Raw genomic sequence first — 54,969 nt, 5'->3', positions numbered from 1 at the left:
GTTCCAGGATGAAGGTGCATTCCAGAATATTCTCGAGTCCGCGCGGATCAATCTGCGACCGCATGGGCACACCGTCGCCCGTCAGCAACGCTGTCCAATATGCCTCAGCCTGCCGGATGGGGGACAGGCTGCGCCCACTGTCAAAACGATCCATTGCGACGATCTTTCCAAAGTTTGACCCGGAACCGTTCCCGAAAAACGTCTTCATTTTCATCACCCTAGCGTCAATCGACCGTCATTTTCATAAAATGCCACATATCGGGGACATCACCGACTGACCACCCCCGACAGCGCCCAGATTGACACGGGTTAATACAATTTTGGAGGAATTCTTTAATGAATGGTTAACTGCGTACTGGATGCGACAAACTCAGCAAACTCTTGCCCTGCGCTGGTGGTTGGCTTTAGGTGCTGGCGGAATAGGGCCATGGGCTATAACGAAAGGTCGGCTATGATCAGATCCATGACGGGCTTCGCCTCGGGCAAAGGCGCTTTGGGGCCGCATAGCTGGACGTGGGAGCTGCGCAGCGTCAACGGCAAGGGGCTGGACATGCGCATTCGCGTTCCAGATTGGCTGACCGGGCTGGAGGCGGCGCTGCGGGCGCAGATGTCCAAGGCGCTGAGCCGGGGGAATGTCACCTTGTCGCTGCGCTTGAACCGGGACGAATCCGCGCCTGAGATCGTGTTGAACGAAACGGCCATGGCCGCAGCCCTGGCGGCGGTGAAGCGCACCCAGCAGATGGCGGAGGAAGCTGGCGTAGCACTTGCAACGCCAAGCGCTGCCGATTTGGTGGCGCTAAAAGGCATGCTGGATGCAGGGGCCGATGTGGATGATCCGACCGCTCTGGTAAAGCAGCTCAGCACCGAATTTGCGACCGTTCTGGCCGAGTTCATCGCCATGCGCGAGGCCGAGGGGCAAGCGCTGGCCAAGGTTCTAGACAGCCAGCTGGATCAGGTGGCAGCTTTCACCGATCAGGCCGCCGCGCTGGCCGAACAGCGCAAGGACAAGATGGCCGATGCCTTACGCGAAAATCTGGCCCGCGTGCTGGAAAACGCACAAAGCGCAGATCCGGACCGGGTCGCGCAAGAACTGGCGCTGATCGCGGTCAAAGCGGATGTGACCGAGGAAATCGACCGCCTCAGAACCCATGTCACGGCCGCGCGCGACTTGCTGGCACAGGATGTGGCAGTGGGTCGCAAGCTGGATTTCCTGATGCAGGAATTCAATCGCGAGACAAATACCTTATGCTCCAAGGCGCAAAGCGCCGAACTGACCTCGGTAGGTCTTGAGTTGAAAGCCGTAATTGATCAGATGCGAGAGCAAGTGCAGAACGTGGAATAACGACAGGAACACCCTTATGGCGGATCGACGCGGCCTACTTATCATTTTGTCTTCACCTTCCGGGGCAGGCAAATCCACCTTGGCCCGGCGGCTGATGCAGTGGGACAGCGACCTTGAATTCTCGGTCTCGGCCACAACGCGCGCCCCGCGTCCGGGTGAGGAACATGGCCGTGAATACTACTTCCTCAGTGAGGATGCGTTCAAACAGCAGGTCGCCGACGGTCAGATGCTGGAGCACGCGCATGTATTCGGGAATTTCTATGGCTCACCCGCGGGGCCGGTGCGCGAGTCGATCAACAGCGGTAAAGACGTGCTGTTTGATGTGGACTGGCAGGGCGAGGTGCAGATTCGCAACTCAGATCTAGGCAAGCACGCTTTGTCGATTTTCATCCTGCCGCCCTCGATCCCTGAACTGCGTCGTCGGCTGGAAAGCCGGGGTCAGGACGCCGCCGACGTGATCGCCAAGCGGATGCTGAAAAGCTGGGATGAGATCAGCCACTGGGGCTATTACGACTACGTTCTGGTGAATGACGATCTGGATGCGACCGAGGAAAAGCTGAAGACCATCGTCAGCGCCGAACGCATGCGGCGTATCCAGCAACCGGTGCTGCAAAACCACGTTCGCACACTGCAAAACGAATTCGAGGAATTGTCATGACGGTCTACGCCCTCGGCCCGCACACGCCGCAAATCCACGAGGACACCTGGGTCGCGCCCGATGCGAACCTGATTGGGAAGGTGGTGCTGGAGCAGGGGGCCTCGGTCTGGTTTGGCTGCACCATACGCGCCGATCATGAAGAGATCCGGGTGGGCGAAGGCAGCAACGTGCAGGAAAACTGCGTGATGCATATTGATGCGGGCTATCCGCTGACGATCGGCAAGAACTGCACCATTGGGCATAAGGTCATGTTGCATGGCTGCACGATCGGGGAAAATACTCTGATCGGGATGGGGGCAATTGTCCTGAACGGCGCAAAAATAGGAAAGAATTGCCTGATAGGGGCAGGGGCGTTGATCACAGAAGGCAAGGAAATCCCGGACAATTCGCTGGTGATGGGTGCACCGGGCAAGGTGGTGCGAGAATTGGATGCGGCTGCGGCGCAAAAGATCACGTTCAGCGCGCTGCATTATCAGGAAAACATGCGCAAGTTTCGTGAAACTTTGACACCCGTGCCCTAGAACGCCCTCGAATATCACCGAGTACCAACGATGTCAGACGATCTGCTTGCCGAAATTGTGTCGGCCATTCCCCTACCTGCCCTGATGGTCGATCAGACCGAGCGGATCATAGCGGCCAATACAGATGCACGGACGTTGCTTGGGCAAAACATCGTCACCCGTCATTTTGCCACCATCCTGCGTCAGCCGCAGGTGATTGAGGCGATGGAGCAAAGCCTGCGTGACAAGGGGCGGGCGAAGACGCGCCACCTTGCAAATGACGGCGCTCAGGACACCACGTTCGAGGTAGAGTGCCGCTATATGAACGGTGTTGGCGCTGTCGCAGGCGGGGCTGTTCTGGCTGTTTTTCAGGATGTGACCCATCTTGAACAGGCCAGTCAGATGCGGCGCGATTTTGTCGCCAATGTCAGTCACGAACTGCGCACGCCGCTGACCGCGTTGATGGGCTTTATAGAAACCCTGCGCGGCCCCGCCCGCGAAGATGCCGCCGCGCGCGAGCGCTTTCTTCAGATCATGACGGATGAGGCCAACCGCATGAACCGGCTGGTAGGGGACTTGCTGTCGCTGAACCGGGTCGAAAGCGAAGAACGGGTGCGGCCACGAGAGGAGCTGGACCTGTCGGGCTTGCTCCAATCCACGATAAATTCACTGCGGCCACTGGCCGAGGATGCGGAAGTTGAACTTCGCCTTACCAATGATCCCCAGGGACCGGTGTCCTTGATCGGTGACAGCGATCAGTTGCGGCAGGTTTTTACCAACTTGATCGAGAACGGAATCAAATACGGCGGTAGCGGCGGCTTGGTTGAAGTACGAATTCAGTCTTTCGAACGGGACACCGCCATGCGCGGCCCGGCTGTGCGGGTTCAGATTTCGGATAAGGGGCCGGGTATCGACCCGACTCACCTGCCGCGTTTGACCGAGCGATTCTACCGGGCGGACAATCACAGGTCCCGGCAATTGGGTGGAACCGGTTTGGGGCTGGCGATCGTAAAACATATCGTCAATCGGCATCGCGGGCGCTTGCGGGTGGAAAGCGAGTTCGGCAAAGGGTCTGTTTTCACAGTGATTTTGCCGCAGCAAAAACCGGAAGAGGCTCAGGTTTGACGCCCGGCATACCGGGATTGTCACAAAGTCATAGCTGAATCTGCCGGTTTGTCATGAAACCGTTACAAACCTGTCACAAAAGGCTTACGCACGGCTCTTAGGGGTGCCGGCAAGATCATCATGGGGGTGATCAAAAACAACCATTCTCAAGGAGACTGAGATGTCCTTTGTAAAACTGTCGGCTTCTGCTCTGGCGATTGCTGCCGTTTCGGCCACTACCGCTGCTGCACGTGATCAGGTTCAGGTTGCCGGTTCCTCGACCGTTCTGCCTTACGCTTCGATCGTTGCCGAAGCCTTCGGTGAAAACTTCGACTTCCCGACCCCTGTTGTTGAATCGGGCGGTTCCTCGGCTGGCCTGAAGCGTTTCTGCGAAGGTGTTGGCGAAAACACCATCGACGTTGCCAATGCTTCGCGCGCCATCCGTGAAAAAGAAGTAAAAGCCTGTGCCGAAAACGGCGTGACCGACATCATCGAAGTTCAGATCGGTTATGATGGCATCGTTTTCGCCTCCGACATCAACGGCAACTCGTTCGAGTTCACGCCGGAAGATTGGTACAAAGCCCTGTCCGCACAGATCGTTGTTGACGGTCAGCTGGTCGATAACCCGAACAAAACCTGGGCCGACGTGAACCCTGCTTTCCCGGCGCAGCCGATCGCAGCTTTCATCCCGGGCACCAAGCACGGCACCCGTGAAGTGTTTGAAGACAAGGTGATCCTGGCCGGTTGTGAGCACCTGGGCGACTTTGACGTTTACAAAGCAGCCAACGGCGACGACAAGAAAGCCGCCGAGAAAGCCTGTATCGCCCTGCGTACGGACGGCGTTTCGGTCGACATCGACGGCGACTATACCGAAACTCTGGCGCGTATCGACAGCAACAAAGACGGCATCGGCGTCTTTGGTCTGGCCTTCTACGAGAACAACACCGACAAGCTGCAAGTTGCAACCATGTCCGGCATTGTTCCGACCACCGAGTCGATCGCAACCGGCGAATACCCGGTCTCGCGTCCGCTGTTCTTCTACGTGAAGAAAGCGCATATTGGCGTGATCCCCGGCCTGAAAGAATATGCTGAGTTCTTCGTCGCCGACGAGATCGCAGGCCCCGATGGTCCGTTGGCTGAATACGGCCTGGTTTCGGATCCCGAGCTGGTGAAAGTTCAGGAAGCTGTTGCGAACGAAACCGTTCTGGGCGGCGGCTCCTAATCACCCTTGCTTATGGAACCGGGGCGGTTTATGCGCGCCCCGGTTCTTTTTGACTCTTCTCCAGCCATTCCGACGGAGTTCCCATGGCACTATCCTGGCTGTTGCTCATCCTGCTTGCATTCGCAGTGATCGGATATTTCGCAGGGCGGTCCCGTGCCCTTGCAAGCGCAGGAGGAGACGCGCGGGATCTGCACTCTCTGCCGTCCTATTATGGCTACAATGTTGCGCTGACGGCGCTGGTGCCGGCGCTTGGAATTCTGGTCGTCTGGTTGCTGGCGCAGCCGATGATCGTAAACAGCACAGTCACCGGCATGATCCCCGACCACGCGATCCCTGAAGGCGCTGACCGCGGCCTGATCATGAGCGAGGTTCGGCGCGTTTCGAACGGGTTGGCCGGGGCCGTTGCGACCGGCGCGCTGAGCGAAGTGCAGGCTGGGAATGCCGATGCCGATATTGCCGAGCTGACCCAGACGTTGAAAGACTCAGGTCAGGTCCTGACTCAGGAGATTACCAAACCTATTCTGGTCGCGGCCCAGAAATACCGCAGCATGACGTCGACCGGAACGATAGCAATGCAGGTGATCGTTGTGATCGTCGCGCTGTTTGGTGCAGCCTTTGCCTATATCCGAACGCACAAGGAATTCCGCGCCCGCAACGTAGTGGAACAAGGCGTTCTGGCGCTGTTGCTGCTGGCGGCCTCGATTGCGATCCTGACAACGATGGGCATCGTTTTGTCCATGTTCTTCGAGACGCTGAACTTCTTCCAACTGCACTCGTGGAAAGACTTCTTCTTCGGTAGCACATGGGCCCCGAACTTCCGTGGCGGCTCGGAACTGTCGATCCTGCCGCTTCTGTGGGGCACGCTCTATATCTCGGTAATCGCGTTGTTGGTGGCGGTGCCGATTGGCCTGTTCGCCGCGATTTACCTGTCGGAATATGCCTCAGGCGCGACCCGCTCCATTGCCAAGCCATTGCTAGAGATCCTCGCCGGTATCCCGACCATCGTTTATGGTCTTTTTGCCTTGCTGACGGTTGGTCCTGCGCTGGTGTCGATGTTCGGCGAAGGCGGGGCGCTGGGAGTGGGCTGGATGGCCAGCTCGAACGCGGTGCTAACTGCGGGTTTGGTTATGGGCATCATGCTGATCCCGTTCGTGTCGTCGCTGTCCGATGACATCATCAATGCGGTGCCGCAGTCTATGCGCGATGGCTCTCTGGGGCTGGGCGCGACGCATTCCGAGACTGTCCGTCAGGTGGTGCTGCCGGCCGCGTTGCCGGGGATCGTCGGAGCGATCTTGCTGGCCGCCAGCCGCGCCATCGGTGAGACGATGATCGTGGTGATGGCTGCCGGTGCAATCGCCAAATTCTCGGGCAACCCGTTCGAGGCAATGACCACGATCACCACTCGGATCGTCAGCCAGTTGACCGGCGATACCGACTTTGCCAGCCCTGAAACGTTGGTTGCGTTCGCGCTGGGTCTGACCCTGTTCATCATTACGCTGGGGCTGAACATCTTCGCCCTCTACATCGTACGCAAATACCGGGAGCAGTACGAATGACCGATATTTCCCAAACGCCCGCCGCTGCTCCGGCTGCGAAACCCAAAAAGGGGTCGTTGTTCGAGCAAGACGCACGGACCAAAAAGCGCAATGCAGCCGAATCCCGGTTTAAGATGTATGGGATTGCTGCCATCGGTATCGGCCTGCTGATGCTGATCGTGCTGGTCACAAACATTGTGACCGCAGGCACCGGCGCGTTCCAGCAGACGTTTCTTGAACTGAATGTTGAGCTGAAAGAAGACAAGCTGGACAAGAAGGGCAACCGCAATATCGAGGATATCAAGAAGGTCTCGACCTTTGGTTACGCGCCGCTGATCGCCTCGGCGATTGAGACGGAAGTGCAAGAGCTGGGTATCCAGACCGATCTTTCGCCCAAGGACATGGGTAAAATCCTGTCCAAAGCCGCACAGGCCGAGCTGAGGAACTATGTGATCGCCAACCCTGATGAGATTGGCAAAACTGTCAGCTTCCGATTTTTGGTCAACAGCCGCGTCGATGGGTACATGAAGGGCCGCGTGACCCGCGAGTCCATCGCTAATGACAAAAGCATCACGGTTGCCCAGCTGGATTTCGTAGATCAACTGCGGGATGCGGGTGTGCTGTATAAGGCGTTCAACCCCGATTTCATCTTCGGCTCGGACGCGTCCGACCAACGGCCCGAGGCTGCGGGGATCGGTGTTTCGATGCTGGGATCGCTGTTCATGATGTTCGTGGTGCTGGCTTTGGCGCTGCCGATTGGGGTGGCCGCCTCGATCTATCTTGAGGAGTTTGCGCCGCAGAACCGGCTGACAGATATCATTGAGGTCAACATTTCGAACTTGGCCGCTGTGCCTTCGATCGTGTTCGGTATTCTGGGTTTGGCCGTGTTCATCAACTACATGCATTTGCCGACCTCGGCTCCGCTGGTGGGTGGTCTGGTTCTGACGCTGATGACTCTGCCTACGATCATCATCTCGACCCGCGCGTCGCTCAAGGCGGTTCCGCCGTCGATCCGCGATGCCGCACTTGGGGTAGGGGCCTCGAAAATGCAGGCGGTGTTCCACCATGTCTTGCCGCTGGCCGCGCCCGGTATTCTGACCGGCACCATCATCGGTCTGGCGCAGGCGCTGGGGGAAACCGCGCCGCTGCTGCTGATCGGGATGGTGGGCTTTATCGCCTCGAACCCGCCCGACGGGCTGGTGGCGGGCTTCCTGTCACCGAACTCGGCCATGCCGGCGCAGATCTACGAATGGTCCAAACGCGCTGACCCGGCCTTTTACGAACGCGCATGGGGAGGGATCATCATTCTGTTGATCTTCCTTGTGACAATGAACACCATCGCGGTCATCCTGCGCCGCCGCTTTGAACGCCGCTGGTAAGGGGCTTATTATGAACGATATGACACGAGTGGAGAGAGCCGTGGACTCCAAAGCCATCAAGATCGCCGCGAATAATGTGCAGGTCTACTACGGTGAGACGCACGCTATCAAAGACGTCAACGTCGAGATTGAAGACAAGACCGTGACCGCCTTTATCGGCCCGTCGGGCTGCGGCAAGTCTACCTTCCTGCGCTGCTTGAACCGGATGAATGACACGATCGACATCTGCCGGGTTCAGGGCGATATCCTGCTGGATGGCGAGGATATCTATGACAAGCGCGTCGATCCGGTACAGCTGCGCGCCAAAGTGGGCATGGTGTTCCAGAAGCCGAACCCTTTCCCTAAGTCGATCTATGACAACGTAGCCTACGGCCCGCGCATCCACGGCCTTGCCAAGAACAAGGCGGAACTGGATGAGATCGTTGAGAAATCCCTGCGTCGCGGTGCGATCTGGGATGAGGTCAAGGATCGTCTTGACGCCCCCGGCACCGGCCTGTCGGGCGGTCAGCAGCAGCGCCTGTGCATCGCCCGCGCCGTCGCGACCGAGCCCGAGGTTCTGCTGATGGACGAGCCTTGCTCGGCCCTGGACCCGATTGCAACTGCGCAGGTCGAAGAACTGATTGACGAGTTGCGCTCGCGTTATTCGGTGGTGATTGTGACCCACTCGATGCAGCAGGCCGCGCGAGTCAGCCAGAAAACCGCATTCTTCCATCTGGGCAACCTCGTCGAGTTCGGCGAGACGGGTCAGATCTTCACCAACCCCGAAGATCCCCGCACCGAAAGCTATATCACCGGCCGGATCGGCTGAGGACAGGTATCTGATCATGACCGAACAACATATTGCATCCGCCTTCGACCGCGATCTAGAAGCCATTCAGGCCCACATCATGAAGATGGGCGGGCTGGTCGAAGCCGCCATCATGGGTGCGGCCCGGTCGCTGGAAACGCGCGACGAGGAACTGGCGCAACAGGTCCGCGCAGGCGACAAGGCCATCGACGCGCTTGAGGAACTGATCGACGAGGAAACCGCCCGCCTGATCGCGCTGCGTGCGCCAACAGCCAGCGATCTGCGTCTGGTTCTGTCGGTTCTTAAAGTCTCTGGCAACCTTGAACGCATTGGCGATTATTCCAAGAACATCGCCAAACGGACCACGGTTCTTGTCAATGCAGGCGAGATCAACGGCAGCGCCGCAGCCTTGCGTCGCATGGCGCGTGAAGTCGAGCATATGCTGCGCGACGCGCTGGACGCGTACATCCAGCGTGACGCAGAATTGGCGACCGACGTGATCAACCGCGATGAAGAAGTGGACCAGATGTATAATGGTCTGTTCCGCGAATTTCTGACCTTCATGGCAGAAGATCCGCGCAACATCTCGTCCTGTATGCATCTGCATTTCATCGCCAAGAATATCGAGCGTATGGGCGATCACGTCACCGCAATCGCCGAGCAGGTCGTGTATCTGGTGACCGGCGAACGCCCCGCCGAAGCGCGGCCAAAGGCCGATGTAACCTCGCAATCCGTCTGAGGAGATTTCTGAGATGTCTGCCGATCAACCCACAGTGCTGGTGGTCGAGGATGAACTGGCCCAGCGTGAAGTGCTGGCTTATAATCTTGAAGCGGAAGGGTTCCGCGTATCCAAGGCGGCTAATGGCGACGAAGCCATGTTACTGGTGGACGAAGACAGCCCGGACATCATTGTCTTGGATTGGATGATGCCCAACCTGAGCGGGATCGAAGTCTGCCGCCGCCTCAAATCACGCCCTGACACACGCTTGATTCCGATCATCATGCTATCGGCCCGCACTGAAGAGGTCGATAAGGTGCGCGGTCTGGAAACCGGTGCTGATGACTATGTAGTCAAACCCTATTCGGTGGTTGAACTAATGGCACGGGTGCGGACGCAACTGCGCCGCGTGCGCCCGGCGACGGTTGGTATCCGATTGGAATTCGACGATATCATTCTGGACTCTGAAACTCACAAGGTCAGCCGCGGCAGCAAGCCTTTGAAACTGGGCCCGACTGAATTTCGGCTGCTGAGCACGTTTATGGAGAAACCGGGCCGTGTCTGGAGCCGTGAGCAATTGCTCGATCGGGTTTGGGGTCGCGATATCTATGTCGACACCCGAACGGTGGACGTCCATATCGGTCGCTTGCGTAAAGCTTTGACGCAACATGGCGGCGACGACCCAGTTCGAACCGTTCGCGGCGCGGGATACGCGTTGGGGTAGGGTGCGCGCTACCCTATGAGTTTTACTCATGAGGAAATGCAAAACTCTTTCTGTCCTTTGGCGCATCACCGGGTTAGGTTGCGCCGAAGCTGACAGAGCGGAGAAGCCCCATGAACGCCCCAGATACCAAACCGACCTTGCGTGCCAAAGATGCGCCGGACCTTGGGCGATTTGCGTGGGAGGACCCATTTCGCCTGTCTGATCAGTTGACTGAAGACGAACGGATGATCGCCGACAGCGCGCGGGCCTATGCGCAGGAGAAACTGCAAACGCGGGTTCTGGAAGCGTTTCAGAACGAGGAAACCGATCCCGAGATTTTCCGCGAGATGGGCGAAATGGGCCTGCTGGGCACCACGATTCCCGAAGAATATGGGGGTATCGGGGCAGGGTATGTCGCCTACGGTCTTGTCGCGCGCGAGGTTGAGCGTGTGGATTCCGGCTATCGCTCGATGATGTCGGTGCAAAGTTCATTGGTGATGTACCCGATCTATGCCTATGGCAGTGAAGAACAGCGCCGCAAATACCTGCCGAAACTGGCCAGTGGTGAATGGATCGGTTGCTTTGGCCTGACAGAGCCCGATGCGGGCTCTGACCCGGCGGGAATGAAAACTCGAGCGGAAAAGATCGACGGCGGCTACCGTTTGACCGGTAGCAAGATGTGGATTTCAAACTCTCCGATCGCTGATGTTTTTGTCGTTTGGGCCAAGTCCGACGCACATGACGGGAAGATCCGGGGCTTTGTGCTTGAAAAAGGCCTGAAGGGCCTGAGCGCGCCGAAGATCCAGAACAAGATGAGCCTGCGCGCCTCGATTACCGGCGAAATCGTGCTGGACGGAGTTGAGGTTGACGAGGGCGCTTTGCTGCCCCACGTACAGGGGTTGAAAGGACCGTTTGGCTGCCTCAATCGCGCCCGGTATGGTATCAGTTGGGGTGCCATGGGGGCCGCGGAATGCTGCTGGCACGCGGCGCGTCAATACGGGCTGGATCGCAAGCAATTCGACAAACCCTTGGCGCAGACACAATTGTTCCAACGCAAACTGGCGGACATGCAGACCGAAATCGCGCTTGGTTTGCAAGCCAGCCTGCGTGTTGGTCGTTTGATGGATGACGCTGCTGCTGCGCCCGAGATGATCTCGATCGTAAAACGCAACAATTGCGGAAAAGCGTTGGACATCGCGCGGATGGCACGGGACATGCATGGGGGCAACGGTATCTCGCTGGAATTCCAGGTGATCCGCCATATGGTCAATCTGGAAACCGTGAACACCTACGAGGGGACGCATGACGTGCATGCGTTGATCCTGGGGCGTGCGCAAACGGGCCTGCAAGCCTTCTATTGAGTTTCGCGTAATTGGTATTATGGTAAAATAATGCCTGCGCGTGATTTGAACTTTGCACAGTTCCTCAAAGCCTTACGATGCTCTCCTGATAACCACTTCAGGAGCGCAAAATGCAATTGAACGGAAAAACCATCGTCATAACCGGCGCCGCTGGTGGTATTGGTAAAGGTCTCGCCGAACGGTTTGCCCAGCTTGGTGCAACGGTCGTCTGCTCGGATGTTGACCTGGACGCAGCGGAACGCGTTGCGCGCTCCATCGGTGGTCACGCTCTGCACTGCGATGTGTCCAGCGAAGATCATGTGAAGGCGTTGATCGATACCGTCGAAGATCAGATCGCGCCAATAGATCTGTTTTGCGCGAATGCTGGGATTTTGACGCTCGGCGGTTTTGATACACCCGATGCGGATTGGGATCGAACGTGGAAGATCAATGTCATGTCCCATGTCTGGGCCGCGCGACATCTGGTTCCAAAGATGCTGGCACGCGGCGGCGGTTATTTTTTGATGACCGCATCGGCTGCCGGGCTGTTGAATCAACCTGGTGCTGCGCCGTATGGCGTCACAAAACACGCAGCCGTTGGATTTGCCGAGTGGCTGGCGCTGACATATGGGCGCAAGGGTTTGAAAGTTTCGGTTCTGTGCCCACAGGCGGTGCGTTCAGACATGACCAAGGGATACGAAGTGTCTGTCGCGTCGATCGACGGTATGCTCGAACCGTCCGAGGTCGCGGAAGCCTGTGTTCAAGCCATTGAAGCAGAGCAGTTTCTGATCCTGCCGCATCCGCAGGTTCTGGACTATATGCGCCACAAAGCGACCGATTATGATCGGTGGCTGGGCGGAATGCAGAAGCTAAATCAAATTTTTATCGAGGATAATTGATCAAACTACCGCGCTCGTCGCATCAACCCTTCCTGTGCGATAGATGCAACCAATATGCCGTCCTGTGTGTAGATTGAACCACGATTGAAGCTGCGACCTCGACCGCCCCAGGGCGAATCCATAGAATACAGATGCCACTTGTCGAAATGCACCGGTGCGTGGAACCACAAGGCGTGATCCAGGCTGGCTCCGTTGACCTCACCGGTAAACCAACTCAGGCCGTGGGGTCTTAGTCCCGAGCTGAGCAGGTACATGTCCGAAGCATAGGTCAACAGCAATTGCTGGGTGATTTGGTCCCTGCCCTGTGCGGCGTTCATTCGAAACCAAATGGCGTTTCGATCGTCGGACTTGTCAGGCGCGAACAGGTCCAGATGGTGGACTTCGCGTACATCGATCGGACGGTCGCGCATCAGCTCGGATCGCAGACGTTCGGGAACGCGACCCAGATATTGTCGTCTGACCTCGGACCGCGCGGGCAATCCCTCGGGGCCGGAGATGTCGGGCATTGGATGCTGGTGGTCCCAGCCGTCATCTGCAATATGGAAAGAGGCCGACATGTTAAGGATTTGTTTCCCGTGTTGGATCGCAATGACTCGGCGGGTGGTGAAAGAACCTCCATCTCGGGCCCGATCCACTTGATAAATAACGGGAATTGACGGATCGCCGGGGCGAATGAAATAGGCGTGCAAAGAATGGCACAGACGGTCTTCCACGGTACGGTATGCAGCAGACAGGGCCTGGGCGACGACTTGTCCACCAAATATCCGCGTCGGCGTTTCACCGCCCGACCCTGTGCCACGAAACAGATCAACCTCAAGCCGTTCCAAAGACAACAGATCCAGAAGAATATGTTCGGCTTCGGTCATGTGGGGCTCTCCGATCTGTCTATGACATGGCGTAACAGGCTGCTGAAGGTCATTCAATCATTGCCCCAAGGACAAGCCCCTTGAGTTCCGACCGTGACGGATAGGAACTAGACGGCGAAAGCTGCGTAAAGAAGACGACAGTCACGTCATTGCTGCGGTCGATCCAGAAAAAGGTCGAGGCCATGCCGCCCCAACTGAAATCTCCCAAAGAGCCCGGTGTGGCTGTTCGGCCCGGATCAATCACCACCGAACCGCCAAGACCAAAGCCGGTACCTTCCATCGGTTGTTCCGCAAAACTACTTGGACCCATCGAGGCAATGTCGCCCGCTAAGTGATTGCGCATCATGAATTCTACCGTTCTGCTGCTGAGCAGGCGGTGTCCATTCCCCTGCCCCTTATTTCGCAATATCTGGACGAATTTAGCATAGTCGTCGATTGTGCCGACCAAACCGCCGCCCCCAGAGCACATGGTGGTGTCGAGAAAGGCAGAATCTTCGTAGCTATCTGTCAAACGCAGGCTGTCACCACCGGTCTCAGCCGAATTCAGATCCATCGCATTGCCAGCTAAGGGCGTGTAGAGTGATGCAAAACGGTCCCCGGCATCTTTGGGAACAGTAAATCCGGTCTCAGACATACCCAGCGGGTCAAAAATCTCTTCCTGAAAGAACTGATCCAGCGTTTTGCCAGACACGATTTCCACGACCCGGCCGATCACGTCGATGCCCACCGAATATTCCCAACGACTGCCGGGATGGAATGCCAGCGGCAGGTCAGCGAGCGCAGTCACCCGGTTCGCCAAAAGACCCTCACGCGGGCCAAAGACGATGGATTGATTTTCCATCGCACTCGGCAGCAGCCCGGGGTTAAACGGATAGCTCAAACCACTTGTATGGGTCAGCAATTGATGCAAGGTCGGGGTTGTCGAGGGTTCGGTTTGGTCCATCCGGCTTGCGCCCGGCACAAGGGCATGCATATTCGAAAACTCTGGAATAAAGTCAGATACCTGCGCGTCGAGGTGAAAGTTTCCGCGTTCGGCAAGCATCATCAATGCCACAGACGTCACTGGCTTGGTCATTGAATAAATTCGGGCAATCGTGTCGCGCTGGAAAGGCAAGCTCTGCTCCACATTCCGAAGCCCGCAGGCGTGGAAGAATGCCTCTTGACCCTGATGGTGGATCAGAACGGAACTTCCTGCATACTTCCGCTCATCCACATAGCGTTGCATCCACATCGGAATGCGCCCGAGGCGGGAAGGGTCGAGCGTGGTCTGACTGCACATGTGGACGTCCTGACATTGCCTATCAATTCCCCGGATTTTGCCGGGCGTGGTCACCTAACGCAATGGGGATGCAGCTATTTCCATATGGCTGTTACACTCAACGGGTTAAAGAATCGACGAGTCGGGATGGAAGGATCAAAATCATGTCACAAACTCTGGATTTTATATATGATTTTTGCAGCCCGAACGCATTTCTGGCTCATAAGGTGATGCCAAAGCTGGTGGCGGATCATGGGGTGCAGATCAACTATGTGCCAGTTCTTCTGTCGACAATTTTCAAAGCGACCAACAACCAAAGCCCGTTTCAGGCATTCTCGGAAAACCGTCAGAAAACTGCTTACCTGACCCATGATCTCCATCGCTATGCCCGTCGGCGCGGCGTAAGTTTTCATATGAGCCCCCATTTTCCGATCAATACCAAATTCGCCATGCGCGGAGCGGTCTTTGCCTCGGGAAAACAATGGGAAGCCAAATACATAGACGCGATCTTTGATGCTATCTGGGTGCATGGTCAAAAAGCAGATGAGATTACGGTGCTGATGGATATTCTGCAAGACAACGAACTGCCTGTCCGAAAACTGCGCGAAGCGATGACAGAGCTGGGCATTAAGCAGCAACTAAAGGATCAGTCCAAAAATGCGGCCAAGCGCGGTGTTTTTGGTGTTCCCACATTTTTTGCAAGCTCCGAGATGTTTTTTGGCAAAAACAGCTTGCCCAATCTGGAACTTGAATTGTCACGTAGTGTGTGAGTTTGCGCCCTCAAGCGCTTGCAAGCCATACTGGGCAAACATCGGAACATAACCACCTAATTTTCTAGCCCTTTCCGGGTCCGAGGCATTACCGTCCAAGGCGCGTTTGTAGACACCTTGCAGGATACCGGCCATGCGGAAAAAATTGAAAGCAAGGTAGAATCCGAAGTTGTCGATGCCCGGCAGTCCACGGCGCTTGCAATAGGCTGCAATGAACTCGTTGTCCGACGGTAGGCCGAGGCTGGATCGGTCGATGCCTGCCAGGCCCCGCCCCTCTTTTCCCGGTGGCATTTGCCACTGCATGATCACAGCCGCCAGATCGGCATAGGGGTGCCCGATCGTAGAAAGTTCCCAGTCCAGAACGCCAATACAACGGGTGCCGTTCTTTTCGAATAGCATGTTGTCAATGCGATAGTCCCCATGAACCAGCGTTCTCTGGCCGTCATCAGCAGGCATTGACGCGTCGAGTAAAGAAATCAGTTGGTCCATCTGAGCAATGGTTTTGGTCTCGGACGCGCGGTATTGCTTGGTCCAGCGTGAGATCTGCCGTTCGAAATAATTTCCCGGCGGTCCAAAGTCGGAGAGGCCCACGGCCTGGATATCGACCATGTGGAGCTCGGCCAATACGCGGTTCATCTCTTCAAAAACACCGGCGCGCGTTTCCTTGGTTTCGCCTGTCATAGTCGGCTCAAGGAAGTTACGACCGTCCAGGCGCTCCATTACGTAAAAGGCCGATCCAATGACGGTGTCGTCCTCGCACAAAAGGAACATTTCGGGCACCGGCACTCGACTGTTCGACAGGGCTTTTTGAACCCGAAATTCCCGGTCCACGGCATGAGCGGATTTTAGGAGTATGCCAGGAGGTTTACGCCGCAAAACATAGACTTGCGTCGGTGTCTTCAATTCATATGTTGGGTTGGACTGACCGACGGCGAATTTAGTGGCCTCCAACGGGCCTCGATAGCCGTCGAGATGCGCGCTGAGATAGGCATCAACAGCCTTCAGGTCCAATTGCGTGTCCGTGGACATATCAGTCTCCTTACCGCTCACAGGGCCTCTGCGAAGATATTTCCCGCGGTCACCACATTAATCCCACCCGAAACCGGGATGACGGCTCCGGTGACATAGCTGCCGCCGCGACCACACAGAAACAGCATGCAGCCCGCAATATCCTCATCCGCGCCGACCCGACCCAGCGGAACTGACTTTCCGACTTTGTCGCGGGTGGTTTCATCGGCAGTGGCAAAGGCGGTCATACGCGACACAAACGGCCCCGGTGCCAAGGCGTTGACTGTGATGTGGTAGGGCGAGAATTCCTTGGCCATGATCTTGGTCAGGTGCAAAACCGCTGCTTTAGAGGCTGAATAGCTGTAGGCGCCGTCGCCCATCGGTACCTCACCCATGACCGATCCCACATTGACAACACGGGCCGGATCATCGGCCGAACCTGATTTCATAAGCGTTGGCAACAGTTTCTGGGTCAATTCGAATATACCTGTTACATTCACCGACATGACCTTATCCCAGGCCTCATAAGGGAACTGTCCCATTGGCGCACCCCAAGACACGCCTGCGTTATTCATAAGGATATCAAGCTTGTCCGTGCGGTTGTGAACCTCGTCCACCAGCGCGTCCACGCCCTCTTTGCTACCAACGTCACCGGCAAACCCCTCTGCGCTGCCCGGCGCGTCTAGCGCACTGAGTTCGGCAGCTACGGCCTCGCACGCGTCCTGCTTGCGCGAGGCGATGAGAACCCTTGCGCCGGCCCGCACTAGGGCTTCGGCGGCCATGCGGCCAATTCCCGTGGCACCGCCAGTTACTAGGGCTGTCTTTCCCTCGACCGAGAATAGGGATTCGGGTGTCATCGGGTGCTCCTCGTGTTTGTTCATTTGGCGCTGGCATGGTGTCTGCATACGCGTACCGCTGCAACGTCATATCCTTGACAACGTATCGGGCTGCGCCAAACTTCCTCCTGTAGGAATAACAGGGATAACGGGGTCAACATGCAAGCTTTACTCAGCGTCGCTCCGGGTGGACCAGAAACTTTGGAACTGACCACCCTGCCCGATCCGCAGCCGGGCAAGGGCGAGTTGTTGGTGGGCGTCAAAGCCGCCGGGGTGAATTTTCCTGATACGCTGATGATCCGGGACCTCTACCAGATCAAACCGCCGCGCCCTTATGCTCCGGGTGGCGAGATTGCGGGTCAGGTGCTGGCGGTAGGTGAAGGTGCCGCTGGGTTCGAAGTCGGCGACCGTGTGTTGGCGCTGACCGGTCATGGCGGCTTCGCAACACATCTGACTATTCAGGCTTCGACTGCGGTGAAGTTCCCGGATTCCATGCCCTTTGAGGATGCCGCGTGTTTCATCTTTACTTACGGCACCTCTTATCATGCTCTGAAGGATCGCGCGGCGCTGAAGGCTGGCGAAACCCTGTTGATTCTGGGGGCTGCGGGTGGAGTAGGAACCGCTGCCATCGAATTGGGCAAGGCAATGGGCGCGCGTGTCATCGCCGCCGTGTCATCGGAAGAAAAAGCCGCGTTCTGTCGACAAGTTGGGGCGGATGATACAATCGTTTACGCGACCGAAATGGATCGGGACGCTCAAAAGGCTTTTTCATCCGATATCAAGGCGTTGGCTGGGCCAGTTGGTGTCGATGTTGTCTATGACGCGGTCGGCGGAGACTATGCGGAACCCGCATTGCGTGCGATGGCGTGGGGTGGTCGTTTTCTGGTGGTGGGATTCCCGGCTGGGATTCCCAAAATTCCGCTGAACCTGCCACTGTTGAAAGGCTGTCAGATTGTCGGAGTGTTTTGGGGCGCTTCGGTCTTTAGAGACCCTGCAGGACACGCGGAGAATGTGCAGGAACTGTTCCAGTTCTACGACGCTGCCAGAATCAAGCCGCAAATCAGCACGACGTTTCCACTGGAAAAAGCCGCTGAGGCTTTGTCCTTACTATCCGGGCGCGGTGCCTTGGGCAAAATTGTCGTGACGATGCTCTGACAACCCTACAATAAGAGCGGGCCGGTGTTGCGTTGCAGCACTGCGTTCGGGCAACCAGGAAAGTGACGCAGCGCTGGCGGTGGACAAGGGGACCCATTGGCGTTTAAGAACCAAAAAAACGGGAACAGTGAAAAAAATGCGTAAAGCTCTGATTTTAAACGGCCCGAACCTGAATCTGCTGGGCACGCGTCAGCCAGAGGTATATGGTAAAACAACCCTGAAAATGGTTGAGGAAATATGCGTAACGCACGGAGAAACAATCGGTTTCGAAGTCGCGCATATGCAGTCGAACCATGAAGGTGCCTTGCTGGACGCGATCCACGCAGCCAAAGGGACGCAGGACGGCATCATCCTGAACGCCGGCGCCTATACCCATACGTCTATTGCGCTGATGGACGCTATCGCCTCGGTCGAGCTTCCCACCATCGAGGTGCATCTGTCAAACATCCATGCACGCGAGAGCTTTCGCCATACCTCGTATATCTCGAAAGTCGTCGTCGGCCAGATTTGTGGCTTTGGTGCGCAAAGCTACATCCTGGCGTTGGACGCGCTGGCTGGGTTCCTTGACCGTGAGGGCGCTTAATGAGGCTGAGTGAGTATCTTTATTTCCTGAGCTACACCAAAACGCTTGAGGAATTGTGGGATGCCCACTGCCGCCAAATGGCTGAATACGGCTTCGACCGGCTGTTGTACGGGTATACGCGCTACAAGACCCCGACCTCGTTGGGCGACCCGGAAGATTTTGTCATTCTCACCAACCATACCAAACCCTATCTGGATGGGTTCCTGCGCAGTGGGCTGTATTTTCATGCGCCGATGCTGAAATGGGCGCTGGAAAATGAAGGTGCGGCCAGTTGGCAGATGACGCAGGATATGATGATGTCCGGCGCTTTGACTGCGCAGGAGTTGGAAGTGCTTGAGTTCAACCGCTCGAAGGGTGTTGTTGCCGGGTATACGGTTAGCTTTACGTCAGTGTCGGCGCGGTCGAAAGGTGCGATTTCTCTATCTGCCTGTGGCGCACGGTCTCAGGAAGATGTGGATGCAATCTGGGCAGAGCACGGCGAAGATATTTTGCTGATGAACAATATGGCGCATCTCAAGATCCTGACCCTGCCTTACAACGCTCCAAACAGAGCTCTGACAAAGCGCCAAAGAGAGGCGCTGGAGTGGGTCGGAGATGGAAAAACCACGCAGGATATCGCGCTGCTGATGGGCCTGACAGCAGCCACTGTTGAGAAACATTTGCGTCTGGCGCGTGAGTCGCTGGCGGTCGAAACCACAGCCCAGGCGGTTCTGAAGGCATCTTTTCAAAATCAGATGTTCGTGATGGAGGCCTAAACCCCAATTTTTTGACGCTTACCTGCGTCAATTTACCTAGGGTAAGGAAAACATTACTTTTCGATTGTGACCCGTAGTTGCAAAATGAGAGCGTTCCGTGAGTGGTGGCTTTAGCCTGGGAACATTTGGTCGGATCTTTGTGATTTCAGGGCTCTCCGGCCGCTCTGACACAGGGGCGTCTATTCGTCCACGTACCTATGTCGGAAATCCGGGGGGCCTCGACCATCCCCATCATGCGGGGCCCCCCAACCCTATCCTTCAATGCCAGGCGCTTCGGCGTCTTTTTTTGTGCGCGCAAGAAAAAACCGGCCACGCCTTGCGCGACCGGTTCTTAAAGTGTCCCGGACCCCAAGAGGTCCGGAAAATCGCTTAACCCTGGGCTGCTTTTGCAACTTCGGCGGCGAAGTCTTCTTTTTCCACCACGATGCCTTCGCCAACTTCCAGACGGATAAAGCCGGTGATGGTTGCGCCTGCTTCTTTGGCGGCTGCTTCAACGGTCAGGTCAGGGTTCACAACGAACGACTGGTTCAGCAGAGTCGATTCAGCCACGAATTTCTTCATACGGCCTTCGATCATCTTCTCGATCACCTGCTCCGGTTTGCCGGATTCGCGGGCGATGTCCATCTGAACCTGCTTTTCCTTCTCGACGACCGCCGGGTCCATGTCGGCCTCGGACAGAGCTGCCGGGTTCACAGCTGCGATGTGCATCGCAACCTGCTTACCGATCGCTTCGTCACCACCGGTCAGAGCAACCAGAACGCCGATTTTGCCCATGCCGTTGGTGGCTGCGTTGTGGACATAAGACACAACTGTGTCGCCCGACAGCTTCGCCATGCGGCGCACCGACATGTTCTCACCAATGGTGGCGATCTTGTCGGTCAGAGTGTCGGCAACGGATTTGCCACCCAAGTCAGCCGCCAGTAGAGCGTCAACGTCTGCAACACCTTCGGCTGCAAACGCGATCTTGCCGACCATTTCCTGGAACTCAGCGTTCTTCGCAACGAAGTCGGTTTCCGAGTTCACTTCGACAGCAACACCGTTGCCACCGTTGACGTGAACAGCAACCAGACCTTCTGCTGCGGTACGGCCCGATTTCTTGGCCGCTTTCGCCAGGCCTTTGGTGCGCAGCCAGTCAACGGCCTCGTCCATGTTGCCGCCGGTTTCGGTCAGGGCTTTTTTCGCGTCCATCATGCCTGCGCCTGTGCTGTCGCGCAGTTCTTTAACCATTGCTGCTGTGATTGCCATCTTTTGGCTCTCCTCAATTCAAACGGAATTGGGGCAGGTCATACCCTGCCCCATGTGTCAATTACGTGACGGGCAGCTTACGCTTCAGCCGGAGCTTCAGCGGCTTCTTCTGCAACGACTTCTTCAACCGGTGCTTCTTCGAATGCACCCAGGTCTACGCCAGCAGCACCCATCTGAGCGGTCATGCCGTCCAGAGCGGCGCGAGCGGCTAGGTCACAATACAGACCGATGGCGCGGGCTGCGTCGTCGTTGCCGGGGATGATGTAGTCAACACCGTCGGGCGAGCAGTTGGTGTCGACAACAGCCACAACCGGGATACCCAGCTTGTTGGCTTCGGCGATGGCCAGTGCTTCTTTTTTGACGTCGATGACGAACAGTAGATCAGGAACGCCGCCCATCTCGCGGATACCGCCCAGCGAAGCCTGCAGCTTCTGTTGGTCACGCTCCATGCCCAGACGCTCTTTCTTGGTCAGGCCTTCTGCGCCGGCTTCCATTGCTTCGTCGATCTGGTTCAGACGGTTGATCGACTGGGAAACGGTTTTCCAGTTGGTCAGCGTACCGCCCAGCCAGCGGTGGTTCATGTAGTACTGAGCCGACTTTTCAGCCGCTTCGGCGATCGGGCCAGCGGCCTGACGCTTGGTACCAACGAACAGAACGCGGCCACCTTTTGCAACGGTGTCACGAACAGCCTGCAGAGCCTGATCCAGCATCGGAACGGTCTGGGTCAGGTCCATGATGTGGATGCCATTGCGCGAGCCGTAGATGAACGGGCCCATGCGGGGATTCCAACGCTGTGTCTGGTGACCAAAGTGAACGCCAGCTTCCAGCAGCTGACGCATGGTGAACTCGGGAAGAGCCATGCTATTTTCCTTTTCCGGTTTACGCCTTGGCGGGGGTGAAAGAAGCGGATGCTCCAACCGGCGGGCCTGATGAGGATGTCTCCCTGCAAAAAGCCCAAACCCCGCCTGCGGGTTTGAATGGCGCGCGTATACGGCAGGTTTTGGTACAACGCAAGAGGCTTTCGCCCCTATTTTTCAAGCCGCGCCAAGCCATGGGCATGACGGACGGCTTCCTCGCAATGAGCAGCCAACGCTTTGCGGTTTTCAAAATCGCTGACCTTGGCGGGTGTGTGGTAGATCAACTCTACCCAGCCTTGCCGACGGGCGCCCAGCGTTTTCAGCAAATGCGGACCGAAATCCATATCTCCCCACCACCCATAGAACCTGTTGGGTTGTCCGGCAGGTGCATGGTAAATAACGGAAACCGGCTGCACATACATGAATTCGCGCAGTTCATCTGTAAAGAATGCAGCAAAGAGTGTTGTTTTAAAGGGCAAAACCCTGATTCCATCGGTCGAGGTGCCTTCCGGGAAGAACACCAACTTATGACCTGCGGACAAGCGTTCCTGAAACAACAAGGTTTGCTCGCGCGCCTTTTTTCGGTTGCGTTCGATGAAGACCGTACCCGTGGCCCGGGCAAGCCAGCCGATACCGGGCCATTTCGCCACTTCGGCTTTCGAGACGAAATAGACCCTTTTGCGGGCGTTTAGCGCGAAAATATCCAACCACGAGGAGTGATTGGCCACCACTGCTCCACGTTGGGTCATCAACTCTCCGGAACTGCGGAATCCCATTCCTAGAATGCGAAAAGCGTTGCGACAGACAAACTGTGTGATGAAGGGCGTGATTGGGCGGCGGACGCCGTAAATCGGTCTCTCGATCAGGCGGAGGGTCAGCAGAATAATCAGCCCGCCAAAGACCAATGCCGCCAAAGGCAGACCTCGCAGAATGACCAGAATCCAGCCGATCAGGCCCAGTTCAATGGGATCAGGCGCGTCTTCGCTGTGCCAGGATGCGTCGCTCAAGGGTTACGCTCCGCTATAGATGCGCCGTTGGCGCTCGTTCATACGCGCTGTGTCCAGGATCAGGCACACGTCCGTTGTGTTGAAGGCATAGTCGATGAAAGCGCCCTCGCCCACGAACCCGCCCAGCCGAAGATAGGCTTTGATCAGCGCTGGAACCTGCACCATGGCTGCACGGCGATCCAGCGCATCCACGTCCACCAAGTCCATCGGCTGAAACACATCGGGTTGCGCCCGCACCCTCAGGTCTGGCGGGGCGAGGTGGTTGTGATGCAACATCGACAGAGGCTGCTCCAGCGCCTGAACATCAGTGCCATGAAAGCTGGCGACGCCGAACAGAACTTCAATCTGGCGCGCGTTCACATAGGCGGCCAGACCGTTCCACAGATGATACATTGCCGTGCCGCCGCGATAGTCAGGGTGGAGGCAGGATCGCCCCAATTCCAACAGCTTGCGACCGCTGTCTTTCAGAACGCTCACATCATATTCGTCTTCGGAATAAAACTGCCCCAGATCTGCTGCACGTTCACCCGGTAACAGCCTGTAAACGCCCACAGTTTCGCCGGTCTGGTCGTCGATGGCCAGCATATGGTCAAAATACGGGTCGAACCGGTCCTGCTCTAGCCCTGCGTCGTGGTCCACCATCTCTCCGCCACCGCCCAGTTCGCGCACGAAAACGTCATAGCGCAGCCGCTGCGCGGCACGCAGTTCGGCCTCGGTCTCGGCGAGTTTGACGGTGAAAGATGGGCCTGTACCCGACATCAGAACGTCCCTGTGGTTTCAGGGCTGATACCGCAGGTGTCGGGGGAATGGCAACATCGCCTGAACCGGTTGGATGTTAACCTTTCCTAAACCAGTTTCACGGATCAAAGACGGGCACCAGAGCGATGCGCGATCCGTCAATCACCACTTTCCCCTGCTCGCGGAAGTTCACGGTGATTTTGCCGCCGATATTGGACTGCACCTGTCCAATGCCCCAATCGGGGAAATCGGGGTGGCGGACAAACATGCCCGGTGCAAGAATGGCATTGAGTTTTGACATGACTGGGCTCCGGGTCCGGCGGCAGATACAGCAGGAGGTACGCATGAGCGCAACAGACGTCAACCTGGCCGAGCTGATCGGCTCGCGGATCTGTCATGATCTGATCAGCCCGATCGGCGCGATCGCCAACGGGTTGGAGCTGCTGGAAATGGTTGGCGGCACCCAAGGCCCGGAGATGGAGCTGATCTCGGGCAGTGTCGGCAGCGCAGGCGCGCGTATCCGCTTTTTCCGGGTGGCGTTTGGATCGGCCAGCGATCAACCCCTGGGCCGCGCCGAGGTCAGCGCCTTGCTGAAAGATGTTGAAGCCGCAGGCCGTGTGCGCGTGAGATGGAACCTGACCGAGGCGGTGCCGCGCACTCAGGTCAAACTGGCGTTTCTGGCGCTGATGTGCTGCGAAAGCGCGATGCCCTTCGGGGGTGAGGTTACGATCCGCAACGATGTTGATCAATGGACCGTGACGGGCGTGGCAGACAAGCTGAACATAGAAAGCGATCTGTGGAATAACCTGCCCAAAGGCCGGTTTGCCGATAAGATCACCCCCGCCAAGGTGCAATTCGCCCTTCTGCCGGAAACGGCGCATGCGATGCGGCGGCGGATTACGGCAGAAACCACCGCAACCCGCGTCGAGATCAGGTTTTAGGCGCGGACCGTCCCGTTGCCCCGCACAAGGTATTGAAAACTGGTCAGTTGGGCGGCCCCAACCGGCCCACGGGCATGCATTTTGCCTGTGGCAATCCCGATCTCGGCCCCCATTCCGAACTCGCCGCCATCGGCGAACTGGGTTGAGGCGTTGTGCATCAGGATCGCGCTGTCCAGCCGTTCAAAGAACCGGGCCGCAGCTTGCGGGTCCTCGGTCATGATACAGTCGGTGTGGTTCGAGCCGAATTGACGGATATGCGCGATGGCCTCATCGATATCTGCTATGGGCTTAGCGGCGATGATACTGTCGAGGAATTCTTTACCCCAATCCTCATCCGTCGCTTTCAACGCACCGTCGAGAGCCAAGGAGCCCTCGGCGTGAACCTCAACTCCGGCGGCCAGCAGCGCGGTGATGACATCCCGCCCCAGCGTTTCAGCAATGTCCTGATGGATCAGCAGGCACTCGGCGGCACCGCATATCCCCGTCCGCCGGGTCTTGGCGTTCAGCACGACCTCAAGGGTTTTCGCGGGGTCTGCCGCCTTGTCGATATAGATATGTACAATGCCTTCGAGATGAGCAAAGACAGGAACGCGGGCTTCGCGCTGAACCAATCCGACCAGCCCCTTGCCACCACGAGGCACGATCACGTCTACAAAGTCGGTCATGGTGAGCAATTCCTGAACGGCTGCTCGGTCGCGCGTCGGCACCAGTTGGATTGAGTCTTCAGGCAGGTTAGCGGCCTTTAGACCCTCGACCAAACAAGCATGGATCGCGCCAGACGAATGGAAGCTTTCCGAGCCCCCTCGCAGGATCACCGCATTGCCCGATTTCAGGCACAGCGCACCCGCATCCGCTGTTACATTCGGGCGGCTTTCATAGATCACTCCGATCACACCCAGAGGCGTGCGCACGCGCTGGATATGCAGCCCCGAGGGCATGTCCCATTCGGTCAGAATCTCGCCCACCGGGTCGGTCTGATCGGCCACCGTGCGCAGCCCATCGACCATCCCCTGAATTCGGGATTCGTCCAGCATCAGACGGTCCATCATCGCTGGGCTCAGGCCCTTGTCGCGCCCAAATTCCAGGTCCTTCTTGTTGGCTTCGATAATCTCAGCGCGGCGAGCCCAGACGGCCTCGGCCGCGGCGATCAGAGCGGCGTGTTTGCGTTCTGCACTGGCAAAGGCCAACTCAGCAGCAGCAGCCTTGGCGCGCGCGCCCAAATCGGCCATCAGGGCGGGAATGCTGTCGAAATCCTTCATCTTGGGTGCCTTTCCTGTTGTCCTATAGCGCCAGATCGTCCCGGTGGATCAACACGGCGCGCCCAGGATAGCCCAGCGTTGCCTCGATCTCGGATGATTTACGCCCTTTTATCGCGTCCGCCTCTTGCGCGGTATATCGGCTGAGACCCTGCGCCAAACGCCGCGCCTGCGGGTCGATGATGGCCACAGGATCGCCGCGCTGAAAATCGCCGGTCACTTCGACAATACCTGCAGGCAGCAAGCTTTTGCCATTTCCAAGCGCACGCGCCGCGCCGGCATCCACCACAATCTCGCCACGTGGCTTCATCGCCGAGATCCAGCGTTTGCGCGCCGCGTGCGGATCGACGGTGGCCGTGAACCACGTGCAGTTCGCACCATTCTCAAGCGTATTCAACGGGTTCAAGGGCGATCCTTCGGCAATCGCCATATCGCAACCCGCTGCCGTCGCCATCTTGGCCGCCAGCAATTTAGTCTTCATCCCACCCTTGGAAAGGCCCGAACCAGCGTCACCGGCCATCGCCTCGATCTCGGGCGTGATGTCCTTAATCACATCATAGCGCGTGGCCGAGGCGTCCTCGGTCGGGTTCCCGGTATAGAACCCGTCCACATCCGATAGCAGGATCAGTTGATCGGCGCCGACTGTAACAGCGATTTGCGCCGCGAGGCGGTCATTGTCGCCATATCGGATCTCATCTGTAGCGACTGTATCGTTTTCGTTGACAATCGGGACAACACCCAGTCCCAACAGGGTCTCAAGCGTCGCGCGCGAGTTCAGATAGCGGCGGCGATCAGAACTGTCCTCTAGCGTGACAAGAACTTGCGCCGTGGTGATATTGTGCGGCGCAAGAGCCTCCTCATAAGCGCGGGCCAGCCGGATTTGACCGACAGCGGCAGCGGCCTGAGATTGTTCCAGCGGTAAGGTAGCCATCGGCAGGCCTAGAACCCCACGCCCCAGAGCAATCGACCCAGAGGACACCAGAATAACATCCGTCCCCTGCCCCTTTAGCCATGCCACGTCCTGCGCCAGCGAATGCAGCCAGTCGGACCGCAACAACCCAGTATCCCGATCCACTAACAAGGCAGATCCGATCTTCACCACCAGACGTTTGGCCGAGGTCAGGGTTGCCAAGGCGCGGCCTCCTCGGCGGGTTTGTGGCGGAGGCGATTGTCGTCAATTTCCGCGCGCAGGGCGCGCAGAACCTCGGTCACGCCCAAATGTGCGACGCCAGACATAGTCATGACGGGTCCGCCTACGGCCTCTTCCAACTCGGCCTTAGCCAATTCGCGTTCCTCATCATCCAGTGCGTCGACCTTGTTCAGCACGGTGATCCGGGGCTTCTCGGCCAGCTCACCGCCGTAAGCCTCAAGCTCGTGAATGATGGTGCGGTAATCCTCGGCCACGGTTTCCGAGGTGCCATCGACCAGATGCAGCAAAACCGCGCAGCGTTCCACGTGGCCCAGAAAACGGTCGCCGATACCGCGCCCTTCATGGGCGCCTTCGATCAGGCCGGGGATGTCGGCCACAACGAATTCGACGCTATCCACGCCCACAACACCCAGATTGGGGTGCAGCGTGGTAAACGGATAATCGGCAATCTTGGGCCGTGCGTTCGAGGTGGCTGCCAGAAAGGTTGACTTGCCCGCATTGGGCATCCCCAGCAGCCCCACATCGGCGATCAGTTTCAGCCGCAGCCAGATGGTGCGGTCGATCCCCGCCTGACCCGGATTGGCCCGGCGCGGGGCCTGGTTGGTGGCCGATTTAAAGTGCAGGTTGCCGAAGCCGCCATTGCCGCCCTTGGCCAGCAGCACGCGCTGCCCGACCTCGGTCAGGTCGCAGATGACGGTTTCTTCGTCCTCGTCCAGAATCTCGGTCCCAACAGGTACGCGGAGGACAATGTCATCGCCATCCTTACCGGTGCGCTGCTGCCCGCGGCCGGGCTGGCCGTTTTTGGCAAAGAAATGTTGCTGATAACGGAAGTCGATCAGCGTGTTCAGACTGTCTACAACCTCAACCCAGACGGAGCCGCCCTTGCCGCCATCGCCGCCATCCGGACCGCCATATTCGATGTATTTTTCGCGCCGAAAGCTGACGCAGCCGCCACCTCCGGCCCCGGACCGGATGTAGACCTTTGCAAGATCGAGAAATTTCATGACTGTCCCCTACTGCAAAGGCCCCATCGGCCACAAGTCAGAGTTTCTTTGTATATGTCCAGGTGGACACGTTCGCGTCACGCGCCACCGAGTATGTTTCGGCGTCGCCCAGATATTCGAACCCGCAATGGGTCAAGACCCGCGCCGAGGCCGGGTTGTCCTGAAACACGCTGGCGAACATCGTGGCGTTTTCCAGCGGGTTCGCCGCAACCAGCGTTTCCACCGCCATCGAAGCAATTCCGGTGTTCCAATAGACCGGCGCAACCCAATAGCCCACCTCGGACTGGTTGCGATCCAGCCGTGTCAGCGAGATCAAACCGATCAGTTCCGGCCCGCCGTCCTTGGTGGCATCCATCGCCCAGACGTCTTCGTCCCGGTCCTCGGACATGGCGCGGTTCACAAACGCCTCGATCGAGCCAGGCGGCAATGGATGCGGAATAGACGACGTCATCCGCGCCACGCGCTCATCACCTGCATAATGTTCAATGAGACCCATATCCGACCGGCGCAACGGGCGCAGGTCGAACCGCTCGGTTTCAATCACCGGCTGGTTTATTATTGTCTCAAGCTTCATGAGTGCGGTCCTCCTCCGAACAACACGTAAATTGCGGACGTAACAGTGAAACCAATTACAGCCCACATCAGATATTTGCGGCCCAGACGATCTTCAACCGCATGTGCAATGCGTCCCTGAAACAGGGGCGGTATGGTGCTTGCTGGGAGTGTCATCGGGCTCATAGGTCAAAACTGTGTTAAAAACGAGAAAAGGGACCGGCATTTTCTGCCGGTCCCCCATTTATTTCTAAACCTTTAGGGTTTCGGCTTACTCTGCGGCCTCCGCCACTGGCAGGACCGAAATAAAGGTGCGGTTCTTGAGACCCTTGTGGAACTTCACGGCGCCATCAACAGTTGCAAAAATGGTGTGATCTTTGCCCATGCCCACGCCTTCGCCCGGCCAGAACTTGGTGCCGCGTTGACGTACGATGATGTTGCCTGCGATGGCCGCCTGGCCACCATAGAGTTTCACGCCAAGGCGGCGACCAGCAGAGTCGCGACCGTTACGGGAGGAACCGCCAGCTTTTTTATGTGCCATTCTCTCTCTCCTTAGCCTTGAGCCAGCTCTTTGGCTTGCTCAACCCATTCGGGCTTCACTTTGATGGTGTCGATAGCAGCAATCTGCTCGTCCGACAAGGCGGCCAGAGCGCTAAAGCTCTCGATACCTGCGTCGTTCAGCTTTTTGGCAGCGGCGGGGCCGACACCGTTCAGCTTGGTCAGATCGTCAGCAGCAACCGCAGCGGCGGCGGGTGCTTCTGCCTTGGCTTCAGCTTTCTTGGCAGGCTTTGCAGCAGGTGCCGCTTCGCCAGCCGGTGCAGAACCGGTAGCTGCTTTGATGCCCGACTTGTCAGCGCCTGACGACAGGATGTCGGTGATCTTGACCAGGGTCAGTTTCTGACGGTGGCCAACAGTACGCTTCGAGCTGTGCTTACGACGGCGCTTGACGAACTTGATGACCTTGTCACCTTTGATCTGTTCGATCACTTCGGCTTGTACGCCTGCGCCTTCAACGAAAGGTGCACCAACAACCGGAGCGTCACCGCCCAGCATCAGAACATCGTTGAATTGAACTTTTTCACCTGCGTCGGCAGCCAGCTTTTCAACGCGGAGGATATCACCCGCCTGAACCTTGTACTGCTTGCCGCCAGTCTTGAGGACCGCAAACATGCGTCTTTCCTTTGTCTAACCGCGTTCTGTGGTCCCCTTGCGGGTGTTGCCGGCTTTCGCCACCTCGAACAGCGCGCCCTTTTCGGGCCGTGTGACGACCCTTGGGATAGTCCCGATGGGTCAATAATAACGAGACCCGGCGCGGAGGAACCGGCCGGGATGCGCGCTTATCCATAGAATGCAGGACAAAGTCAACATCAAAAGCAACTCAAAGATCCGAGCCGCGCAGTACCTGTGAAACTGCAAGACCCAACCGGTAATAGATCTTGTCATAGGTGCGGTCGAAACTGTCGAAAAAGGCCTCGTTCACGGCGCGGCCGGTCTGGGTCCGCGAAAAGGCGATGTTCTCGCGCAGTTGCGCCTCGTCCAGGGGTTGATAGGCCATCAGAAGGAAAGAATACAGCCACGTACGCGTTTCTTGCGTGATGGCGTCTTTTTCAGCGAGAAGCTGGGCCAGAACCTCGCCATCATCGCCGCCAATTTCGGAATTCAAGCCTCGGAAAAAGTTATAATCTGCGCTCACGGCGCTTTTAACATTCTTCTCGATCAACTCGTTGACCTCGATATACTCATCCACCAGTTGGAAGAATGTGCTGTCCTGATCCTGTGCGGAATACGCGTCTTGCGCCATCTCTTCTATGGTGTCGTCCTGAAAAGCCTGACGGGCAGAGTTTTCAAGCCGCACAACGGTCTGTCCCAGATCGCTTTCGAAAAACAGCACGGCGCGTTCCATTTGGCTGTCTGACAGCGTTTCCACAAAGGCGGTGGAAAACTGGTCGCGCATCCAGTCGGGATCATAGATCATATCGACTTGTGTTGCGAAATAGGCCCCGCCTGCCCCGTCCAGCATCGTTGTGTTGATCTCTTGCGCCTGCATCTGCCCTTCGTGGCGCAGCAGTTCGATCACCTCGTCCATGTGCAGGGCCGTCATCAAACGGTCAATCTGCTCGGCGACCGCTGGGGTCACACTCAGGGCAAGTGAAAGGACGGCCGCCAGCAGTCGCATCAGATGTCCTGTGCTGGGTGAAGATCGGCCATCCGCGCGGCCAGAACTTCGAATTTCATCGCCATGATTTCATATTGGATGGCATTGAGCAGCTCATAGACCTCTTGCATCAAGGGTTGTTCTAATGCGTCAGCATAGGCGGTCACGTCGGCATCCGAGAAATCCTGATACGTGTAGGCCGCGCCAGCCAGTGCCGAAAGCTGAATGGTTTGCCGCATGGCGCCTTCGTTCTGTTTCATTAACTCACGCAGATCGCCCGCATCCATTTGCAGGTCGATCACACCGGACGCGCTTGCGGCCAGCAGAAACCGGATCTGGATTTCCTGCAGCGCCCGCAGCGCGGCGCCGCTGGAATCGATCGCATTGTTCATGCGCTTCAACTCTTCGACCCGCTGTGACCCTTGCTGAATCAGGTCGGCGACGATCTTCTGGCCCTCCAACTGCTTGGCATCTTCGTCTTCGTGGATATGAGCGGCGTTTTCCGCCACGACCAGCCGCTGCCCCAGATCCGAGGCATAGAATTCGACCGCGTGTGTCAGCGCCTCATTGCTGAGCGTTTGTTCCAGAATAGCCACTGCGGTTTCATGCATATCATCAGTGTCGAACACCTCTTCGGTCAGACGCGCCCAGTCCGACCCGAACCCTTCGGGATCAATCCCCAACATCTGCGGAGCCGAGGCCGAGGCCAGCGCGATACTTTGCAGCGCGACGTCAAAGCCTGTGGTGGTCAGAAACGCTTCGATCCGGTCGCGATCCGCTGTGGCCGCATGGGACGGCAACGCGGCCAGCGCGAAAAGAAGCAGTGAAACGGGCAATGCGAAGAAGCGAGCGATATGTGTCATGGACATAGACCCTAGGTGATTTACGCCATCAGGCAATGGAAAATCCCAGAAGAGTGAATTTGGGGAATTTTCTGCTTGCACCCCTGCGCGTTCCTCACTAAATCCCCCCCTCACAGACCCCCGCGGAGAGGTGCCGGAGTGGTCGAACGGGGCGGTCTCGAAAACCGTTGTGGGTGCAAGCCCACCCAGGGTTCGAATCCCTGTCTCTCCGCCACTTTCCCTAGTGACGCCCAATTCCGAAACTGCCGCCGGACGGCGTGTTCTTGCCTGCTGGTTGGGCCGTATCGGCACAAGGTAGCCCAATTCGCCTGGGTGACGCTTGGCGCACGCAATTCCCCTTGGGCAATGCATATATTCAAATCATCTTAAGTTTATAAAACTAAAGGAGATTCGTATGATGCAGAAACTAATTCCAGCCATCCTTGTGGCAGCGATCGTGGCGGGCGGTTATTATTACCTCAATACGTCAGAGACGCCTGAACCGGCAACGGCGACGGCCCCGGATGAGACACCATCTCAGACCATTGGGGAAACAGCCAGCCAGCTTGTTGATCAGGCTGGCCAGGAAGTCGCCGCTCTGGCCGATCAAGGACAGGACCTGATGAACCAGTGGATCGAAGACGGGATGCTGACCGTTCAGAATTTCGACTACGATACCCTTATGGCCTCGGTTCAGGACAGCGATCTGGCGCAGGACATCAAAACACAGGCCACAGCTATCTTGGAGGAGATCAAGGCCTCGCCCGAAACGCTTGCCGCGAAAATTCAGGAACTGCGAGAGTTGTTGAACGCAAATTGAGTTCTGCAATTGCCTGCGCCGTTGCGCGACGTAAGCTTTGCCCTGCGTTGACCCTTGCCGGATCACGTGATTGGCTGGCCTGAGGGTTACAATGCCAACAGACGTTTTTGTATCAAACCATACACGGGATGCTTCAAGCTGTTGTTTTCAGGGGATTGAAATGAACACACCGCCATCAACCATGTTTGCCGTTGTTCAGACACAGGACGGGTATTCGGGAACGGCCACCGGCCCAGTATTGGAAGACGCCGCAGAATGGTTGAGTGAAGCGGAGTTGCCGGTGCCCGCTCCGGGCCCCGGTCAGGTGTTGATCAGGCTGCGCGCGGCCTCGGTAAATCCGTCGGATATTCACTTTATCAAAGGCGAATACGGCCAGCCCCGCGTTAAGGGAGCCCCCGCAGGGTTTGAGGGATGCGGCGATGTGGTTGCGACAGGTGCCGGGGCCGAAGTCCTGAACGGTCAGCGTGTGGCCTTCGTTGCGGCGGGCGCCGGGGCGTGGGCTGAATATGTGGTGACACAGGCGATGATGTGCATCCCCCTGAGGCCCGAGATTTCGGATGAGGACGGCTCGGCCCAGATCGTGAACCCGATGACGGCCATGGCGATGGTGGATATCGCGCGAAATGCCGGCGAGGCTTTCATAGTCTCTGCCGCGACAAGCCAGTTGGGCAAGCTGATGTGCAGTTTGGGTCGCGATCTGGGCCTGAAACCCATTGCCATCGTGCGCCGGGCGGATGCGGTAGACAGTCTGAAGGATCTTGGCGCGCATGAGGTTCTGGTGACGTCTAACCCGGACATGCCGAAAAAACTAACCGACTTGTGTCACGCGCTGAAACCGCGCGTTTTCCTGGATGCGGTGGCCGACCAGATATCCGAGCAGGTGTTTTGTGCCATGCCAAACGGCGCGCGCTGGGTCTGTTATGGCAAGCTCAGCCCCGATCTGCCCAAACTAACCCAGATGGGCCAGATGATTTTCATGGGTAAGCAGATCGAAGGCTTCTGGCTAACCAAGTGGATGACCACCACCCCGCCCACCGATCAGATGCGGGTTGTGGCCGAGGTTCAGGCGCGTTTCGCCGATGGTCGTTGGAAAACAGATGTTGCAGATCGCCTATCGCTCAGAAACGTGGTGTCAGAACTGGCCCATGCGCTAAAAAAGAGTGACGGAAAGGTGATTATCACCCCATAGTAGAACAAAGCCCTTTGGCCATCGTGGCCGAGGGGGACGAAGAATGCCGGGCAAACCGGTATTGGGAGGTGAAGTTGGATAACGCGCAGCTGCTGATTAGCGGGCTGGCGAATGGCTGTGTCTACGGCCTGATCGCACTCGGTTTTGTTCTGATCTACAAAGCGACCGAGGCGGTGAATTTCGCGCAGGGCGATTTCATGATGCTGGGCGCGTTCGTCACCATCGGCCTGACCAATACCGAATATATGGGGCTGCCATTCTGGTTGGCGCTACCAATCTCATTGGGGATCATGGGAGCGTTGGGGTATCTGCTTGATCGGTTGATCATCCGACGGCTGTTCGGAGAAAGTCAGACGGCTGTGGTAATCCTGACCATCGCCTTGGGCTTTGTGATCCGGTTTGTGGCCGGGTTGATCTGGGGGCACGAGCCGCAGACGCTTCAGAACCCGCTGGCCGGGAAAGAGGTGCGGTTCGGCGGGCTGGTGCTGGGGATGGAGGATGTGGCCGTCATCATCGTCACCATCCTGCTGACATGGGCGCTGTATGTTTTCTTCAGCCGGACCAAGTTAGGACTGGCAATGCAAGGCGCCTCTCAAAACCAGTTGGCCGCTTACTACATGGGCGTTCCGGTCAAGCGGGTGCAAGGGTTCATCTGGGGTCTTGCGGGCGTGGTCGCCGGGATCGCAGGTATCCTGTTTGCCGCCAAGGGATCGGTCGATCCGACCACGGGTCTGCTGGGGATCAAGGCGTTTGCCGCCGCCGTGATCGGCGGGTTCGGCAGCCTCCCCGGCGCACTGGCCGGAGGGTTGATCGTCGGTGTCATCGAACCCTTTGCCAGTCGCTATATCGCAGCAGGCTACAGCCAGATTGCGCCGTATGCGCTGTTGCTGGCTGTGCTGATCTTCCGCCCCAACGGGCTGTTTAGTCAGGTTCGGGTCAAGAAGGTTTAGGCAGATGCGGATTGTATTCAAAACCGACTACATGCAGGATATCCGGCCATGGAAAGATGGCCATCAATTGGTCCTTTATCTGATCCTACTGGCGGTGGTGGCTGCGGCCCCGTGGTGGTTGGACGATTTCTATCTGGGTGAACTGACAAACGTCCTGATCTGGGCCATCGCAGGTCTGGGCCTGATGGTTCTGACAGGCCACACGGGGCAAGTCAGTCTGGGTCACGCGGCTTTCCTGGCCTTTGGGTGCTATGCTAACGTCATCCTGCTTGAGGCGGACGTGCCCTTCCTGATCGCCTTTCCGCTGGCTGGTATCATGACCGGTATTGCGGGCGTGACTGTCGCGATCCCTGCCCTGCGGTTGCATGGCATTTATCTGGCAATCTTCACCATGGCCCTGTCCATCCTGATGGATGATGTCATCGTCTTGGCCGAGCCGATCACTGGCGGCGTTGGTGGCAAGTTCATCGGAGGCGTCGACATCTTTGGCCTGACGATCGACCGCTGGGGCACTCCGGTACATTTCTTCTGGCTGGTGCTGGTGGTCGCCGTTCTGGTGACGTTGGGCTTTATTAACTTGCTGCGCGCGCCTTTGGGGCGCAGCTTCATCGCCGTGCGCGATTCCGAGGTTTCGGCGCAGGCGATGGGTGTCGATATCGCGCGCACCAAGATGATCTCTTTTGCGTTGTCCTGTGCTGTCACCGGATGGGCGGGTGCGCTGATGGGCATGTTCTCGGGCGCGTTCAACAATGAGACGTTCAGCGTCGTGATCTCGATCCAGTTGCTGATGATGATCGTGATCGGCGGGCTCGGCTCGATCCACGGCGCGTTTCTGGGCGCGATCATCGTGGGGTTCCTGCCGCAATTCTTGTCGATTTCAAAGGAATATGTGGGTGCCTTGTTCGGCGGCAATACCGTCGCCATTCCGGGGCTGGAATTCGGCATCTTCGGCATGATCCTAATTGCCTTCATCCTGTTTGAACCGATGGGCATGTATGGCCGATGGCTGAAAATACGCACGTGGTTCGAGCTGTTCCCGTTCTACCGCAAGGACATGTTCAAGCGTCAGAAATCCTACCTCAAGACGGAGCGCCTGAGATGAGCCTGCTCGCGTTCCAGAACGTCACCCTGAAATTCGGCGGCCTCACGGCGGTGAATGACTTGTCCTTTTCGGTCGAAGAAGGCGAGGTCTTTGCCATTGTCGGCCCCAACGGTGCGGGCAAATCGACGGTATTCAACCTGATCTCACGCTTCTACGACCCGTTTGCGGGCTCTATTCGGTTTGACGGACATGATTTGCTACAGGTCAAACCCTCTGGCGTGGCAGCCTATGGCGTGGCGCGGACGTTCCAGAATATCGAGCTGTTCGAACATGCCACCGTGTTGCAGAACCTGCTGGTCGGACGGCACCGCCATCGAAAAATAAACCTGATATCAGAGGTTCTGTTCCTGCCCTCGGCCCGGCGGCAAGAACTGGAAAACCGCGAAAAGGTCGAAGAGATCATAGATTTCCTCGACCTGCAGCCGTATCGCGACAAGATGATCTCGGGCCTGCCTTACGGCGTTCGCAAAGTGGTCGAGGTTGCCCGTGCACTGGCCACGGAACCTAAACTGTTGTTGCTGGACGAACCTGCATCCGGCCTGTCGGTCGAGGAGACGTCGGATCTGCGCTGGTGGATCGACGATATCCGCAGGCAGATGGGGATTACGGTGCTGATGGTCGAACATGACATGGGGCTGGTTTCGGGCGTGTCGGACCGCGTGTTGGCGATGGCTGATGGTGCGATGCTGGCGCTGGGAACACCGGCCGAGGTGCAATCCCACCCGGCTGTGGTCGAGGCCTATTTGGGGAAGGCCTCATGAGCGCGCCGATCCTGACCATCCGCAATGTCGAAAGCTTCTATGGCCCGATCATGGCCATTCGCGGCGTGTCACTGGATGTGCATCCGGGGCAGATCGTGTCGATCCTGGGCGCAAACGGCGCAGGCAAGACGACGCTGATGAAGACTGTGTCCGGGGTGATGGACCCCGAAAAAGGCAAAATCACGTTTGACGGTGAAGAAATCCAAGGGTCCGAGCCGCATAAGGTCGTGCAAAAAGGCATCGTCCATATCCCGGAGGGACGCGAGGTATTTCCTCTGCTGACGGTCGATGAAAACCTCAGCCTCGGGGCGTATACGGCAACGGATAAGGGCCAGATCGATCACGACCGCGAGCTGGTGTTTTCATACTTCCCAATCCTGAAAGAGCGCCGTACGCAAGAGGCCGGAACCCTTTCGGGCGGACAGCAGCAAATGCTGGCAATCGGGCGCGGGCTGATGGCGAACCCCAAGATCATGCTGCTGGACGAACCCTCGTTGGGTCTGTCGCCGCTGCTGGTGCAGGAAATCTTCGGCATCCTCAAACGCCTGAATAACGAGCAGAACATGACGATGATGCTGGTCGAACAGAACGCCAATGCCGCGCTGGAACTGGCCCATCATGGCTATGTGATGGAAGTCGGCCGTATCGTCATGGACGGGGCGGCGGATGTGTTGATGCAATCCGAGGACATCCAGAATTTTTACTTGGGCGTGCAGGAAGACGGCGCGCGGAAAAACCGCCGCTGGAAACGCAAGAAAACGTGGAGGTAAGTGGCATGAATATCAGCACCCTGCCCCCTCAGACCAAGATCAACGGCATTCAGTTCAACGCCACCCCCGGCCAACGACCCGTGCTGGTGGATGAATGCATGACGATCTGCGAGTTGTTTCAGAAACGCTGCGCCGATTTGGGCGACCGCACTGCACATCGGGAAAAGGATTTCGGCATATGGAAGTCTTATTCCTGGGCCGATTACTGGCAACATGCCAAGTGGATCGGGCTGGCCTTACGGAAGCTGGGGCTGCAACGGGGCGAGGTTGTCTCAATCCTGTCCGAGGACCGCAAGGAATGGGCGTGGTTCGATATGGGCATCCAATGTGTGGGCGGCATTGCTTCGGGCATCTACACCACCGATTCTGCCAAACAATTGAAATACCTTGTGAATGACAGCGACAGCCGCTTTCTTGTGGTCGAGAACGAAGAACAGTTGGACAAGTTCTTCGAGGTCGAAACCGAGCTTCCCGGTCTGCTGAACGTCATCATCCTCGAGGACGAGGGCCTGCATGATCTGAGCCACGACCGCTGCTTGATGATTGGCGATCTGTATGACATCGGACGACGGGCTGAAGCCGAAGAGCCTGACCGGTTCGAAGCCGAGATCGCCCTGGCCTCGCCGCAGGACACGGCTCTGTTGGTCTACACCTCGGGCACCACTGGGGCGCCTAAGGGCGCGATGCTGAGTCACGAGAACATCCTGGCCGCGATTGAATGCGGTGCGCACGCCCTGCCCTCGCTGGAAACGGATGAGCAGCTTTGCTTTCTGCCGCTGTGCCATATCCTGGAACGTGATGTATCGGTTTACCTGCCGCTTGCGTCGAAATGCGTGGTGAATTTCGCCGAAAGCCCCGAAACCGTGTTTGCGAACCTGCAAGAGGTCTCGCCCAGCACCTTTACCGCCGTCCCGCGGGTGTGGGAGAAGATCTATTCTCAGGTTCAGATTCTGGCGCAGGACGCCACCCCCGCAGGGCGCGCCGCCTTTGGGATGGCCGTGAAAGCGGGTATGGCGCGGGCCGAGTATATCCTGGCCGGAAAGCCGGTGCCCGCCGCTGTGAGCGCGCAGTTCTGGCTGTGGGACCGTTTGGTTCTGCGCAATCTGCGGCGGATGCTGGGGCTAGACCGGATGCGGCGTGGCGGCACCGGAGCGGCGCCCATCTCGGCTAACCTTCTGAAATGGTACTGGTCCATCGGGGTGCCCATTGTCGAAGGGTTCGGGATGACCGAAACCTCGGGACTGGCGACGCTGAACACGACCGAGCACAACAAAATCGGCACCATTGGCCGCGCGGTGCCGGGCAATGATGTGCGTATTGCAGATGACGGTGAAATTCAGATCAAAGGTTTGAATGTTTTTCAGGGCTATTGGCGCAACAATGCCAAAACCGCCGAGACCTTCACCGCCGATGGCTGGCTGCGCACAGGCGATATGGGGCAGATCGACGGTGACGGCTATGTGACAATCACCGGGCGACTGAAAGATATCATCATCACGGCGGGCGGCAAGAACATCACCCCGGCCGAGATCGAAAGCCGCTTGAAATTTAGCCCCTATATCTCGGACGCTGTAATAATCGGCGACCAACGCAAGTTTCTGACGGCGCTGATAATGATCGACCAGGAGAACGTCGAGAAGTTTGCGCAGGACCGCAAAGTTCCGTTTTCGAACTTCGCGTCACTCTGTGCCGCGCCTGAGGTACGCGATCAGATCGGGGCAGAAGTCGACGCGGTAAACAAGGAATTTGCGCGGGTCGAACAGATCAAGGATTTCCGCCTGATCAACGTGTTGCTGACCGCCGATGACGAAGAGCTGACGGCCACTATGAAGCTGAAACGCAGCTTTGTGGAAAAGAAACACGCAGATCTCATTGAAGAGATGTACAATTAGATAAGGGTTTACCCAAAGGGAGGAGAAACATGAGGAACGTGATCAAACGGCTGGCCACCGCCACCGCTTTGACGGCTGCGGCAACTGTTGCAGGTGCTGAGACACAAGGTGTGAGCGACGATGAGATCGTCATCGGCTCGGTCAACGATCTGAGCGGTATTTTCGCTGCCGTCGGAGTTCCGGCCACCAAGGGCGCAAATGTAGTGTTTGACCGCGTGAATGCCGAAGGCGGCGTGCACGGGCGCAAAATCCGTTTCGTGGTTGAGGATAACGGCTATCAGATGCCGCGCGCGATGCAGGGCTATAACAAGCTGCTGAACCGCGACAAGGTGTTTGCCATGCTGCAGTCACTGGGCACGCCGATGAACGTGGCCGGATTCAAACTGCTGGACCCGAAAGGTATTCCCAACGTTGCGCCTCTGACAGCCGCACGGCAAATGCTGCAAGAGCCGATGAAGAATAAGTTTACCTCGTTCTCGACTTATTTTGATCAGGCCCGGATAGGGGTGAAATATCTGAACGGCGAATTCGGATCACAATCCGTGTGCACCATGTACCTGCCCACCGATTTCGGCGAAGAAATTCTGGAAGGCAGCAAAGCAGGGGCCGAAGAGGCCGGTATCGCATTTGTCGCTGAAACCACGCACAAACCGGATGAGACGGATTTCGTCGGCTCTCTTAGCAAGCTCAAGGAGGAAGGCTGCGATATCGTCACAATGGCTTTGGGAGTGCGGCAGGCCATCACAGTGGTTGGCACGGCCAAAAAGATGGGGCTAGCGGATATGAAGTTCCTTGGTACTTCGGCCAGTTTCCTGACCGTGGTTGCGCAAGTACCCGGTGGCGTAACCGATGGGTTCTATGCAGCGGCCTCCTGGCTGGACCTCTGGGCGCGCGCGGAAGAGCCTGCCCCGGCCGCATTCATCGCCGAATACAAGGAGGCCACGGGCGAAGACCCTGTCGGTTTCTCGATGCTAGGTTATTCGGCCGCCGAGATGATGGTCAAAGCGCTAGAGGCCGCAGGCCCTGACCTGACCCATGACAGCTTTATCGCGGCCATGGAGTCCCTGAACTACAAGGATGATCTGGTCGGAAACCAGATCACCTATGGTCCAGACGACCATCAGGGCGCGGATACTGTCTTTGTCAGCGTTGTCGAAGATGGGGCCTGGAAACTGGTCTACGAAGAATAAATCAAAGAAAAAGGGCTCGCCGAGGCGAGCCCTTTCCAATTCGGTGTCCGTGGCGATTAACGCTTCGAGAACTGGAACGAACGACGCGCTTTGCGCTTACCGTATTTCTTACGTTCCACAACGCGGCTGTCGCGGGTCAGGAAGCCAGCGGCTTTCAGCGCGCCACGCAGCGAGGGATCATAGAGCTGCAGCGCTTTCGAGATGCCGTGCTTGACCGCACCGGCCTGACCGGTCAGGCCACCGCCTTTGACGGTTGCAACAACGTCGAACTCACCTTCTACACCGGCAACCTGGAACGGCTGGCGCAGGATCAGCTGCAGAACGGGACGAGCAAAGTACTTGTCCTGGTCCTTGCCGTTCACGGTGACTTTGCCGGAACCCGGCTTGATCCAAACGCGTGCAACAGCGTCTTTACGCTTGCCGGTGGCGTAGGAACGGCCCAGCTCGTCGCGCACGGGTTCACGCACGATGACTTCTTCGGCCACGGTTTCAACGCCTGCGACGGCGCTCAGCTCTTCGAGAGTATTGATCTGATCAGCCATCGGTCATTAGCTCCGGGTGTTTTTCTTGTTCATGGACTTAACGTCCAGAACTTCGGGCGCTTGCGCCTCATGGGGATGATCGCCACCGGCGTAAACGCGCAGGTTGGTCATCTGCTTGCGCGCCAGGCGGTTGCCCGGCAGCATACGCTTGACGGCCTGAACGACAACGCGTTCAGGATGTGCACCTTCCAGAATCTGCTGTTTGGTGCGCGACTTGATGCCGCCCGGGTGGCCAGTGTGCCAGTAGAAGTTCTCTTCGCGCTTCTTGCCGGTCATCTGGATTTTGTCAGCGTTGATCACGATAACATTGTCGCCCATGTCCATGTTCGGGGTGAACGACGCTTTGTGCTTGCCACGCAGGCGCATGGCGACGATCGAAGCAAGACGACCCAGAACAACGCCCTCGGCGTCGATCAGGATCCATTTCTTGTCGATGTCTGCAGGTGTTGCAGAAAAGGTTTTCATGGCAGGATAGTCCTGTTTGATGTGAAAGACCGCCCCCGTGTGGAGCGGCCCGAATTCGATGGAGCGTATTTAGAGGGGAGCGTTGCGCAGGTCAACTGCAGTAATCTCTTTTAAATGTCGTAAAAACAGTGACTTATAAAATAGGTATTATTTTACCCCAATTTAAACGCTGATTTGCTCGGGCGGGTTGTCCAACAGATTGCGCAGGCGCTGCATTGCATCTTCGAACCGTTCCAGCGAGACATGCCCGTTCATCGCAATGCGCACTGCATTCGGCGCGCGTCCATCGCGCAAGGCGAACTCATCGGCGGATCGCAGTTGGATCCCTTCCCGCTCAGCCGCCCGGCTAAATGCAGCAGCACGCCAGCCCGAGGGCAAGTTAAGCCAGACAAACGGCACATCAGGCGCCCAGTTCAGGTCAAACCCACCCAAGGAATTTACAGCCACGCGCACATATTCCCCCATCTTCTCGCGTACATCGCGGGCAATTCGCCGGGTGCGCGGGTCGGACAGCATGAGCCGGGTCAGTTCCGCCAGCGGTTGCGCCAATCCGAAATACCCGTATTCCGCCGACCTCCGCAGATCGACACTGCGCTCACGCGGGGCAATCGCAAAGCCCACCCGCAGCGCAGGCGTCAAAGTTTTGGAAATGGACGACACGTGCCATCCACGCTCGGGGGCCAGGGCGCGGTAGCTGGGCTCGCGTGCGTCGCCCATTCGGTAGCAATCATCCTCGATGATTTGCAGGTCAAAGCGACGGGCGACCTCGACAACTTCTTTGCGTCGCTCCAGGGGGGTATGCGCGCCAGTCGGGTTCTGAACTTCCGGAGAAACGCAGACAGCCTGCGCTGGGTTTTGACGTAGGACGTGCTCCATCGCGTCGGGGTCAATGCCCCATTTGTCCATCTTCACACCGACCACCTCGGCCCGCATCAGCTCTCCGGCGCGGCGGAACCCGGCATAGGACAGGTCCTCGACCAGGACCAAAGGTTTGGGACCACGCAGAATGGTTTGAAACACAAGGCACAATCCGTTCTGCCCGCCATGTGTCAGTACAATATCGTTATGCGACAACGGCCCCAATGGCAGATCGGATAGCCAGTCAACTACGGCCTGGCGCATCGGTATATACGCGTCGCGGGTAGGATAATTCAGAAACAGCCCCGGATCGGATTGCGACACCTTTTGCAAGCACTCCCGGATCAGAGCCACCTGACCTACATCCGCCAGTCGCGGGCTAAACAGGCTGACGCTGGCATTGTACTTGTCGTCGCGCAGATGCAACTGACGCGCCCAGACATCATCCAGAATCGGCGATTTCGGCGGGGCCACGAATGTACCGCGCCCGACCTCGGCTTGTAACAATCCCTCATCCGTCAGAATCGTATACGCACGCGCAACGGTGCCCGGCGTAATTTGTAACCGATACGCCAGTTCTCGTACCGGAGGCAGCTTAGTCCCGACCTCCAATAATTTGTTATCAATAGCTTTTCGAATTGTATCGGCCACAAGTGTATACTTAGGTCCCTTGGATTTCGATAGAGACTCCGGCCAAATTGTATCCATTACAATTCTTCCTTTGATTTTGACACAATGTCGAATGTATCAATCACATATACCGAACATATTACGTTTGTGTCAATACAATTTGAAAGGATACCCAAGATGACACGCGCAATGCACACCCCCGCCCTTTTGCTGCTGAACGACAGCCCTCGGCTGCCGCTGATCGCATCGCTGGCCGTGCGGTTTGCGGCGACTGTCACAAAGTGGGAGCGACAGCGCCGCAGCAGAGTCAATTTGTCGAAGCTGGATGATCGGTTGCTGCGTGATGTCGGGTTGACCCGAGATCAGGCCAACCGCGAAATCGAACGCCCGTTCTGGCACGGGTAAGATATCCCCAGTCCCTTTATTGGGACCTCTTCCTTGGCCGGGCTCGTCCCGGCCATTTTTTATCCGAATGCCGCGGCGGCAGACCCCTCGGGCGGCAGCGAATAGGTCATCGTGGCACGTGCAACGGGTTTGTCAGAGCCTTCCGAATACATCAGCACATCGCCTACGGCTAAAGCCTTTCCCAGCTTCAACAGGGTGCAGCGTGCGATCATGTCTTGGTCTCCATCGGGTTTGCGCATGAAGTCCATCGAGCAGCCAGTTGTGACGGCCAGTGATTGACGGCCCTTGCGCGCAAGAATGATCGCGTAGACACAGACATCGGCCAGACCGAACATGGACGGCCCTGAAACCGTACCGCCCGGCCGCAAGTGCCGGTCTTCGACCACCAACCGCATGGTGATTGTGTCCTCGGTCAGGTCCTCGACCACAAAGTCCCGATGCACCTGCGGAAAGACCTGTTTCATATAGGCAGTCAATTCTTCCCGGTCTAAGGCCAATGACATGCTTCCCCTCCTCGATTTGCCGACCTAGAGTTGGCCTCACATCAGATCGGAGGGCAAGATGGGAATTCTGGAACGCAGCGACACCGGAGCGGTCGCAAGGCTGACGATGAACGCGCCGGAACGTCTGAATGCCCTCAGCGACGAAATGCTGGCGGCACTGCAAACCGAGTTTGATGCCCTGCGCGACGACCGGTCTATCCGCGCGGTGGTCCTGTCGGGCGCGGGCAAAGCTTTTTGCGCGGGCCACGATCTGAAGCAGATGACAGCGGGGCGTCAAAGCGAAGATGGGGGCAAGGCCTATTTCCAGGACTTGTTCAGCAGATGCGCGCAGATGATGCTGACAATTCGGTCCCTGCCTCAACCTGTGATCGCTCAGGTTCATGGCATCGCGACGGCGGCTGGATGCCAGTTGGTCGCCACTTGCGATCTGGCCGTGGCGGCTGAGACAACGCGGTTTGGCGTCAATGGCGTGAATATTGGCCTGTTTTGTTCGACACCCATGGTTGCGCTCAGCCGCAATATTCCCCGAAAGCAAGCGTTTGAAATGCTGACCACAGGCGATTTCATAACGGCTGAACGTGCGGCAGAGCTGGGGCTGATCAACCGGGCCGTGCCGGAAATGCTGCTAGAGCATGAGGCACAATCCCTTGCGGAACAACTGGCGGAAAAACTGGGATCGGCAGTGAAAATCGGCAAGGAGGCGTTTTATCAGCAGCTCGATATGCCCATTGAACAAGCCTACGCACATACCGGCGAAGTGATGGCGCAGAACATGATGCACCGGGATACCGAGGAAGGAATCTCTGCATTTATCGAAAAAAGAACGCCAAATTGGGAACAATAACACAATAGTTCCTTGGGAATTCTGCCCGATTCCGCATTTTGGGACTTTTCAAAACGGCGACACTGTGGCAATGCTGAGACAAGGCTATGGCCTGAAAACCGATTTTGGGTCGCCGTAGGCGGAAGGTCCCTCCAGCTGGTTTCTCTCACCGGCGTTGACATTCCCGCAGCGGCGACCCCAAAATTTCCCTTCTTCAGACAATCTGACCCAACAGGTGTTTGCGTTGACGCGTGCTCTGCCCTATGTGGCTGCGCATGACACAGAAACTGCATATCGTGGGCGGCGGCATGGCCGGGTCCGAGGCTGCCTGGCAGGCGGCGGAAATGGGCGTGGATGTTGTGATCCACGAAATGCGGCCCAAAGTGGGCACCTTTGCGCACCAGACCGGCAATCTGGCCGAGATGGTTTGCTCGAACTCCTTCCGTTCGGATGATGATGAACAGAACGCCGTTGGCTTGCTGCATTGGGAGATGCGCGCAGCCGGTGGCCTGATCATGACCACCGCAGACGCCCATCGGCTGCCGGCAGGCGGCGCCCTGGCGGTGGATCGTGATCCCTTTGCCGAATCCGTGACAGCCAAGCTACGGGCCCATCCACGAGTCGAGGTGTCCGAGGAGGAAGTAACCACCCTGCCCGATGACGGCCAATGGATTTTTGCAACCGGGCCACTGACTTCGGCTGCGCTGGGTGAGGCGATCCGGGCGGAAACCGGCACCGACTCGCTCGCCTTTTTTGATGCCATTGCGCCCATCGTCTATGCCGACAGCATCGACATGAGCCAGGCCTGGATGCAGTCGCGCTATGACAAGGGCGAGACCGAGGAAGAGCGCACCGCCTACCTGAACTGCCCGATGGACCGCGATCAGTATGAGGCTTTCATCGACGCTCTGTTGGCGGCCGACAAGACCGAGTTCCACGAAGGCGAAACCGCCGGGTATTTCGACGGCTGCCTCCCGATCGAGGTGATGTCGGAACGCGGTCGTGAAACCCTGCGCCATGGTCCGATGAAACCCGTCGGCCTCACCAATCCACACCAGCCCGATGTGAAACCTCATGCAGTGGTGCAACTGCGCCGCGACAATGCATTGGGCACGCTATTCAATATCGTGGGCTTTCAGACCAAGATGAAATACGGCGCGCAAACGGATGTTTTCCGTATGATTCCGGGGCTGGAGAATGCAAGTTTCGCTCGGCTGGGCGGGATTCACCGCAATACGTTCATTAACTCTCCAACCCTTCTGGACGCACAGATGCGGTTGAAGTCCAGACCCAACATTCGTTTTGCCGGGCAAATCACCGGGGTCGAGGGCTATGTCGAAAGCGCCGCTATGGGCCTGCTGGCCGGGCGGCTGGCTGCGGCGCAGATTCTGGGGAAAGAGTTGCCAAATGTGCCGCAAGACAGCGCCATGGGCGCACTGATCCATCACATCACAGGCGGTGCTGAGGCCAAGACCTTTCAGCCGATGAATGTGAATTTCGGCCTGTTCCGCCCGGTCGATGGGCTGAAAGGTGGCAGACGTGGCCGCAAGGACCGCTACAAGGCCTATACAGATCGGGCCAAGGCGGCGTGGTCAGACTGGCTGGCGCATTGCTGACTGGACGCAACGCGCCGTACCGGCCTAACATGGGGGCATGAGCGACGAATACATGAAAGACGTCTACGGGCTGGACACTCCCGAGGCGACCCGCGACCACTATCAGAAATGGGCATCCTCATACGATAGCGAGGTCGCATCGCACGGCTATATAACCCCAACCCGTGTGGCCGAGGCGCTGTGGTCGAAACTCCCCGAACCTCAGACGCCGATCCTTGACTATGGCTGCGGCACCGGGCTGTCTGGTCAGGCGCTGCGGACCGCCGGGTTCGAAGTTATCGACGGCATAGATCCCACACCCAGAATGCTGGAAGAGGCCGAATCCAAAGGCGTTTACCGGCAGTTGTCCTCATTCGAGATTTCCAATCCCAATCCGGTTAACGCAGGGGCCTATAAGGCGATTGCAGCCATCGGTGTTATCAGCGTCGGAGCGGCACCTCCTGAGACTTTCGACATGCTGATGAAGGCGCTGCCCAAGGGTGGATTGTTGGCGTTTTCATTTAATGATCACACGCTTAAGGATTACAGCTACACCTGTCGATTGAACGATTGGCTTGATATCGGGGCCGCCCGGCTGCTTTTTCGGGAATACGGTCCGCACCTGCCGGGTATGGACCTGAAATCTGACGTCTACATTGTTGAAAAAGCGTGATTTTCACCACTCGGTTTGCGCCATCCCCAACCGGCCCTCTTCATCTTGGTCACGCTTATTCGGTTTTGCTGGCCAGCGACTTGGCGCGGCAGCACGAAGGTCAGTTCTTGCTGAGGATCGAAGACATTGACCGCACCCGCGCTCGTTCACATTGGGAAGAGCAGATTTACGACGACCTATCATGGTTGGGTTTGACATGGCCCGAACCCGTCCTTCGGCAGTCGACGCGGATGGAGGTATATGAGATCGCGTTGCAGCAATTGTGGTCACGCGGCCTTCTGTATCCCTGCACCTGCAACCGGCGCGATATTGCCGCGGCGGCCAGCGCACCACAAGAAGGCGCGCCTTTGCTGGGACCAGACGGTATCGTTTATCCCGGTACGTGCCGCGAGAAAGCAGATCGCTCAGGTCCGGTGCCACGCGATATTCCGCTGCGTCTGGACATGCAGAAAGCCGCGCAAACTGTTAAGGTCACGAATGAATTTCAGTTCTTTGAAAACGGTTGCGGACCATGTGGAAGCACGGGCTGTGTCTTCTTCTCGGATCGGGAACTGACCGACACAATCGGAGATGTCGTGCTGTCCCGGCGAGATATGGGCACGTCGTACCACCTGTCGGTAGTGCTGGACGATGCCGCGCAGAATGTGACGCATGTGGTCCGTGGGCAGGATTTGTTCGACGCCACCCGCATTCATGTGGTTCTGCAGGCGCTTCTGGATCTTCCCCAGCCCATCTACCACCACCACAAACTGATCCGCGATGATGCTGGCAAGAGATTGGCTAAACGCGACGATGCGCGCGCCATCTCGAAATACCGCGACGAGGGCGTTTCGCCCGCCGATATCCGCGCTATGATCGGGTTAGACCATCGGTGACATCAGTTCTGTTTCGTCACCGTCGCGCACAGCGGTGTAGAAACAGCTACGCCGGTTCGTATGGCAGGCCGGTCCTGTTTGCCGAACAATCACCAACAGGCAATCTCGGTCGCAATCCACGCGGAAGTCGACCAACTCTTGTACGTGGCCCGAGCTTTCGCCCTTTGTCCAAAAGGATTGTCGGGACCGGGACCAATACGTCACCCGACCGGTCTGCAACGTTTTACGGATGGCATCTGCGTTCATCCACGCCATCATCAGCACTTCGTTGCTGTCTGCGTCCTGTGCGATGGCCGGGATCAGCCCAGCCTCGTTGAACGTCAGGGTCAATGGGTCAAAAGTCGCAGGGGTCGTCATCGTAAAAACCTTTTGCATCCGGGTGGATGCTTACTATGTATGGGGAACACGAACCGAGGGAAAGCCATGTCCGGCGACAATGATCTGATCAAGCTGTATTCCGGCCGTATTCTGGCTCTGGCGGCGGATATTCCGCATCTGGACAGCCTGAGCGATCCCGACGCGACGGTGAAGAAACGCTCGCCCTTGTGTGGGTCGACGGTGACTGTGGATGTCAAGCTGACGGACGGTCGGATTTCAGAGTTTGGACAGGATGTGAAAGCCTGTGCTTTGGGTCAGGCCTCGGCCGCTGTTGTTGGCGGAGCGGTGATCGGTGCCACCCGTGCTCAGGTCGAAGCCGCGCGGGATCAACTGGCGGCCATGCTTAAGAAGGACGGCCCTGCCCCCGATGCACCGTTTGACGGGCTTGAGGTGCTGATGCCTGCGCGTGACTACAAAAACCGGCACGCGTCGATCCTGTTGGCTTTGGATGCGACCGCCGAAGCAATGGAACAGGCCGAGCAAGCCAACTGCGCCTGAACATGGCGTTTTTCGCGCATCCGGTCTAACCTTTTGGAAATGCAGGGGGCGCGGTGAACAATCTGCTTGAACATTTTGTAACGCTGTGGGTCGTCATTGATCCCATCGGCACCATTCCGGTCTTCATAGCGGTGACAGCTGGACTGGGCGCTGCAGCACGACGAAAAATGGCGCTGTTAGCCTCGGTGATCAGTGCCGGAGTTTTGTTGTTCTTCCTCGTCTTCGGTCAATTGTTGATTGAGGCGTTGGATATCGGTCTCAATTCCTTTCAGGTCGCAGGTGGGATCATCCTGTTTCTTTTTGCGCTGACTATGATCTTTGGCGAAAGCAAACAGGATGTGGAACAACGCGCCGCTGAAGATGACGAGAAAGATACGTCGCACCAGCACAATCCGGCGATCTTCCCACTGGCGGTGCCGTCTCTGGCCTCGCCCGGCGCCATGCTGGCCATCGTGATTCTGACCGACAACAACCGATATAGCATTGCGGATCAGGGGATTACGGCCCTGGTTATGATCTCGGTCATCGCCATTGCGTTTGTATTGATGCTGCTGGCTGAGCCGATCATTCGCCTAATTGGCCACTCGGGCGCTGCGATTATCAGCCGGGTCATGGGGATGATCTTGGCTTCGGTCGCTGTGAACTCAGTTTTGTCGGCAGTGCTCGAGATTATTCGCACCGGACAGCTCTAAGAAAAAAACCGCCGCACCTTCCGGGCGGAAAGGGCGGCGGCAGGTTGTGCGTGTCTCATGTGGGGTCCGGTATACCGCACGGGGCCGAGGCATGGCCCCTTCAAGGGAATTGGGACAGGCAGGTCACCCTTGACTGAGATGGGGATGACAGCGCGGCGTTGTCGGCATGAGATCGCAGGCAGAAAGGGTCAGAACGCTCCGGGCAGGTGCAGGGCAACCATCAGGATAACGACCAAAGACACAGCACCGGCAGCATCTTGCAGCAAAGTGGCGTGCGAGCGGCTGATAGCGGTTTTGATCTGGGTCAGCATGAGGTCACCTCCGGTCAGAGCTTTAATCCTTTGTTGACCTTTTGTTCTCATATTTTACCGAGTCGGTAAAGAACTTTTTAAGAACATTTGTGAACTTGCGCGAACTTTTCGACTAACCCACTGAAATTAAACGGATCGCCTGATCCTGCCGCATCATCCACAAAAGAACACGAACTGCCCGGCCCCGATCCGAGGTCAGCTTGGGGTCTTTGGCCAGCAGCGCGCGCGCATCCGTCTGGGCCGTTGCCATCAACCCGGCTTGTCGCTCGATATCCGCAATTCTGAATTTTGGCAGGCCTGATTGGGCGGTCCCGATCAAATCGCCCGCACCGCGCATCTCAAGATCGGTTTCCGAGATGCGAAATCCGTCTTCGGTTTCGCGAAGAATCTCCAGCCGTTTCCGACCGCCGTCCGTTAGCGGAGGTTGATACATCAGCAGACAAGTCGAATCCGCTTCACCCCGCCCGACCCGACCGCGCAGCTGATGCAACTGCGCCAGTCCAAAAATCTCGGCGCGTTCGATCACCATGATCGACGCGTTGGGTACGTTTACACCAACCTCAATCACGGTGGTCGCGACCAGAACCTTTGTCTTTCCTTCCTGAAAGGCTTTCATCGCGGCATCCTTGTCGGCTGGCGGCATCTGACCGTGAACCAGCCCCACGATCCCTTCCCCCAGAACCGCGCGCAACCTTTTGAACCGTTCTTCTGCGGCGGTCAGATCCGACACTTCGGATTCGTCGACCAGCGGGCAAACCCAGTAGCACTGACGTCCCTCGTCGATGGCCCGCCGCAGATGGGCGACGATTTCATCAATCCGTTCCGTGCTGATCACCGCTGTTTTCACAGGCTTTCGCCCAGGTGGTTTTTCGTCCAGAACCGAAACGTCCATGTCCCCATACTGCGCCAACGCGAGACTGCGTGGGATCGGCGTCGCCGTCATCACTAACACATCCGCGCCCTGTCCCTTTTCTGATAACTCCATCCGTTGCCGCACACCGAACCGGTGTTGTTCATCCACGATGGCAAGGCGCAAATCCCGGAAGGCGACATCAGATTGGAACACCGCATGAGTGCCGACGAGGATATGGATATTACCCTGTTGTAACGCTTCAAGCTTAGCGCGCCGCTCCGCGCCTTTATCGCGCCCGGTAAGGATCTCCAGCACGATCCCCGCGCTTTCCGCCAATGGGCGCAACCCTTCCAGATGCTGGCGCGCCAGAATCTCGGTTGGGGCCATCATGACACCCTGCCCGCCAGCCTCGACAGCGACCAACAGTGCCATGAAAGCCACCAGCGTTTTACCAGCGCCGACATCGCCCTGAAGCAAGCGGTTCATCCGCGCGTCCGAGGCCATATCCTCGGTGATCTGATCAATCGCCCGCATCTGCGCGCCGGTGGGTTTGTAGGGCAAATCTGCCAGAACCCTGGATTGCAACCGCCCGGTCGCCACACTGACAATCCCCCGCGCCTTGCGTTCCCGTTGACGCGCGAGGGCCAAAGTCACCTGATGCGCAAAGAACTCATCATAAGCCAATCGCGCTCGCGCCGGGGCATGAGGTGACACGTCATCTGCCCCCAAGGGGTTGTGCGCCGCAGTAACCGCATCGAACCAGTTAGGCCACTGCTCTCTGCCGATCTGTGACGGATCTATCCACTCTGCCAGTTTCGGCGCCCGCGCAAGCGCACTGCGCGCAGCCTTATAGGCCGTTTTTTGGGTCACGCCTTGCGTCAGATGATAAACGGGTTCGAATTCTGGGATATTCCCTGCGCTCTCGATCGGGAGAATGTGGTCGGGGTGTACCATCTGCGCCATTCCGTCGAACAGCTCCAACTTTCCCGAAACCACACGCCGATCGCCCTGCGGCAACACCTTTTTCAGGTAGTCCCCGCGGGCATGGAAAAACACAAGCTGAAATTCTGTCTGCGCATCTTCGACATGAACGCGATAGGCACCACCCTTGTTTCGTGCGGGCCGATGCGCACCGACCGTGACCTCTACCGTCAGGGTCGAGGGTAAATCCGCCCCTTGGATCGTGTCCCGCCGTCGCCGGTCGATCACGGCGTAAGGCAGACCGAACAGGACATCTCGCGGCGCTTCGGTCCCGCTTTGGGTCAAAAGCTGCGCCGTCTTGGGACCAACCCCATCAAGCGTTTCCAACCCGGCAAACAGGGGAAACAGGATTTCTGGTCGTCCGGTCATGCCGCGCCTATCAGGTGTAGCCAGCCATCCTCGTCCAACGTTTCGATGCCAAGCTCGGCGGCCTTTTTGGCCTTCGACCCCGCGCCGGGGCCCGCCACCAACAGGTCGGTTTTTTTGCTGACCGAACCTGACACCTTGGCCCCAAGCGCCTCGGCACGTGCTTTCGCCTCGGCCCGCGTCATTTTTTCAAGCGTGCCGGTGAAAACCACGGTCTTTCCGGCCACCGGACTGCCATCGGTGTCGGGCCGTTTGGCTGGTTGAACTTCAAGCTGCGCGACCAGAGCGTCGATGCTCGCCCGCTCGGCCTCTTGTGCGAAGGCGGACACAAGCGCGCGCGCCATCACCTCGCCGATGCCGTCAATGCTCAGCAATTCATCCCATTCCGGCCCTTCGAACCCGGAGGCGGCCGTCACCGCCCGCTCAAATTCAGACCATTCTCCGTAATGGGTCGCCACCAGGTTTGAGGCCGCCTCGCCCATGTGGCGAATCCCAAGGGCAAACAGCAGCCGCCCAAACGGGATAAGGCGTTTTTCGTCAATCGCAGCCCAAAGGTTGCCCGCGCTTTGCGCACCCCATCCCTTGCGATTGGCCAGCTTATTCAGATTTGCCGCGTCACGCGTTTGCAGCGTGAAGATATCGACGGGCGTTTTGACGGACAGATCAGGATCGTCATAGAACATTTCGATCTGTTTGGCCCCTAGACCTTCAATGTCGAAGGCCTTGCGTGAGACGAAATGTTTCAGTTTTTCAGTGGCCTGTGCGGGGCAAATGATGCCGCCCGTGCACCGCCGAACGGCATCACCTTCCTCGCGGATTGCCTGGCTTTGGCATTCCGGACAGGTATTCGGAAAGGTGAATTCGACCGCATCATCAGGGCGTTTTGAGATATCAACATCTGCAATTTTTGGGATCACATCCCCTGCGCGATAGACCTGCACCCAGTCGCCGACGCGAATATCTTTGCCGTCCCGGATGGTCCCGCCTTTGGCGTCGCGCCCGGCAATGTAGTCTTCATTGTGCAGGGTCGCGTTCGAGACGACCACACCGCCGACCGTCACCGGGTGTAGCCGAGCCACAGGACTGAGCGCTCCGGTACGACCGACCTGGATGTCGATGGCCTCCAACCGGGTCCAGGCCAGTTCAGCGGGGAATTTATGAGCGATCGCCCAACGTGGCGTGGTCGACCGGAACCCCAATCGCGCTTGCAACGCAAGATCATTGACCTTGTAGACGACACCATCAATGTCATAGCCAAGTGTTGCCCTCTGGGCTTCGATCCCACGATAGTGGTCCAGCATATGATGCGTCGTCTCACACAGGGCCGTCAGGGGGTTGGTCGAAAAGCCGTACTGCTTAAGCCGTTCAATGGCGCCCATTTGCGTCTCAGCCAAGGGCGCGGACGTTTCTCCCCAAGCATAAGCGAAAAAGCGCAATGGTCGCGCCCGAGTAATCGCCGAATCCAGTTGCCGTAGCGATCCTGCAGCCGCGTTTCGTGGGTTGGCGAATGTCTTCTCGCCTGCCTCCGCTTGCCGCGCGTTCAACTGATCGAAATCCGCGTGCGACATGTAAACCTCGCCCCGCACTTCGAGCACCGCTGGAGCATTCTCCAATCGGTGCGGAATGTCCGAGATGGTGCGTGCATTGGCGGTGACGTTTTCGCCAACCTCGCCATCTCCACGCGTTGCGGCTTGCACCAAGTGGCCGTCTTTATACCGCAAGGACAGGGACAGGCCGTCAATCTTGGGTTCAGCCGTAAACGCTAGCGGAGCATCGTCGCCAAGGCCCAAATATTTTCGGATTGAACGGGTGAAGTCGCCGACATCTTCATCATCGAACGCATTCCCCAGCGACATCATGCGTACGGCGTGGGTCACTTTTGAAAACCCATCACCCGGCTTGGCGCCGACCTGGTCGGATGGGCTGTCTGCGCGTTTCAGATGGGGAAAGCGCTTCTCGATCTCGGTATTGCGACGTTTGAGATCATCATATTCCGCGTCCGAAATCTCGGGCGCGTCCTGCGTGTGATACTGCGTATTGGCCCGCGCCAGCAGTTCGGCCAACCGCGCAAGTTCTGCGCGCGCGCTGTCTTCTGTCAGCTCTGAAACCGGAAGTGAATCGCCCATAGCCCCGCCCTGTCACGTCTTCTTGGACCTCAGTGATAGGGCGAGGCCATGGTCAGGTCCAGATGTGCTGTTCAGTGAGTGAGGGAGCCGCCCCGGACCAAAGCGGCAGATCTGTTTTAGGCCCCGACGGCCATGCGACGTTCATCGACGCTGTTGCTTTGCGGGTCGCGCAGCACATAGCCCCGGCCCCAGACGGTTTCGATGTAGTTGTCACCACCCGTTGCATTGCTGAGTTTCTTACGCAGTTTGCAGATGAATACGTCGATAATCTTCAGCTCGGGCTCATCCATTCCACCATAGAGATGGTTCAGGAACATCTCTTTGGTCAGCGTTGTGCCTTTTCGCAGGCTCAGAAGTTCGAGCATCTGGTATTCCTTGCCGGTCAAATGCACGGTCTTTCCTTCGACCTCGACGGTCTTGGCATCAAGGTTCACAGCGACCTGACCGGTGTGAATGACCGATTGCGAATGCCCCTTGGAGCGTCGTATGATTGCGTGAATGCGGGCCACCAGCTCTTCGCGGTGGAAAGGCTTGGTCATATAGTCATCTGCGCCAAAGCCGAAGCCCTTGATCTTGCTTTCGGTATCATCTGCGCCCGACAATATCAGAATCGGTGTTTCAACGCGCGCAACGCGCAATTGGCGCAAAACCTCATGGCCGTTCATGTCCGGCAGGTTCAGGTCCAGCAAAATTAGGTCGTAGTCATAGAGTTTTGCCAGATCGATCCCTTCCTCACCCAGATCCGTCGCATAGACGTTCAGGTTGGCGTGCGTCAGCATCAGCTCGATGCTTTTCGACGTGGTGGGGTCATCCTCGACAAGAAGTATACGCATTTACTGCTCCAATTCGGTTCAATTTACCAATTCAAACTGAGCCTGATCAAAAATGGTTAATCTGACGTTACCGTTGAATCATTTATTCACGCTCTACGTTAGGTTGTCGATATTTTTTTAATGAAGTTGCCTTCAGAGCGTCTGTTCCATGCTTTGCCACGGCTGAAACCCACGAGTTGAACTCCTCATCGCTTAGCCCATAGCGTTTCTTGGCATCCGACAGTGCGATCAAGCCATATAGTACCCCGCGCACTACTATTGCCTTGCGGGACGCCACCCAGCGTGTCGTGTCGTCCGGTGGCAGGTCTGCACGCGATAAAACCGTTCCATCCGGCAGGGTTACGGACCGTGGCCCTTCAACTTTGTGCAAATACATCTTTCCAACCTTTTCTGCTGCGACAAAGCTGACACCAGCCTACTTAATGTGCGGTGAAACCGCCTCTTGAGAGTGTGTAGAATTTTCCTATATTCTGCCGGTCTTTCTTAACCCGCACTGGAATCGTCATGGCCCTCGATACCGAGACCCCTCTGAACTCGCTTGGCTTTGCCAAACCGCCCTCGGAAACGCGGGTGGTTGTCGCTATGTCCGGTGGCGTGGACAGTTCCGTTGTGGCAGCGCATCTGGCCGATCAGGGCTATGACGTGGTCGGCGTGACCTTGCAGCTCTATGACCATGGCGCGGCCTTGGCCAAGAAAGGCGCCTGCTGTGCGGGTATCGACATC

At 57.5% G+C, this 54,969-nt stretch carries 61 protein-coding genes and 1 tRNA gene (2 of these 62 cut by a window edge); 34 read left to right on the top strand and 28 right to left on the bottom strand.

The window, feature by feature from the left end; translation table 11 throughout:
• Nucleotides 1-208: the beginning of a PAS domain-containing protein gene (locus ACR0L1_RS19280; RefSeq protein WP_480860390.1), read on the bottom strand. Its footprint begins 467 nt before the window's first position; only the first 208 of its 675 coding nucleotides appear in the window; it begins with the start codon at nt 206-208; its stop codon lies beyond the left edge, outside the window.
• A 243-nt stretch (nt 209-451) separates the two neighbouring features.
• Between ACR0L1_RS19280 and ACR0L1_RS19275 the strand changes: the two genes are divergently transcribed.
• The 12 genes from ACR0L1_RS19275 (at nt 452) to ACR0L1_RS19220 (ending at nt 12,187) form a co-directional block, all read left to right on the top strand.
• Entirely contained in the window at nt 452-1,342 is an 891-nt protein-coding gene (locus ACR0L1_RS19275; RefSeq protein ID WP_480506629.1) for a YicC/YloC family endoribonuclease, read from the top strand.
• A gap of 16 nt (nt 1,343-1,358) precedes the next feature.
• Nucleotides 1,359-2,000 carry a guanylate kinase gene (gene gmk, locus ACR0L1_RS19270; protein ID WP_170769762.1) on the top strand — a complete coding sequence of 214 codons (642 nt, stop codon included), beginning with the start codon at nt 1,359-1,361 and terminating at the stop codon, nt 1,998-2,000.
• A complete protein-coding gene (locus ACR0L1_RS19265; RefSeq protein ID WP_170786778.1) occupies nt 1,997-2,521 on the top strand; it encodes a gamma carbonic anhydrase family protein in 525 nt (174 codons plus the stop codon). Before gmk ends, ACR0L1_RS19265 begins: the two co-directional genes overlap by 4 nt.
• A gap of 30 nt (nt 2,522-2,551) precedes the next feature.
• Nucleotides 2,552-3,625: a sensor histidine kinase gene (locus ACR0L1_RS19260; RefSeq protein WP_480860388.1), complete on the top strand. Its 1,074-nt coding sequence runs from the start codon at nt 2,552-2,554 to the stop codon at nt 3,623-3,625.
• A 160-nt stretch (nt 3,626-3,785) separates the two neighbouring features.
• Nucleotides 3,786-4,826, top strand: coding sequence for a substrate-binding domain-containing protein (locus tag ACR0L1_RS19255; protein ID WP_170769759.1), 1,041 nt, complete (start codon nt 3,786-3,788; stop codon nt 4,824-4,826).
• An 83-nt stretch (nt 4,827-4,909) separates the two neighbouring features.
• Nucleotides 4,910-6,382 carry a phosphate ABC transporter permease subunit PstC gene (pstC, locus tag ACR0L1_RS19250; RefSeq protein ID WP_480860386.1) on the top strand — a complete coding sequence of 491 codons (1,473 nt, stop codon included), beginning with the start codon at nt 4,910-4,912 and terminating at the stop codon, nt 6,380-6,382.
• Complete coding sequence (gene pstA, locus ACR0L1_RS19245; RefSeq protein WP_170790907.1) at nt 6,379-7,740, top strand: phosphate ABC transporter permease PstA; 1,362 nt, start codon at nt 6,379-6,381, stop codon at nt 7,738-7,740. Before pstC ends, pstA begins: the two co-directional genes overlap by 4 nt.
• A gap of 10 nt (nt 7,741-7,750) precedes the next feature.
• The gene (gene pstB / locus ACR0L1_RS19240; protein WP_170769756.1) at nt 7,751-8,548 is read left to right on the top strand and encodes a phosphate ABC transporter ATP-binding protein PstB; all 798 of its coding nucleotides are present in this window, start codon (nt 7,751-7,753) and stop codon (nt 8,546-8,548) included.
• A gap of 16 nt (nt 8,549-8,564) precedes the next feature.
• Complete coding sequence (gene phoU, locus ACR0L1_RS19235) at nt 8,565-9,266, top strand: phosphate signaling complex protein PhoU (RefSeq protein WP_170769755.1); 702 nt, start codon at nt 8,565-8,567, stop codon at nt 9,264-9,266.
• Between the two features lie 13 nt (nt 9,267-9,279).
• Nucleotides 9,280-9,969, top strand: a complete 690-nt coding sequence (phoB, locus tag ACR0L1_RS19230) for a phosphate regulon transcriptional regulator PhoB (RefSeq protein ID WP_480860384.1) — start codon at nt 9,280-9,282, stop codon at nt 9,967-9,969.
• 110 nt (nt 9,970-10,079) lie between these two features.
• Nucleotides 10,080-11,309: an acyl-CoA dehydrogenase gene (locus tag ACR0L1_RS19225; protein WP_170790911.1), complete on the top strand. Its 1,230-nt coding sequence runs from the start codon at nt 10,080-10,082 to the stop codon at nt 11,307-11,309.
• Between the two features lie 110 nt (nt 11,310-11,419).
• Nucleotides 11,420-12,187, top strand: a complete 768-nt coding sequence (locus ACR0L1_RS19220) for an SDR family oxidoreductase (protein WP_480860382.1) — start codon at nt 11,420-11,422, stop codon at nt 12,185-12,187.
• Between the two features lie 5 nt (nt 12,188-12,192).
• On the opposite strand, the gene ACR0L1_RS19215 is transcribed toward ACR0L1_RS19220, so the two are convergent.
• Nucleotides 12,193-13,053: an acyl-CoA thioesterase gene (locus tag ACR0L1_RS19215; RefSeq protein WP_480860380.1), complete on the bottom strand. Its 861-nt coding sequence runs from the start codon at nt 13,051-13,053 to the stop codon at nt 12,193-12,195.
• A 49-nt stretch (nt 13,054-13,102) separates the two neighbouring features.
• Nucleotides 13,103-14,332 carry a serine hydrolase domain-containing protein gene (locus ACR0L1_RS19210; RefSeq protein WP_480860378.1) on the bottom strand — a complete coding sequence of 410 codons (1,230 nt, stop codon included), beginning with the start codon at nt 14,330-14,332 and terminating at the stop codon, nt 13,103-13,105.
• 143 nt (nt 14,333-14,475) lie between these two features.
• Here ACR0L1_RS19210 and ACR0L1_RS19205 point away from each other — a divergent pair, with 143 nt between their 5' ends.
• Nucleotides 14,476-15,081, top strand: a complete 606-nt coding sequence (locus tag ACR0L1_RS19205) for a 2-hydroxychromene-2-carboxylate isomerase (RefSeq protein WP_170790919.1) — start codon at nt 14,476-14,478, stop codon at nt 15,079-15,081.
• Here ACR0L1_RS19205 and ACR0L1_RS19200 read toward each other — a convergent pair.
• Together ACR0L1_RS19200 and ACR0L1_RS19195 are read right to left on the bottom strand one after the other, a co-directional pair.
• Nucleotides 15,067-16,110: a phosphotransferase gene (locus tag ACR0L1_RS19200; RefSeq protein WP_480860377.1), complete on the bottom strand. Its 1,044-nt coding sequence runs from the start codon at nt 16,108-16,110 to the stop codon at nt 15,067-15,069. The genes ACR0L1_RS19205 and ACR0L1_RS19200 overlap by 15 nt on opposite strands.
• Nucleotides 16,111-16,127: 17 nt before the next feature.
• Complete coding sequence (locus ACR0L1_RS19195; protein ID WP_480552128.1) at nt 16,128-16,946, bottom strand: SDR family oxidoreductase; 819 nt, start codon at nt 16,944-16,946, stop codon at nt 16,128-16,130.
• 138 nt (nt 16,947-17,084) lie between these two features.
• Here ACR0L1_RS19195 and ACR0L1_RS19190 point away from each other — a divergent pair, with 138 nt between their 5' ends.
• The 3 genes from ACR0L1_RS19190 (at nt 17,085) to ACR0L1_RS19180 (ending at nt 19,418) form a co-directional block, all read left to right on the top strand.
• Nucleotides 17,085-18,080, top strand: coding sequence for an NADPH:quinone oxidoreductase family protein (locus ACR0L1_RS19190; protein WP_480504319.1), 996 nt, complete (start codon nt 17,085-17,087; stop codon nt 18,078-18,080).
• 136 nt (nt 18,081-18,216) lie between these two features.
• The gene (gene aroQ / locus ACR0L1_RS19185) at nt 18,217-18,663 is read left to right on the top strand and encodes a type II 3-dehydroquinate dehydratase (protein WP_480860375.1); all 447 of its coding nucleotides are present in this window, start codon (nt 18,217-18,219) and stop codon (nt 18,661-18,663) included.
• Complete coding sequence (locus ACR0L1_RS19180; protein ID WP_170769744.1) at nt 18,663-19,418, top strand: helix-turn-helix transcriptional regulator; 756 nt, start codon at nt 18,663-18,665, stop codon at nt 19,416-19,418. Before aroQ ends, ACR0L1_RS19180 begins: the two co-directional genes overlap by 1 nt.
• Before the next feature lie 369 nt (nt 19,419-19,787).
• Here ACR0L1_RS19180 and tsf read toward each other — a convergent pair whose 3' ends face one another.
• The 5 genes from tsf to ACR0L1_RS19155 form a co-directional block, all read right to left on the bottom strand.
• Nucleotides 19,788-20,663, bottom strand: coding sequence for a translation elongation factor Ts (tsf, locus tag ACR0L1_RS19175; RefSeq protein ID WP_170354186.1), 876 nt, complete (start codon nt 20,661-20,663; stop codon nt 19,788-19,790).
• 77 nt (nt 20,664-20,740) lie between these two features.
• On the bottom strand, nt 20,741-21,523 hold the full coding sequence (gene rpsB / locus ACR0L1_RS19170) for a 30S ribosomal protein S2 (RefSeq protein WP_170769743.1): 783 nt from the start codon (nt 21,521-21,523) through the stop codon (nt 20,741-20,743).
• Between the two features lie 167 nt (nt 21,524-21,690).
• Nucleotides 21,691-22,527, bottom strand: a complete 837-nt coding sequence (gene olsA / locus ACR0L1_RS19165; protein ID WP_480860373.1) for a lyso-ornithine lipid O-acyltransferase — start codon at nt 22,525-22,527, stop codon at nt 21,691-21,693.
• 3 nt (nt 22,528-22,530) lie between these two features.
• On the bottom strand, nt 22,531-23,286 hold the full coding sequence (gene olsB, locus ACR0L1_RS19160; protein ID WP_480860372.1) for an L-ornithine N(alpha)-acyltransferase: 756 nt from the start codon (nt 23,284-23,286) through the stop codon (nt 22,531-22,533).
• A 97-nt stretch (nt 23,287-23,383) separates the two neighbouring features.
• Nucleotides 23,384-23,566, bottom strand: a complete 183-nt coding sequence (locus ACR0L1_RS19155) for a DUF3553 domain-containing protein (RefSeq protein WP_480860370.1) — start codon at nt 23,564-23,566, stop codon at nt 23,384-23,386.
• Nucleotides 23,567-23,609: 43 nt separating this feature from the next.
• On the opposite strand from ACR0L1_RS19155, the gene ACR0L1_RS19150 reads away from it, so the two are divergent.
• Entirely contained in the window at nt 23,610-24,206 is a 597-nt protein-coding gene (locus tag ACR0L1_RS19150; protein ID WP_480860368.1) for a histidine phosphotransferase family protein, read from the top strand.
• On the opposite strand, the gene ACR0L1_RS19145 is transcribed toward ACR0L1_RS19150, so the two are convergent.
• The 8 genes from ACR0L1_RS19145 to ACR0L1_RS19110 all read right to left on the bottom strand — a co-directional run bounded on the left by ACR0L1_RS19145 (nt 24,203) and on the right by ACR0L1_RS19110 (nt 31,186).
• On the bottom strand, nt 24,203-25,465 hold the full coding sequence (locus tag ACR0L1_RS19145; protein ID WP_480860366.1) for a glutamate-5-semialdehyde dehydrogenase: 1,263 nt from the start codon (nt 25,463-25,465) through the stop codon (nt 24,203-24,205). The genes ACR0L1_RS19150 and ACR0L1_RS19145 overlap by 4 nt on opposite strands.
• 22 nt (nt 25,466-25,487) lie before the next feature.
• On the bottom strand, nt 25,488-26,594 hold the full coding sequence (gene proB / locus ACR0L1_RS19140) for a glutamate 5-kinase (protein ID WP_480860364.1): 1,107 nt from the start codon (nt 26,592-26,594) through the stop codon (nt 25,488-25,490).
• Nucleotides 26,582-27,616: a GTPase ObgE gene (obgE, locus tag ACR0L1_RS19135; RefSeq protein ID WP_170790937.1), complete on the bottom strand. Its 1,035-nt coding sequence runs from the start codon at nt 27,614-27,616 to the stop codon at nt 26,582-26,584. Before obgE ends, proB begins: the two co-directional genes overlap by 13 nt.
• A 37-nt stretch (nt 27,617-27,653) precedes the next feature.
• A complete protein-coding gene (locus ACR0L1_RS19130) occupies nt 27,654-28,190 on the bottom strand; it encodes a GNAT family N-acetyltransferase (protein ID WP_170769735.1) in 537 nt (178 codons plus the stop codon).
• Nucleotides 28,191-28,439: 249 nt separating this feature from the next.
• The gene (rpmA, locus tag ACR0L1_RS19125; protein ID WP_010440093.1) at nt 28,440-28,709 is read right to left on the bottom strand and encodes a 50S ribosomal protein L27; all 270 of its coding nucleotides are present in this window, start codon (nt 28,707-28,709) and stop codon (nt 28,440-28,442) included.
• An 11-nt stretch (nt 28,710-28,720) separates the two neighbouring features.
• Entirely contained in the window at nt 28,721-29,338 is a 618-nt protein-coding gene (locus tag ACR0L1_RS19120) for a 50S ribosomal protein L21 (protein WP_480860362.1), read from the bottom strand.
• A gap of 208 nt (nt 29,339-29,546) precedes the next feature.
• On the bottom strand, nt 29,547-30,344 hold the full coding sequence (locus ACR0L1_RS19115; RefSeq protein ID WP_480504330.1) for a DUF2059 domain-containing protein: 798 nt from the start codon (nt 30,342-30,344) through the stop codon (nt 29,547-29,549).
• Entirely contained in the window at nt 30,344-31,186 is an 843-nt protein-coding gene (locus tag ACR0L1_RS19110; RefSeq protein ID WP_480860359.1) for a DUF2059 domain-containing protein, read from the bottom strand. Before ACR0L1_RS19110 ends, ACR0L1_RS19115 begins: the two co-directional genes overlap by 1 nt.
• 124 nt (nt 31,187-31,310) lie before the next feature.
• Here ACR0L1_RS19110 and ACR0L1_RS19105 point away from each other — a divergent pair.
• From ACR0L1_RS19105 to ACR0L1_RS19065, 9 genes are all read left to right on the top strand, one after another.
• Nucleotides 31,311-31,400 (top strand) — tRNA-Ser (locus tag ACR0L1_RS19105).
• A gap of 180 nt (nt 31,401-31,580) precedes the next feature.
• A complete protein-coding gene (locus tag ACR0L1_RS19100) occupies nt 31,581-31,985 on the top strand; it encodes a hypothetical protein (protein WP_480504331.1) in 405 nt (134 codons plus the stop codon).
• 160 nt (nt 31,986-32,145) lie between these two features.
• On the top strand, nt 32,146-33,174 hold the full coding sequence (locus tag ACR0L1_RS19095) for an alcohol dehydrogenase catalytic domain-containing protein (RefSeq protein ID WP_480860357.1): 1,029 nt from the start codon (nt 32,146-32,148) through the stop codon (nt 33,172-33,174).
• 74 nt (nt 33,175-33,248) lie between these two features.
• Nucleotides 33,249-34,124, top strand: a complete 876-nt coding sequence (locus ACR0L1_RS19090; protein WP_170786729.1) for a branched-chain amino acid ABC transporter permease — start codon at nt 33,249-33,251, stop codon at nt 34,122-34,124.
• A 4-nt stretch (nt 34,125-34,128) separates the two neighbouring features.
• Nucleotides 34,129-35,226 carry a branched-chain amino acid ABC transporter permease gene (locus ACR0L1_RS19085; protein WP_480860355.1) on the top strand — a complete coding sequence of 366 codons (1,098 nt, stop codon included), beginning with the start codon at nt 34,129-34,131 and terminating at the stop codon, nt 35,224-35,226.
• On the top strand, nt 35,223-35,987 hold the full coding sequence (locus ACR0L1_RS19080; protein WP_480860353.1) for an ABC transporter ATP-binding protein: 765 nt from the start codon (nt 35,223-35,225) through the stop codon (nt 35,985-35,987). The genes ACR0L1_RS19085 and ACR0L1_RS19080 overlap by 4 nt, the downstream gene beginning before the upstream one ends.
• Complete coding sequence (locus ACR0L1_RS19075; protein ID WP_480860351.1) at nt 35,984-36,757, top strand: ABC transporter ATP-binding protein; 774 nt, start codon at nt 35,984-35,986, stop codon at nt 36,755-36,757. Before ACR0L1_RS19080 ends, ACR0L1_RS19075 begins: the two co-directional genes overlap by 4 nt.
• A 5-nt stretch (nt 36,758-36,762) precedes the next feature.
• Nucleotides 36,763-38,649: an AMP-dependent synthetase/ligase gene (locus ACR0L1_RS19070; RefSeq protein WP_480860350.1), complete on the top strand. Its 1,887-nt coding sequence runs from the start codon at nt 36,763-36,765 to the stop codon at nt 38,647-38,649.
• A 29-nt stretch (nt 38,650-38,678) separates the two neighbouring features.
• Nucleotides 38,679-39,839 (top strand): ABC transporter substrate-binding protein, encoded by a 1,161-nt coding sequence (locus ACR0L1_RS19065; protein ID WP_170790955.1) that lies wholly within the window; start codon nt 38,679-38,681, stop codon nt 39,837-39,839.
• Nucleotides 39,840-39,895: 56 nt separating this feature from the next.
• Here ACR0L1_RS19065 and rpsI read toward each other — a convergent pair whose 3' ends face one another.
• From rpsI to ACR0L1_RS19050, 3 genes are all read right to left on the bottom strand, one after another.
• On the bottom strand, nt 39,896-40,381 hold the full coding sequence (rpsI, locus tag ACR0L1_RS19060; protein WP_039535473.1) for a 30S ribosomal protein S9: 486 nt from the start codon (nt 40,379-40,381) through the stop codon (nt 39,896-39,898).
• 6 nt (nt 40,382-40,387) lie between these two features.
• Entirely contained in the window at nt 40,388-40,846 is a 459-nt protein-coding gene (gene rplM, locus ACR0L1_RS19055; RefSeq protein ID WP_170711488.1) for a 50S ribosomal protein L13, read from the bottom strand.
• Between the two features lie 162 nt (nt 40,847-41,008).
• Entirely contained in the window at nt 41,009-42,412 is a 1,404-nt protein-coding gene (locus ACR0L1_RS19050; protein ID WP_480860348.1) for an aminotransferase-like domain-containing protein, read from the bottom strand.
• Nucleotides 42,413-42,511: 99 nt separating this feature from the next.
• Here ACR0L1_RS19050 and ACR0L1_RS19045 point away from each other — a divergent pair, with 99 nt between their 5' ends.
• The gene (locus tag ACR0L1_RS19045) at nt 42,512-42,739 is read left to right on the top strand and encodes a DUF1127 domain-containing protein (protein ID WP_170769722.1); all 228 of its coding nucleotides are present in this window, start codon (nt 42,512-42,514) and stop codon (nt 42,737-42,739) included.
• Between the two features lie 59 nt (nt 42,740-42,798).
• On the opposite strand, the gene ACR0L1_RS19040 is transcribed toward ACR0L1_RS19045, so the two are convergent.
• Complete coding sequence (locus ACR0L1_RS19040; protein WP_170769721.1) at nt 42,799-43,242, bottom strand: PaaI family thioesterase; 444 nt, start codon at nt 43,240-43,242, stop codon at nt 42,799-42,801.
• Nucleotides 43,243-43,300: 58 nt separating this feature from the next.
• On the opposite strand from ACR0L1_RS19040, the gene ACR0L1_RS19035 reads away from it, so the two are divergent.
• The 4 genes from ACR0L1_RS19035 to gluQRS all read left to right on the top strand — a co-directional run bounded on the left by ACR0L1_RS19035 (nt 43,301) and on the right by gluQRS (nt 47,208).
• Nucleotides 43,301-44,086, top strand: a complete 786-nt coding sequence (locus ACR0L1_RS19035; RefSeq protein ID WP_480860345.1) for an enoyl-CoA hydratase — start codon at nt 43,301-43,303, stop codon at nt 44,084-44,086.
• Between the two features lie 254 nt (nt 44,087-44,340).
• Nucleotides 44,341-45,681, top strand: a complete 1,341-nt coding sequence (gene trmFO / locus ACR0L1_RS19030; RefSeq protein WP_480860343.1) for a methylenetetrahydrofolate--tRNA-(uracil(54)-C(5))-methyltransferase (FADH(2)-oxidizing) TrmFO — start codon at nt 44,341-44,343, stop codon at nt 45,679-45,681.
• Nucleotides 45,682-45,718: 37 nt separating this feature from the next.
• Entirely contained in the window at nt 45,719-46,333 is a 615-nt protein-coding gene (locus ACR0L1_RS19025) for a class I SAM-dependent DNA methyltransferase (protein ID WP_170769718.1), read from the top strand.
• Nucleotides 46,330-47,208, top strand: a complete 879-nt coding sequence (gene gluQRS / locus ACR0L1_RS19020; RefSeq protein ID WP_480860341.1) for a tRNA glutamyl-Q(34) synthetase GluQRS — start codon at nt 46,330-46,332, stop codon at nt 47,206-47,208. The genes ACR0L1_RS19025 and gluQRS overlap by 4 nt, the downstream gene beginning before the upstream one ends.
• Here gluQRS and hisI read toward each other — a convergent pair.
• Complete coding sequence (hisI, locus tag ACR0L1_RS19015) at nt 47,194-47,583, bottom strand: phosphoribosyl-AMP cyclohydrolase (protein ID WP_170786709.1); 390 nt, start codon at nt 47,581-47,583, stop codon at nt 47,194-47,196. The genes gluQRS and hisI overlap by 15 nt on opposite strands.
• A 48-nt stretch (nt 47,584-47,631) precedes the next feature.
• Between hisI and ACR0L1_RS19010 the strand changes: the two genes are divergently transcribed.
• Nucleotides 47,632-48,084, top strand: coding sequence for an iron-sulfur cluster assembly scaffold protein (locus ACR0L1_RS19010; protein ID WP_480860339.1), 453 nt, complete (start codon nt 47,632-47,634; stop codon nt 48,082-48,084).
• Between the two features lie 53 nt (nt 48,085-48,137).
• The gene (locus ACR0L1_RS19005; protein ID WP_170769714.1) at nt 48,138-48,776 is read left to right on the top strand and encodes a MarC family protein; all 639 of its coding nucleotides are present in this window, start codon (nt 48,138-48,140) and stop codon (nt 48,774-48,776) included.
• A 188-nt stretch (nt 48,777-48,964) separates the two neighbouring features.
• Here the strand turns inward: ACR0L1_RS19005 and ACR0L1_RS19000 are convergent, their stop codons facing one another.
• The 5 genes from ACR0L1_RS19000 to sciP all read right to left on the bottom strand — a co-directional run bounded on the left by ACR0L1_RS19000 (nt 48,965) and on the right by sciP (nt 54,622).
• Complete coding sequence (locus tag ACR0L1_RS19000; RefSeq protein ID WP_269150150.1) at nt 48,965-49,087, bottom strand: hypothetical protein; 123 nt, start codon at nt 49,085-49,087, stop codon at nt 48,965-48,967.
• A 112-nt stretch (nt 49,088-49,199) separates the two neighbouring features.
• Nucleotides 49,200-51,290, bottom strand: coding sequence for an ATP-dependent DNA helicase RecG (recG, locus tag ACR0L1_RS18995; protein ID WP_480504341.1), 2,091 nt, complete (start codon nt 51,288-51,290; stop codon nt 49,200-49,202).
• Nucleotides 51,287-53,413: an NAD-dependent DNA ligase LigA gene (gene ligA, locus ACR0L1_RS18990; RefSeq protein WP_480504342.1), complete on the bottom strand. Its 2,127-nt coding sequence runs from the start codon at nt 53,411-53,413 to the stop codon at nt 51,287-51,289. Before ligA ends, recG begins: the two co-directional genes overlap by 4 nt.
• A 116-nt stretch (nt 53,414-53,529) precedes the next feature.
• Nucleotides 53,530-54,246, bottom strand: coding sequence for a response regulator transcription factor CtrA (gene ctrA, locus ACR0L1_RS18985; RefSeq protein ID WP_170769711.1), 717 nt, complete (start codon nt 54,244-54,246; stop codon nt 53,530-53,532).
• Between the two features lie 82 nt (nt 54,247-54,328).
• Nucleotides 54,329-54,622 carry a CtrA inhibitor SciP gene (gene sciP, locus ACR0L1_RS18980; protein ID WP_480860337.1) on the bottom strand — a complete coding sequence of 98 codons (294 nt, stop codon included), beginning with the start codon at nt 54,620-54,622 and terminating at the stop codon, nt 54,329-54,331.
• Nucleotides 54,623-54,750: 128 nt separating this feature from the next.
• Between sciP and mnmA the strand changes: the two genes are divergently transcribed.
• Nucleotides 54,751-54,969 carry the beginning of a tRNA 2-thiouridine(34) synthase MnmA gene (gene mnmA, locus ACR0L1_RS18975; RefSeq protein ID WP_170769709.1) on the top strand. It continues 927 nt past the right edge of the window, so only the first 219 of its 1,146 coding nucleotides appear in the window; its start codon is at nt 54,751-54,753; its stop codon lies off the right edge, out of view.

It is taken from the genome of Ruegeria sp. J8, from assembly GCF_056531925.1.
This window is presented reverse-complemented; position numbering and strand designations above follow the sequence as displayed.

What these genes read in the sequence shown, in the direction of transcription:
- ACR0L1_RS19180 (WP_170769744.1), top strand. Translation starts at nt 18,663, where the DNA reads ATGAGGCTGAGTGAGTATCTTTATTTCCTGAGCTACACCAAAACGCTT.
- ACR0L1_RS19065 (WP_170790955.1), top strand. Translation starts at nt 38,679, where the DNA reads ATGAGGAACGTGATCAAACGGCTGGCCACCGCCACCGCTTTGACGGCT.
- ACR0L1_RS19100 (WP_480504331.1), top strand. Translation starts at nt 31,581, where the DNA reads ATGATGCAGAAACTAATTCCAGCCATCCTTGTGGCAGCGATCGTGGCG.
- ACR0L1_RS19190 (WP_480504319.1), top strand. Translation starts at nt 17,085, where the DNA reads ATGCAAGCTTTACTCAGCGTCGCTCCGGGTGGACCAGAAACTTTGGAA.
- ACR0L1_RS19085 (WP_480860355.1), top strand. Translation starts at nt 34,129, where the DNA reads ATGCGGATTGTATTCAAAACCGACTACATGCAGGATATCCGGCCATGG.
- ACR0L1_RS19070 (WP_480860350.1), top strand. Translation starts at nt 36,763, where the DNA reads ATGAATATCAGCACCCTGCCCCCTCAGACCAAGATCAACGGCATTCAG.
- ACR0L1_RS19200 (WP_480860377.1), bottom strand. Translation starts at nt 16,110, where the DNA reads ATGTCCACGGACACGCAATTGGACCTGAAGGCTGTTGATGCCTATCTC.
- hisI (WP_170786709.1), bottom strand. Translation starts at nt 47,583, where the DNA reads ATGCAAAAGGTTTTTACGATGACGACCCCTGCGACTTTTGACCCATTG.
- rpsB (WP_170769743.1), bottom strand. Translation starts at nt 21,523, where the DNA reads ATGGCTCTTCCCGAGTTCACCATGCGTCAGCTGCTGGAAGCTGGCGTT.
- ACR0L1_RS19050 (WP_480860348.1), bottom strand. Translation starts at nt 42,412, where the DNA reads ATGGATACAATTTGGCCGGAGTCTCTATCGAAATCCAAGGGACCTAAG.
- obgE (WP_170790937.1), bottom strand. Translation starts at nt 27,616, where the DNA reads ATGAAATTTCTCGATCTTGCAAAGGTCTACATCCGGTCCGGGGCCGGA.
- ACR0L1_RS19225 (WP_170790911.1), top strand. Translation starts at nt 10,080, where the DNA reads ATGAACGCCCCAGATACCAAACCGACCTTGCGTGCCAAAGATGCGCCG.
- sciP (WP_480860337.1), bottom strand. Translation starts at nt 54,622, where the DNA reads ATGTATTTGCACAAAGTTGAAGGGCCACGGTCCGTAACCCTGCCGGAT.
- rplM (WP_170711488.1), bottom strand. Translation starts at nt 40,846, where the DNA reads ATGAAAACCTTTTCTGCAACACCTGCAGACATCGACAAGAAATGGATC.
- tsf (WP_170354186.1), bottom strand. Translation starts at nt 20,663, where the DNA reads ATGGCAATCACAGCAGCAATGGTTAAAGAACTGCGCGACAGCACAGGC.
- ACR0L1_RS19195 (WP_480552128.1), bottom strand. Translation starts at nt 16,946, where the DNA reads ATGACACCCGAATCCCTATTCTCGGTCGAGGGAAAGACAGCCCTAGTA.
- recG (WP_480504341.1), bottom strand. Translation starts at nt 51,290, where the DNA reads ATGACCGGACGACCAGAAATCCTGTTTCCCCTGTTTGCCGGGTTGGAA.
- pstC (WP_480860386.1), top strand. Translation starts at nt 4,910, where the DNA reads ATGGCACTATCCTGGCTGTTGCTCATCCTGCTTGCATTCGCAGTGATC.
- phoB (WP_480860384.1), top strand. Translation starts at nt 9,280, where the DNA reads ATGTCTGCCGATCAACCCACAGTGCTGGTGGTCGAGGATGAACTGGCC.
- ACR0L1_RS19000 (WP_269150150.1), bottom strand. Translation starts at nt 49,087, where the DNA reads ATGCTGACCCAGATCAAAACCGCTATCAGCCGCTCGCACGCCACTTTG.
- ACR0L1_RS19205 (WP_170790919.1), top strand. Translation starts at nt 14,476, where the DNA reads ATGTCACAAACTCTGGATTTTATATATGATTTTTGCAGCCCGAACGCA.
- ACR0L1_RS19120 (WP_480860362.1), bottom strand. Translation starts at nt 29,338, where the DNA reads ATGTTTGCGGTCCTCAAGACTGGCGGCAAGCAGTACAAGGTTCAGGCG.
- ACR0L1_RS19035 (WP_480860345.1), top strand. Translation starts at nt 43,301, where the DNA reads ATGGGAATTCTGGAACGCAGCGACACCGGAGCGGTCGCAAGGCTGACG.
- trmFO (WP_480860343.1), top strand. Translation starts at nt 44,341, where the DNA reads ATGACACAGAAACTGCATATCGTGGGCGGCGGCATGGCCGGGTCCGAG.
- aroQ (WP_480860375.1), top strand. Translation starts at nt 18,217, where the DNA reads ATGCGTAAAGCTCTGATTTTAAACGGCCCGAACCTGAATCTGCTGGGC.
- ACR0L1_RS19075 (WP_480860351.1), top strand. Translation starts at nt 35,984, where the DNA reads ATGAGCGCGCCGATCCTGACCATCCGCAATGTCGAAAGCTTCTATGGC.
- olsB (WP_480860372.1), bottom strand. Translation starts at nt 23,286, where the DNA reads ATGTCGGGTACAGGCCCATCTTTCACCGTCAAACTCGCCGAGACCGAG.
- ACR0L1_RS19040 (WP_170769721.1), bottom strand. Translation starts at nt 43,242, where the DNA reads ATGTCATTGGCCTTAGACCGGGAAGAATTGACTGCCTATATGAAACAG.
- ACR0L1_RS19045 (WP_170769722.1), top strand. Translation starts at nt 42,512, where the DNA reads ATGACACGCGCAATGCACACCCCCGCCCTTTTGCTGCTGAACGACAGC.
- ligA (WP_480504342.1), bottom strand. Translation starts at nt 53,413, where the DNA reads ATGGGCGATTCACTTCCGGTTTCAGAGCTGACAGAAGACAGCGCGCGC.
- pstA (WP_170790907.1), top strand. Translation starts at nt 6,379, where the DNA reads ATGACCGATATTTCCCAAACGCCCGCCGCTGCTCCGGCTGCGAAACCC.
- ACR0L1_RS19265 (WP_170786778.1), top strand. Translation starts at nt 1,997, where the DNA reads ATGACGGTCTACGCCCTCGGCCCGCACACGCCGCAAATCCACGAGGAC.
- rpsI (WP_039535473.1), bottom strand. Translation starts at nt 40,381, where the DNA reads ATGGCTGATCAGATCAATACTCTCGAAGAGCTGAGCGCCGTCGCAGGC.
- ACR0L1_RS19130 (WP_170769735.1), bottom strand. Translation starts at nt 28,190, where the DNA reads ATGAAGCTTGAGACAATAATAAACCAGCCGGTGATTGAAACCGAGCGG.
- phoU (WP_170769755.1), top strand. Translation starts at nt 8,565, where the DNA reads ATGACCGAACAACATATTGCATCCGCCTTCGACCGCGATCTAGAAGCC.
- ACR0L1_RS19110 (WP_480860359.1), bottom strand. Translation starts at nt 31,186, where the DNA reads ATGACACATATCGCTCGCTTCTTCGCATTGCCCGTTTCACTGCTTCTT.
- ACR0L1_RS19150 (WP_480860368.1), top strand. Translation starts at nt 23,610, where the DNA reads ATGAGCGCAACAGACGTCAACCTGGCCGAGCTGATCGGCTCGCGGATC.
- ACR0L1_RS19115 (WP_480504330.1), bottom strand. Translation starts at nt 30,344, where the DNA reads ATGCGACTGCTGGCGGCCGTCCTTTCACTTGCCCTGAGTGTGACCCCA.
- pstB (WP_170769756.1), top strand. Translation starts at nt 7,751, where the DNA reads ATGAACGATATGACACGAGTGGAGAGAGCCGTGGACTCCAAAGCCATC.
- ACR0L1_RS19260 (WP_480860388.1), top strand. Translation starts at nt 2,552, where the DNA reads ATGTCAGACGATCTGCTTGCCGAAATTGTGTCGGCCATTCCCCTACCT.
- ACR0L1_RS19155 (WP_480860370.1), bottom strand. Translation starts at nt 23,566, where the DNA reads ATGTCAAAACTCAATGCCATTCTTGCACCGGGCATGTTTGTCCGCCAC.
- ACR0L1_RS19080 (WP_480860353.1), top strand. Translation starts at nt 35,223, where the DNA reads ATGAGCCTGCTCGCGTTCCAGAACGTCACCCTGAAATTCGGCGGCCTC.
- rpmA (WP_010440093.1), bottom strand. Translation starts at nt 28,709, where the DNA reads ATGGCACATAAAAAAGCTGGCGGTTCCTCCCGTAACGGTCGCGACTCT.
- ACR0L1_RS19220 (WP_480860382.1), top strand. Translation starts at nt 11,420, where the DNA reads ATGCAATTGAACGGAAAAACCATCGTCATAACCGGCGCCGCTGGTGGT.
- ACR0L1_RS19215 (WP_480860380.1), bottom strand. Translation starts at nt 13,053, where the DNA reads ATGACCGAAGCCGAACATATTCTTCTGGATCTGTTGTCTTTGGAACGG.
- ACR0L1_RS19210 (WP_480860378.1), bottom strand. Translation starts at nt 14,332, where the DNA reads ATGTGCAGTCAGACCACGCTCGACCCTTCCCGCCTCGGGCGCATTCCG.
- ACR0L1_RS19255 (WP_170769759.1), top strand. Translation starts at nt 3,786, where the DNA reads ATGTCCTTTGTAAAACTGTCGGCTTCTGCTCTGGCGATTGCTGCCGTT.
- ctrA (WP_170769711.1), bottom strand. Translation starts at nt 54,246, where the DNA reads ATGCGTATACTTCTTGTCGAGGATGACCCCACCACGTCGAAAAGCATC.
- ACR0L1_RS19145 (WP_480860366.1), bottom strand. Translation starts at nt 25,465, where the DNA reads ATGAAGGATTTCGACAGCATTCCCGCCCTGATGGCCGATTTGGGCGCG.
- ACR0L1_RS19095 (WP_480860357.1), top strand. Translation starts at nt 32,146, where the DNA reads ATGAACACACCGCCATCAACCATGTTTGCCGTTGTTCAGACACAGGAC.
- ACR0L1_RS19010 (WP_480860339.1), top strand. Translation starts at nt 47,632, where the DNA reads ATGTCCGGCGACAATGATCTGATCAAGCTGTATTCCGGCCGTATTCTG.
- ACR0L1_RS19275 (WP_480506629.1), top strand. Translation starts at nt 452, where the DNA reads ATGATCAGATCCATGACGGGCTTCGCCTCGGGCAAAGGCGCTTTGGGG.
- gmk (WP_170769762.1), top strand. Translation starts at nt 1,359, where the DNA reads ATGGCGGATCGACGCGGCCTACTTATCATTTTGTCTTCACCTTCCGGG.
- ACR0L1_RS19025 (WP_170769718.1), top strand. Translation starts at nt 45,719, where the DNA reads ATGAGCGACGAATACATGAAAGACGTCTACGGGCTGGACACTCCCGAG.